At 55.9% G+C, this 57671-nt stretch carries 51 protein-coding genes, 2 pseudogenes and 1 riboswitch (1 of these 54 running past the window's edge); of the genes and pseudogenes, 21 read left to right on the forward strand and 32 right to left on the reverse strand.

Annotation, left to right across the window (positions count from 1 at the left end; genetic code table 11):
* The 8 genes from fucO to rhaB form a co-directional block, all read right to left on the reverse strand.
* A protein-coding gene (gene fucO, locus ABLV11_RS20830; protein ID WP_126489652.1) for a lactaldehyde reductase crosses the window boundary here: on the reverse strand, positions 1-445 show its start. It extends 704 nt beyond the left edge of the window; 445 of the gene's 1149 nt are visible here — the first part of the coding sequence; the start codon lies at positions 443-445; its stop codon lies beyond the left edge, outside the window.
* Positions 446-605: 160 nt separating this feature from the next.
* Positions 606-1610 carry an ABC transporter permease gene (locus ABLV11_RS20835; protein ID WP_134883362.1) on the reverse strand — a complete coding sequence of 335 codons (1005 nt, stop codon included), beginning with the start codon at positions 1608-1610 and terminating at the stop codon, positions 606-608.
* Positions 1607-2611: an ABC transporter permease gene (locus ABLV11_RS20840; protein WP_348855733.1), complete on the reverse strand. Its 1005-nt coding sequence runs from the start codon at positions 2609-2611 to the stop codon at positions 1607-1609. Before ABLV11_RS20840 ends, ABLV11_RS20835 begins: the two co-directional genes overlap by 4 nt.
* Positions 2611-4122 carry a sugar ABC transporter ATP-binding protein gene (locus ABLV11_RS20845; RefSeq protein ID WP_233679409.1) on the reverse strand — a complete coding sequence of 504 codons (1512 nt, stop codon included), beginning with the start codon at positions 4120-4122 and terminating at the stop codon, positions 2611-2613. Before ABLV11_RS20845 ends, ABLV11_RS20840 begins: the two co-directional genes overlap by 1 nt.
* Before the next feature lie 137 nt (positions 4123-4259).
* Positions 4260-5246: a rhamnose ABC transporter substrate-binding protein gene (rhaS, locus tag ABLV11_RS20850; protein ID WP_049128778.1), complete on the reverse strand. Its 987-nt coding sequence runs from the start codon at positions 5244-5246 to the stop codon at positions 4260-4262.
* A gap of 81 nt (positions 5247-5327) precedes the next feature.
* A complete protein-coding gene (gene rhaD / locus ABLV11_RS20855; protein WP_004107477.1) occupies positions 5328-6158 on the reverse strand; it encodes a rhamnulose-1-phosphate aldolase in 831 nt (276 codons plus the stop codon).
* Between the two features lie 135 nt (positions 6159-6293).
* A complete protein-coding gene (rhaA, locus tag ABLV11_RS20860; RefSeq protein ID WP_115240102.1) occupies positions 6294-7553 on the reverse strand; it encodes an L-rhamnose isomerase in 1260 nt (419 codons plus the stop codon).
* Positions 7550-9016, reverse strand: a complete 1467-nt coding sequence (gene rhaB, locus ABLV11_RS20865) for a rhamnulokinase (protein WP_204724008.1) — start codon at positions 9014-9016, stop codon at positions 7550-7552. The genes rhaA and rhaB overlap by 4 nt, the downstream gene beginning before the upstream one ends.
* A 311-nt stretch (positions 9017-9327) precedes the next feature.
* On the opposite strand from rhaB, the gene rhaS (ABLV11_RS20870) reads away from it, so the two are divergent.
* The gene (gene rhaS / locus ABLV11_RS20870; protein WP_004107487.1) at positions 9328-10164 is read left to right on the forward strand and encodes an HTH-type transcriptional activator RhaS; all 837 of its coding nucleotides are present in this window, start codon (positions 9328-9330) and stop codon (positions 10162-10164) included.
* Between the two features lie 73 nt (positions 10165-10237).
* A complete protein-coding gene (gene rhaR / locus ABLV11_RS20875; protein WP_004107490.1) occupies positions 10238-11086 on the forward strand; it encodes an HTH-type transcriptional activator RhaR in 849 nt (282 codons plus the stop codon).
* Positions 11087-11091: 5 nt separating this feature from the next.
* Here rhaR and rhaT read toward each other — a convergent pair whose 3' ends face one another.
* Positions 11092-12126, reverse strand: coding sequence for an L-rhamnose/proton symporter RhaT (rhaT, locus tag ABLV11_RS20880; RefSeq protein ID WP_126489646.1), 1035 nt, complete (start codon positions 12124-12126; stop codon positions 11092-11094).
* Positions 12127-12417: 291 nt separating this feature from the next.
* Here rhaT and sodA point away from each other — a divergent pair, with 291 nt between their 5' ends.
* Positions 12418-13038, forward strand: coding sequence for a superoxide dismutase [Mn] (sodA, locus tag ABLV11_RS20885; RefSeq protein ID WP_004107495.1), 621 nt, complete (start codon positions 12418-12420; stop codon positions 13036-13038).
* A gap of 71 nt (positions 13039-13109) precedes the next feature.
* A complete protein-coding gene (gene yiiM / locus ABLV11_RS20890) occupies positions 13110-13784 on the forward strand; it encodes a 6-hydroxyaminopurine reductase (protein ID WP_004107502.1) in 675 nt (224 codons plus the stop codon).
* Between the two features lie 92 nt (positions 13785-13876).
* On the opposite strand, the gene cpxA is transcribed toward yiiM, so the two are convergent.
* Positions 13877-15250, reverse strand: coding sequence for an envelope stress sensor histidine kinase CpxA (gene cpxA, locus ABLV11_RS20895; protein WP_004107505.1), 1374 nt, complete (start codon positions 15248-15250; stop codon positions 13877-13879).
* Positions 15247-15945, reverse strand: a complete 699-nt coding sequence (cpxR, locus tag ABLV11_RS20900) for an envelope stress response regulator transcription factor CpxR (protein ID WP_004107514.1) — start codon at positions 15943-15945, stop codon at positions 15247-15249. Before cpxR ends, cpxA begins: the two co-directional genes overlap by 4 nt.
* Positions 15946-16094: 149 nt before the next feature.
* Here cpxR and cpxP point away from each other — a divergent pair, with 149 nt between their 5' ends.
* The 3 genes from cpxP (at position 16095) to pfkA (ending at position 18809) form a co-directional block, all read left to right on the forward strand.
* Complete coding sequence (gene cpxP, locus ABLV11_RS20905; protein ID WP_004107516.1) at positions 16095-16598, forward strand: cell-envelope stress modulator CpxP; 504 nt, start codon at positions 16095-16097, stop codon at positions 16596-16598.
* A gap of 149 nt (positions 16599-16747) precedes the next feature.
* Positions 16748-17644, forward strand: coding sequence for a CDF family cation-efflux transporter FieF (gene fieF, locus ABLV11_RS20910; RefSeq protein WP_004107519.1), 897 nt, complete (start codon positions 16748-16750; stop codon positions 17642-17644).
* Between the two features lie 202 nt (positions 17645-17846).
* Complete coding sequence (pfkA, locus tag ABLV11_RS20915) at positions 17847-18809, forward strand: 6-phosphofructokinase (RefSeq protein WP_004107521.1); 963 nt, start codon at positions 17847-17849, stop codon at positions 18807-18809.
* Between the two features lie 61 nt (positions 18810-18870).
* Here the strand turns inward: pfkA and rraA are convergent, their stop codons facing one another.
* The 7 genes from rraA to priA all read right to left on the reverse strand — a co-directional run bounded on the left by rraA (position 18871) and on the right by priA (position 26980).
* Complete coding sequence (rraA, locus tag ABLV11_RS20920) at positions 18871-19356, reverse strand: ribonuclease E activity regulator RraA (RefSeq protein WP_004107523.1); 486 nt, start codon at positions 19354-19356, stop codon at positions 18871-18873.
* A 92-nt stretch (positions 19357-19448) separates the two neighbouring features.
* Positions 19449-20375, reverse strand: a complete 927-nt coding sequence (gene menA, locus ABLV11_RS20925) for a 1,4-dihydroxy-2-naphthoate polyprenyltransferase (protein WP_004107525.1) — start codon at positions 20373-20375, stop codon at positions 19449-19451.
* A 204-nt stretch (positions 20376-20579) separates the two neighbouring features.
* Positions 20580-21914 (reverse strand): HslU--HslV peptidase ATPase subunit, encoded by a 1335-nt coding sequence (gene hslU, locus ABLV11_RS20930; protein ID WP_004107529.1) that lies wholly within the window; start codon positions 21912-21914, stop codon positions 20580-20582.
* A gap of 9 nt (positions 21915-21923) precedes the next feature.
* Positions 21924-22454 (reverse strand): ATP-dependent protease subunit HslV, encoded by a 531-nt coding sequence (gene hslV / locus ABLV11_RS20935; RefSeq protein ID WP_004107530.1) that lies wholly within the window; start codon positions 22452-22454, stop codon positions 21924-21926.
* 91 nt (positions 22455-22545) lie between these two features.
* On the reverse strand, positions 22546-23514 hold the full coding sequence (gene ftsN, locus ABLV11_RS20940; RefSeq protein ID WP_071530263.1) for a cell division protein FtsN: 969 nt from the start codon (positions 23512-23514) through the stop codon (positions 22546-22548).
* A 91-nt stretch (positions 23515-23605) separates the two neighbouring features.
* Positions 23606-24634: a DNA-binding transcriptional regulator CytR gene (gene cytR, locus ABLV11_RS20945; protein WP_004107539.1), complete on the reverse strand. Its 1029-nt coding sequence runs from the start codon at positions 24632-24634 to the stop codon at positions 23606-23608.
* Positions 24635-24784: 150 nt separating this feature from the next.
* Positions 24785-26980 carry a primosomal protein N' gene (gene priA, locus ABLV11_RS20950; RefSeq protein WP_004116876.1) on the reverse strand — a complete coding sequence of 732 codons (2196 nt, stop codon included), beginning with the start codon at positions 26978-26980 and terminating at the stop codon, positions 24785-24787.
* Between the two features lie 230 nt (positions 26981-27210).
* Between priA and rpmE the strand changes: the two genes are divergently transcribed.
* Complete coding sequence (rpmE, locus tag ABLV11_RS20955) at positions 27211-27426, forward strand: 50S ribosomal protein L31 (RefSeq protein ID WP_004107543.1); 216 nt, start codon at positions 27211-27213, stop codon at positions 27424-27426.
* Positions 27427-27469: 43 nt separating this feature from the next.
* Here the strand turns inward: rpmE and ABLV11_RS20960 are convergent, their stop codons facing one another.
* The 3 genes and pseudogenes from ABLV11_RS20960 to metJ all read right to left on the reverse strand — a co-directional run bounded on the left by ABLV11_RS20960 (position 27470) and on the right by metJ (position 28913).
* On the reverse strand, positions 27470-28135 hold the full coding sequence (locus ABLV11_RS20960) for a TIGR02117 family protein (RefSeq protein WP_126489645.1): 666 nt from the start codon (positions 28133-28135) through the stop codon (positions 27470-27472).
* A 6-nt stretch (positions 28136-28141) separates the two neighbouring features.
* Positions 28142-28531: pseudogene (locus ABLV11_RS20965) on the reverse strand (YiiX/YebB-like N1pC/P60 family cysteine hydrolase).
* 64 nt (positions 28532-28595) lie between these two features.
* Positions 28596-28913 carry a met regulon transcriptional regulator MetJ gene (gene metJ, locus ABLV11_RS20970; RefSeq protein WP_004107547.1) on the reverse strand — a complete coding sequence of 106 codons (318 nt, stop codon included), beginning with the start codon at positions 28911-28913 and terminating at the stop codon, positions 28596-28598.
* A gap of 265 nt (positions 28914-29178) precedes the next feature.
* On the opposite strand from metJ, the gene metB reads away from it, so the two are divergent.
* Together metB and ABLV11_RS20980 are read left to right on the forward strand one after the other, a co-directional pair.
* Positions 29179-30339 (forward strand): cystathionine gamma-synthase, encoded by a 1161-nt coding sequence (gene metB / locus ABLV11_RS20975; RefSeq protein WP_004107548.1) that lies wholly within the window; start codon positions 29179-29181, stop codon positions 30337-30339.
* Positions 30340-30341: 2 nt separating this feature from the next.
* Positions 30342-32774, forward strand: coding sequence for a bifunctional aspartate kinase/homoserine dehydrogenase II (locus tag ABLV11_RS20980; protein ID WP_070555317.1), 2433 nt, complete (start codon positions 30342-30344; stop codon positions 32772-32774).
* Here the strand turns inward: ABLV11_RS20980 and ABLV11_RS20985 are convergent.
* On the reverse strand, positions 32749-33885 hold the full coding sequence (locus ABLV11_RS20985; RefSeq protein WP_126489642.1) for a cytoplasmic protein: 1137 nt from the start codon (positions 33883-33885) through the stop codon (positions 32749-32751). The genes ABLV11_RS20980 and ABLV11_RS20985 overlap by 26 nt on opposite strands.
* A gap of 138 nt (positions 33886-34023) precedes the next feature.
* Between ABLV11_RS20985 and ABLV11_RS20990 the strand changes: the two are divergent.
* Positions 34024-35580, forward strand: a pseudogene (locus tag ABLV11_RS20990) (bifunctional UDP-sugar hydrolase/5'-nucleotidase).
* Between the two features lie 5 nt (positions 35581-35585).
* Here the strand turns inward: ABLV11_RS20990 and ABLV11_RS20995 are convergent.
* Entirely contained in the window at positions 35586-35987 is a 402-nt protein-coding gene (locus ABLV11_RS20995; protein ID WP_064344079.1) for a carboxymuconolactone decarboxylase family protein, read from the reverse strand.
* Between the two features lie 91 nt (positions 35988-36078).
* Between ABLV11_RS20995 and ABLV11_RS21000 the strand changes: the two genes are divergently transcribed.
* The 3 genes from ABLV11_RS21000 to ABLV11_RS21010 all read left to right on the forward strand — a co-directional run bounded on the left by ABLV11_RS21000 (position 36079) and on the right by ABLV11_RS21010 (position 39079).
* Complete coding sequence (locus ABLV11_RS21000) at positions 36079-36984, forward strand: LysR family transcriptional regulator (protein ID WP_126489641.1); 906 nt, start codon at positions 36079-36081, stop codon at positions 36982-36984.
* A 166-nt stretch (positions 36985-37150) separates the two neighbouring features.
* The gene (gene metF / locus ABLV11_RS21005) at positions 37151-38038 is read left to right on the forward strand and encodes a methylenetetrahydrofolate reductase (protein ID WP_017145150.1); all 888 of its coding nucleotides are present in this window, start codon (positions 37151-37153) and stop codon (positions 38036-38038) included.
* A 144-nt stretch (positions 38039-38182) separates the two neighbouring features.
* Positions 38183-39079 (forward strand): DMT family transporter, encoded by an 897-nt coding sequence (locus ABLV11_RS21010; protein ID WP_004107555.1) that lies wholly within the window; start codon positions 38183-38185, stop codon positions 39077-39079.
* Between the two features lie 30 nt (positions 39080-39109).
* On the opposite strand, the gene ABLV11_RS21015 is transcribed toward ABLV11_RS21010, so the two are convergent.
* The 5 genes from ABLV11_RS21015 to ABLV11_RS21035 all read right to left on the reverse strand — a co-directional run bounded on the left by ABLV11_RS21015 (position 39110) and on the right by ABLV11_RS21035 (position 43606).
* Entirely contained in the window at positions 39110-39877 is a 768-nt protein-coding gene (locus ABLV11_RS21015; RefSeq protein WP_016809662.1) for a DeoR/GlpR family DNA-binding transcription regulator, read from the reverse strand.
* Between the two features lie 128 nt (positions 39878-40005).
* Entirely contained in the window at positions 40006-41109 is a 1104-nt protein-coding gene (locus ABLV11_RS21020; RefSeq protein WP_004107557.1) for a glycerol dehydrogenase, read from the reverse strand.
* A gap of 56 nt (positions 41110-41165) precedes the next feature.
* A complete protein-coding gene (fsa, locus tag ABLV11_RS21025) occupies positions 41166-41828 on the reverse strand; it encodes a fructose-6-phosphate aldolase (RefSeq protein WP_004107558.1) in 663 nt (220 codons plus the stop codon).
* A 204-nt stretch (positions 41829-42032) separates the two neighbouring features.
* Positions 42033-42896, reverse strand: a complete 864-nt coding sequence (locus tag ABLV11_RS21030) for an AraC family transcriptional regulator (protein WP_004107559.1) — start codon at positions 42894-42896, stop codon at positions 42033-42035.
* Between the two features lie 302 nt (positions 42897-43198).
* A complete protein-coding gene (locus ABLV11_RS21035; RefSeq protein WP_126489640.1) occupies positions 43199-43606 on the reverse strand; it encodes a DUF1090 domain-containing protein in 408 nt (135 codons plus the stop codon).
* Between the two features lie 592 nt (positions 43607-44198).
* Between ABLV11_RS21035 and zinT the strand changes: the two genes are divergently transcribed.
* Positions 44199-44846 carry a metal-binding protein ZinT gene (gene zinT / locus ABLV11_RS21040; protein ID WP_016809664.1) on the forward strand — a complete coding sequence of 216 codons (648 nt, stop codon included), beginning with the start codon at positions 44199-44201 and terminating at the stop codon, positions 44844-44846.
* A 98-nt stretch (positions 44847-44944) separates the two neighbouring features.
* Here the strand turns inward: zinT and ppc are convergent, their stop codons facing one another.
* Both ppc and argE read right to left on the reverse strand, forming a co-directional pair.
* Positions 44945-47596, reverse strand: a complete 2652-nt coding sequence (ppc, locus tag ABLV11_RS21045; protein ID WP_004107564.1) for a phosphoenolpyruvate carboxylase — start codon at positions 47594-47596, stop codon at positions 44945-44947.
* A 254-nt stretch (positions 47597-47850) separates the two neighbouring features.
* Positions 47851-49002, reverse strand: a complete 1152-nt coding sequence (gene argE / locus ABLV11_RS21050) for an acetylornithine deacetylase (RefSeq protein ID WP_004116916.1) — start codon at positions 49000-49002, stop codon at positions 47851-47853.
* A gap of 184 nt (positions 49003-49186) precedes the next feature.
* Between argE and argC the strand changes: the two genes are divergently transcribed.
* The 4 genes from argC (at position 49187) to oxyR (ending at position 53609) form a co-directional block, all read left to right on the forward strand.
* On the forward strand, positions 49187-50191 hold the full coding sequence (argC, locus tag ABLV11_RS21055; protein ID WP_105889448.1) for an N-acetyl-gamma-glutamyl-phosphate reductase: 1005 nt from the start codon (positions 49187-49189) through the stop codon (positions 50189-50191).
* A gap of 6 nt (positions 50192-50197) precedes the next feature.
* Positions 50198-50974, forward strand: a complete 777-nt coding sequence (gene argB, locus ABLV11_RS21060) for an acetylglutamate kinase (protein ID WP_094298910.1) — start codon at positions 50198-50200, stop codon at positions 50972-50974.
* Positions 50975-51051: 77 nt separating this feature from the next.
* Entirely contained in the window at positions 51052-52425 is a 1374-nt protein-coding gene (gene argH, locus ABLV11_RS21065) for an argininosuccinate lyase (protein WP_126489639.1), read from the forward strand.
* Between the two features lie 266 nt (positions 52426-52691).
* Positions 52692-53609, forward strand: coding sequence for a DNA-binding transcriptional regulator OxyR (gene oxyR / locus ABLV11_RS21070; RefSeq protein ID WP_004107578.1), 918 nt, complete (start codon positions 52692-52694; stop codon positions 53607-53609).
* Here the strand turns inward: oxyR and sthA are convergent.
* The gene (gene sthA, locus ABLV11_RS21075) at positions 53592-54992 is read right to left on the reverse strand and encodes a Si-specific NAD(P)(+) transhydrogenase (RefSeq protein WP_004116922.1); all 1401 of its coding nucleotides are present in this window, start codon (positions 54990-54992) and stop codon (positions 53592-53594) included. The two genes, oxyR and sthA, sit on opposite strands and share 18 nt — an antisense overlap.
* Positions 54993-55188: 196 nt before the next feature.
* Here sthA and fabR point away from each other — a divergent pair, with 196 nt between their 5' ends.
* Together fabR and ABLV11_RS21085 are read left to right on the forward strand one after the other, a co-directional pair.
* Entirely contained in the window at positions 55189-55824 is a 636-nt protein-coding gene (gene fabR, locus ABLV11_RS21080) for an HTH-type transcriptional repressor FabR (protein ID WP_004107582.1), read from the forward strand.
* A gap of 15 nt (positions 55825-55839) precedes the next feature.
* Complete coding sequence (locus ABLV11_RS21085; protein ID WP_004107583.1) at positions 55840-56199, forward strand: YijD family membrane protein; 360 nt, start codon at positions 55840-55842, stop codon at positions 56197-56199.
* A 46-nt stretch (positions 56200-56245) separates the two neighbouring features.
* Here the strand turns inward: ABLV11_RS21085 and trmA are convergent, their stop codons facing one another.
* Positions 56246-57346, reverse strand: coding sequence for a tRNA (uridine(54)-C5)-methyltransferase TrmA (gene trmA / locus ABLV11_RS21090; protein WP_123830064.1), 1101 nt, complete (start codon positions 57344-57346; stop codon positions 56246-56248).
* Positions 57347-57462: 116 nt separating this feature from the next.
* Positions 57463-57645: riboswitch (cobalamin riboswitch) on the forward strand.
* Positions 57646-57671 lie beyond the last annotated feature (26 nt).

Raw genomic sequence — 57671 nt, forward strand, 5'->3', positions numbered from 1 at the left:
CATTGCTGGTCATCTCCGCGGCTGTTCCTGCTGTGGTGTTGATTGCTACCAGCGGCACCCCGGCGTTTTTCACTTTGCCGACGCCGGAGTAGGCGGTCGATGGCCCCGGGTTGGCGGTGAGGATTTTCACCGCTTTAGCGGTATCGATCGGGCTGCCGCCGCCGAAGGCGATAAGGTAATCACACCCGGCCTCGCGATACGCCGCGTAGCCTTTTTGCACCAGCGCTTCCGTTGGGTTAGGGAACACCTCATCAAACAGATGATAAGACATTTGCTGTTCATCCAGGGCGGTAAACAGGCTGTCGAGCAGACCCATCTTGACCAGATGACCGTCGGTGACGATCAGCGCTTTACCCCACCCTTTACCTGCCACCAGCTTAACCATATCACCGATTGCGCCCGCGCCGTGGAGGCTGATTTTGGGTAGTGCCAACATAAAACTCATGATAATTCTCCTTAATGTTGATTTGGGTAATCCGTTTCCCTTCACCTGCTCCCGGGTCGCGGCTGGCGCCTTACCCGGGCTACAGGTTCACTGGCGTCTGCAGGCCGGTAGCCAGGACAGGTGCGTAGCACCGCCTCCGGGATTTAGGGTGAAGGGGAAATTAAATTCGTCTTCGTTGCAAAATCCGCCGGGTAATAATCGGCAGCGAAATAACCACAATCAGCATCGCGCCGATGATGATCGACATCACGATGCCCGGCACGTTGAGCAGGCTCAGGCCAAACGTCACCAGCCCCATCAGGAAAGCGGCGATAATCACCCCCACCATGCTGCCGGAACCGCCGAGAATATTGACGCCGCCGAGTACCGCCATCGTGACGACCGCCAGCTCCCAGCCCATCGCCAGCGTCGGGCGGGTACTGCCGAGCCTTGAGGTCAGCAGAACCGCCGCCAGGCCGGCCATCAGTCCAACCAGCGCAAACAGCATCAGGTTGTGGCGCTTGACGTTAATCCCGGAGTACCAGGCTCCGGTCGGGTTATTGCCGATGGCGTAGGTCCGGCGGCCAAAGTTGGTTTTATGCAGCAGGAAGGTAAAGGCGGCAGCAAGAAGGATAAACAGCGCAAACTCAAAAGAGAGCGCGCCCCACACGTAGCCCTGGCCAAACCAGGCGAAGCTGTCCGGGTAGTGATTGAGCGCCTTGTCGCCCAGCAGAATGTAGGTTATCCCGCGATACAGGCTCATGGTGCCGATGGTGATCACAATCGACGACAGGTTAAAGCGCGTCACCAGGATACCGTTGAACAGGCCGCACAGCAGCCCCACGCCCAGCCCGACGGCCACCAGCAGCGGCGTATCTATACCCGCTGCCGCGCAGAAGCCCATCGCCGTTGAGCTCAGCGCCATCGTCGAGGCTACCGAAAGGTCGATCTCTCTGGCGATAATCAGCATCGCCATCGGCAGCACGATGATCGCTTTTTCGGTGAAGTTAAACGTGGCGTCCGACAGATTCCAGATATTAAGGAACCAGGGGGATGCCAGGGCGTTAACCATAAATACCGCCAGGGTTACCGCCAGCAGAAACCCTTCCCAGCACAGCAAGCGGCGCAGCGGCGACGGCGCGGCCGGGACGCTTTTCATCTCTTCAGACATCATTATTTTGCTCATGATTTCACCGCCTGTTTCTGTCGGGCTAATGCCGCGTCGCGCAGGATTAACCGTCCGTGGCCTTTATTGCCGCGTTCGTTAAGCAGCACCGCAATGACGATCACCGCGCCGGAAATGGCCATTTGCCAGAACGGCGAAATACCGATCACCGGCAGCGCGTTATTAATCACTCCAAGGAACAGCGCCCCGCACAGGCAGCCGAGCACGCGACCGGTTCCGCCCATGGTGCTGATGCCGCCGATGACGCAGGCGGCGACCACCTGCAGTTCAAAACCGTTGGCGACATCGACATAGGCGACAGCGAAACGTGAGATCCACAAATAGCCGCAGAAGCCGGCCAGCGCGCCGGAGAGGCAGAAGCTGACAAACTGCATCTTCCCGGCGTTAATCCCGGTGTAGTACGCCGCCGTCGCGTTGCCGCCCGCGGTGTACAAGGCCCGGCCGGTGCGGCTGTAGCGCAGGAAATAGCCCACCAGCAGCAGCGCGGCGATAGCGCACCAGCTCAGCAGCGGCATTCCCAGCAGCGAGGCGCGCGGCAGGCCGAGAAAATCGGCGCTCATCTGGTGCGAGTTGACCCAGCCGCCGTTGGAAAGCAGAAAGATAATCCCGCGATAAATACTCATGGTGCCCAGCGTGACCACGATGGCCGGAATACCGAGCCGCCAGACCAGCAGGCCGTTAATCATCCCCATCAGCAGGCCAAGCAGGGTCGCCAGCGCCAGCAGCGCCGCCACCGGGATACCCGGATAGTGGGCGTTGAGCAGAGCGACGATCATTCCGGTCAGCGCCAGATTGGCGGCCATCGACAGATCGATGCCTTTGGTGAGCAGCACCATCATCTGCCCGAGGGCGAGGATGATCAGAATGGCGGTGTCGTTAAACATCTCCACCAGATTGCCCGGCGAGATGAACGACGGCGCCCGGCTGCCGATAGCGCCGATCATCAAAATGATCACCGCCGCCAGCAGCGCTTCGCGGTGTTTAAGCAGCTGTTTGCCCATTACGCTGCCTCCTGATTCACGCCGCTGGCGGCGCTGACGATGGTTTCCGCCGTCGCTTCACCGGCGCGATATTCGGCTACCATCAGCCCCTCGTGCATCACGATAATCCGGTCGGCCATGCCCATCACTTCCGGCAGCTCCGAAGAGACCATAATGACCGCCAACCCCTGGCTGACCAGTTCGGACATAAACTGGTGCACCGCCGCTTTGGAACCGATATCGATGCCTTTGGTCGGTTCGTCGAGGATAATCACCTCGGGATGGGTCGCCAGCCATTTGCCGATCACCACTTTTTGCTGATTGCCGCCGGAAAGGGTTTCCACCGCCTGCCGCCAGCTAAAAGCTTTGACCTGTAAGCGCGAAGCGTACTCATCCGCCAGCCGCCATTCGCGGGCGTCGTTCAGTACGCCGTTGGGGTTGAGTTTGCTGAGCTGCGGCAGGCTGATGTTCTGGGCGATCGGCAGGGCGATAATCGCTCCTTGCTTCTGCCGCTCTTCCGGCACGCAGACGATACCGGCGTTGATGGCGTCGGCCGGCTGGCGAAAGCGCATCGCTTTGCCCTTCAGTACGATGTTGCCGGAGGAGGGGGTCGAGACCCCGGAGAGCGCCTGCATCAGCTCGGTGCGCCCGGCGCCCACCAGGCCGTAAAAGCCAAGAATCTCCCCTTTGCGCAGGCTGAAATTGATATGGGCAAACTCGGTGGGGTGACAGAGGTCTTGCACCTCCAGCACCGTTTCCCCTGGGGTACAGTCAACTTTCGGGTAGGTTTGGGTAATCGCGCGGCCCACCATCATCGCCACCATCCGCTCTTCGGTGATGTCTTTTATCGCTCCGGAGCTGACGTAAACGCCGTCGCGCAGAATGGTGTAGTAGTCTGCCAGCTCGAAAATCTCATCGAACTTATGCGAGATAAAAAGAATCGCTTTGCCGTCCTGCTTCAGGCGCTCAACGATTTGATAAAACTCCAGAATTTCATGCTGTGAGAGCGCGGCAGTCGGCTCATCGAGGATCACCACCTGGGCTTCAAAGGAGAGCGCCCGGGCGATGGCCACCATATGGCGCTGGGCGATGCTGAGGGTTTTCAACGTCGCGCGCGGGTCAATCTGCACCTCCAGGCGGGTGAGAATCTCGCTGGCTTTGCGGTACATGGCGGGCCAGTCGAGCCTCTTCAGCAGACCGCGATGCAGATACTGGCCGACGAAAATATTTTCAGTGACCGACAGCTCGTCGAACAGCACGGTTTCCTGATGAATGGCGGTGATCCCGACCTTGTGCGCTGACTCCGGGGTCGGCAGCTGGATAGGGATCGCTTTATAGAGAATCTCGCCCTCTTCGGGCTGATAAATACCGGTCATCACTTTGACCAGCGTGGATTTGCCCGCGCCGTTTTCGCCGATTAAGGCGGTGACTTTGCCGGGCCAGAGATCGAGCTGTACGTTCTCAAGTGCGCGCACGCCGGGGAAAACCTTGGTGATGCCCTTAAGCGACAGCAGTGGGGTGGATGCTGACATGATAGTTCTCCGTAAAATCACCCTAACCCTCTCCCCAAAGGGGCGAGGGAACCGCTCAGAGCTCTCTGCCAACATTGCGCAGAGGGCCTGGCTTTCCCCCTCTCCCTTCGGGAGCGGGCCGGGGTGAGGAAGCAGGGTTAGAAAATCTTCGAGAACTTATCGATATTGCTCGCATCGTAGACGAACGGTTCGGCCATCGCGCCGCTACCGTCGGCGTCGAGCTTCACTTTGCCCAGCTTGCCCATATTGGCTTCGGTTTTGGTCGCCGTGCCTTTGACTAAATCGTCGGCCAGATACGTGGCGGCATAGCCAAGGTCGATCGGATTCCAGATAGCAAAACTTTTGCTGGCGCCGGACTTAATCGCCCCCGCCATTTCCGATGGCAGCCCCAGTCCAGTCACGTAGACCTTGCCGATTTTGCCCTGATCTTTCACCGCCTGCGCGGCGGCAACGATCCCCACCGACGAAGGCGAAACGATCACTTTCAGGTCAGGATATGACTTCAGCAGGCCCACCGCTTCGCGGTAGCTTTTATCCGACAGATCGTCACCGTAGGCGACGGTCACCAGATTGACGGACGGATACTGCGGCAGCACCTTTTTCATCTCCTCAATCCAGATGTTCTGGTTGGTGGAGGTTGGGGTGGCGCTTAAAATCGCCACCTCGCCTTTTTCCACGTTCAGCGCCTTCAGCGCATCGGCGGCGAGCTTAACGTTGGTTTCGCCAATCAAGGCGTTATTGGACGGATTAAGATGGATCTGGCGTCCCGCCGGCGCGACGCCGGAGTCCCAGGAGACCACCTTAATGCCGCGCTGCATCGCTTTCTTCAGCACCGGCACCACGGCATCGGGATCGTTAGCGGAAATGGCGATCGCATCCACCCCTTGGGCGATCAAACCATTCAGCACTTCGATCTGTGCTTCGGCGGTGGTGGTGGTCGGGCCGGTATAGATCACTTTGACATCGCCTAACTCTTTGGCCGCTTCCTGCGCGCCGACGTTCGCTGCTTCGAAGAATCCATTTCCCAATGATTTCGCCACGAGGGCGATTTTGACTTCGGCTAAAGCGGAACCGGACAACGCCAGGATGGCAACGGTGAGGATCAAGCTTGTCTTTGTTTTCATTGCTTTTACTCCACAAGAGTCAGTTTGGTAGGGTTTGCAGGTGATGTTTCGCCCCGTCTCGGTGAGCGGGGCGCGATGTTGTTATTGATAAAGGTCTAACGCGGACTGCATCGGTTGAACGTTGAAGCGTTTGCCAAGAGCGACCAGCTCTTCGCGGGTGATGGTTTGTTTCATCCCGCCCATTGAATAGACTTTCACCAGCACCTCAGCGGATTTCTCGGCGGTATCGATCAGGCCGAAGGTTTCATCCAGATTGGGGCCGCTGCCGAAAACGCCGTGGAACGGCCACAGCACCAGCGAGTGTTTCTGCATCGCCTCAGCGGTGGCCTGGCCGATTTCGTCGGTGCCCGGCACCATCCACGGCAGAATGCCGACGCCGTCCGGGAAGACCACCAGGCATTCGGTGCTGCCTTCCCAGAGCTTACGGGTGAACAGATCGCTGTTGTTCTCCAGCACGTAGGTCAGGGCAATCAGGTTAGTGGCGTGGCAGTGCATGATCACCCGGTCCTTGCCGTTGGTCAGGCGGATACGCTCGCTGTGCGACAGGAAGTGCGCCGGTAGCTCGGATGTCGGTACCGCATCGTTGGTCAGACCCCAAAGAATATGGTATCCCGCGCCGTCGCTGTCGACTTTCACCACGCCGAGGTTCGCCGCCGGGTCGAGCTGGACGTTACGGAAGAATTTACCGGAACCGGTGACGATAAACGGCTGGTTGGCCAGCGTTGGCATCGGCTGGCTCAGGGCGATATAGCGCGGTTTAGCGTGGAAATCCGCCGCGTAGGGTTCAATATCCGCTTCGTCGAGGCGCAGCGTCAGGTTGCCGCCGTTGCGCTCGTCCCAGCCTTTCAGCCAGGCGTCGGAAGTGGCTTTAATCATGCCCTGGACGAACCAGGCGTCGATAATGGTCTGCATAGTCTTGTCTTTCCTGTTGATTCGGCGCGGGGTTGGCCCCTCGCCCTGAATATGTGCGAACCCCCGGATTGCGCCGTAAATGGCTTATCCGGGCTACCGGTTCGTAGCCCGGCTGCGTCCGGGGAAGTCCAGGCATTACCCGCGCTGGCTCAGAACCGCATTTTCATAAGCGCGTACGTTATCCAGCCACTGGCTGCCTGCCGGCGTATCGTGACGCTGACAGTACATTTCCCAGATGGCCTGCCACGGCAGGCACTTCTGCTCTTCCAGCAGCGCCAGACGGGCGGTGTAATCGCCGTCGAGCTCCAGCTGACGCAGCTGCTCGGTTGGTTCCAGCAGAGCGCGCAGCAGCGCTTTCTTCATATTGCGGGTACCAATCACCCACGCCGCGATGCGGTTGATCGAGGCGTCGAAGAAATCGAGACCGATATGCACGCGGTCGAACAGATCGTGGCGGATGATTTCGCTGGCGATGGCCTGGGTTTCATCATCCAGCAGCACCACGTGGTCGCTGTCCCAGCGTACCGGACGGCTTACGTGCAGCAGCAGACGCGGGATATAGAGCATGGCGGCGGAAATCTTATCGGAGATGACCTCCGTCGGATGAAAGTGGCCGGCATCCAGGCACAGGGCAGTCTGGCGGCTGGTGGCGTAGCCCATATAGAACTCATTGGAACCGACGGTGTAGCTTTCCGCGCCGATACCGAACAGTTTGCTCTCTACGGCGTCAATATGGTGCGCCGGGTCCAGCTTCTCGCTGATCACTTCATCAAGCGCGTTCAGCAGGCGCTGGCGCGGCGCGAAGCGGTCAACGGTAATATCCTTCATGCCGTCCGGGATCCAGATATTCATCACCGACGGCGTGCCCAGCTGCTCGCCGAAGTAAGCGGAAATGCGGCGGCTGGCCTTGCAGTGATCGATCCAGAACTGGCGGATTTCATCGTTGGCGTGCGACAGCGTAAAGCCGTCAGCGCTCAGCGGATGCGAGAAGCAGGAGGGGTTAAAATCCAGCCCCAGCTTGTTGGCTTTCGCCCACTCAACCCAGTTTTTAAAGTGCTCTGGCTTAATTTCATTACGCGCTACCGGCGCGTCGGATTCCAGATAGAGGGCGTGCAGGTTCAGGCGTTTTGGCCCGGGGATCAGGCTCAACGCCTGCTCAAGGTCGGCGCGCAGCTCGTTGGCGTTACGCGCTTTTCCCGGGTAGTTGCCGGTGGCCTGAATACCGCCGGTCAGGCTTCCTTCCGGGTTTTCGAAACCGACGACGTCATCGCCTTGCCAGCAGTGCATGGAAACGGGCAGGCGGTCCAGCTGGCGCAAGGCCTCCTCGACATCCACGCCGACGCTGGCGTAGCGCTGTTTGGCAATTTCCCAGGCTTGTTCAAGTTGAGTGGTCATGCGCAAAGCTCCTTGGTCTGTTGTGGCTGAAACTGCGCGCTAAAGCGGGCAATTTCACTTTCATGATTGGGGGTAAAGGTGGTGAGGGCGTAGTTTTGCCGCACGACCTGACGGAATTCATCGACGTTGTGCAGCTCGTCCAGGGTCATCAGCTGAATGCCGATATTGCCCAGGGTGGAGGCCTCAACCGGGCCAGCGACCACGGTGATGCCGCAGGCGTCGGCGCAAAGCTGATTGAGCAGTTCGTTCTGGCAGCCGCCGCCGACAATATGCAGCTGGCTGAACGGCTGACCGCGCAGCGCCGCCAGTTCGTTGAGCACCCGAGCGTAGAGCAGCGCCAGGCTGTCGAAAATGCAGCGGGCCAGCTCGGCGTCGCCGGCAGGAACCGGCTGCCCGGATTCGCGGCAGGCGGCCTGGATTTCCGCACTCATGTTGTCCGGGTTGATAAAGCGGTCATCGTTACAGTCGATAACGCAGCGGCAGGCCGGAAGCGCAGCGGTGCGTGCGATCAGCGCCGGCAGGTCGCTGACGTTTTGCTCCTTGAGCACCCGCTGCAGCAGCCAAAGACCCATAATATTTTTCAGTACCCGATAGCGGCCTTCGGCCCCGCCTTCGTTGGTGATATTGGCCTTTAGCGCCGCATCGCTGGTGCAGGGGGTTTTGCTTTCAAAGCCCATCAGCGACCAGGTGCCGGAAGAGAGATACGCGGCGTTTTTGCTGGCCAGCGGCGAGGCGATAACCGCGCTGGCGGTATCGTGACTGGCGACGGCGACCACCGGGATGTTATTGCCCTGCGGACATATCCAGTGGCCGATAACGTTGCCGGGGTGCGTCGGCGTACCGAACCATTCGCGCGGCGCGCCGCTCCAGTTCAGCAGCTCTGCATCCCAGTTATCGCTGTTAATGTTGACCAGCTGCGTGGTGGTGGCGTTGGTGTACTCCCAGTTCATGTTGCCGGTCAGGCGGAAGCTAAAGTAGTCCGGGATCAGCAGCGCATGCGCGGCCTGGCTGACCAGTTCCGGCTGTTGTTCAACCAGCGCGCGGAGCTGGTAAAGGGTGTTAAACGGCAGAAACTGAATGCCGCTGCGGCGGTAGATCTCCGCCCGGCCCAGCTGCTCTTCGGCATGGCGCATCAGCCCCTGGGTACGAGAATCGCGATAGGAAACCGGCAGGCCGACGCGCTGGCCCGCTTTATCCAGCAGGACATAATCCACGCCCCAGGTATCGATGCCGATGCTGTCGATCAGGATGCCCTGTTCGCAGACCTTCTCCAGACCGTGGCGAATTTCCCCTTCCAGGCTATCGAGATCCCAGCAGTCGAAACCATCCACCTTCTGCAGGCTATTGGTAAAACGGTGAATTTCACGCAGCGCCAGCGTTTGCTGCCCGGGTTGATAACCGGCGAGCATCACCCGCCCGCTGGAGGCGCCTAAATCAACGGCGACACAATGACGAAAACTCATGGGAAGATCCTTGTGAAAATCATTGCATGCAGTCTAAAAAAGTCGCCTCAGGCTCACCTTCTTGTTACTGACAGGGAAAATTGGCCGCTGGCAAGAAAGCAAAGGTGACCGTGAGAGAGGTCACAGTTTCGTTTTATCTGCGCTGGATGGAGGGATGTGATGTTGTCCGCAGTTCCCGATCTTTCCCGCCATTTCTTGAAAAAGCGGCAGGCTTTACGAATTTTGCGGTCAAAAATTGAAGGCCGGATCGCCGCCCCTTAATTACTATTTGCTCCACTGATTGATAACTTTTCTCATTTCGAGGAGCGGCTATGACTATGTTGCACAGTGTGGATTTCTTTAAGTCCGGCGTTTCAGCTGTCGCCATTGAGCCGCGGCTCCCGCAATCCGCTTTTCCTGAGCATCATCATGATTTTCATGAGATTGTTATTGTGGAGCACGGCACCGGGATTCACGTTTTCAACGGCCAGCCCTATACCATCAGTGGCGGATCGGTGTGCTTTATCCGCGATCACGATCGTCATCTCTACGAGCACACGGATAATTTATGCCTGACTAATGTGCTCTATCGCGCGCCGGACGCATTTCGCTTTTTGTCCGGCCTGAACGAACTGTTGCCGCAGGAGCAGGAGGGGAACTATCTCTCACACTGGCGGGTGAATCAGAATGCATTGCAGCAGGTGCGGCAGATTGTGGAGCAGATGGAGAACGTTGGCGCGGATGCGGATATGCATGCCATCGCCAGCCGCGAGATTTTATTTATGCAGCTGCTGGTGCACCTGCGTAAAAGCAGCCTCGCCGAAGGCGCAGCCAACAATGACGCGCGGCTTAACCATTTAATGGCCTGGCTGGAAGATCATTTTGCTGAAGATATCTGCTGGGAAGAGGTGGCGGCGCGGTTTTCGCTCTCCTTGCGAACTCTGCATCGTCAGTTAAAACAGCAAACCGGACTGACGCCGCAGCGCTACCTGAATCGGGTGCGGTTGATGAAAGCGCGCCATCTGCTGCGCCACAGCGATGACAGCGTGACCGATATCGCCTATCGCTGCGGATTCGGCGACAGTAACCACTTTTCGACGCTTTTTCGCCGTGAATTTGACTGGTCTCCGCGCGATATTCGCCAGGGGCGCGACGCCATTCTTCAGTAACGGGAGAGCAGTCAACGTTTTAGCAGACATAAACGCGAATAATGAAACGTTATTTATGTTCGGAGTTGATGTCGTGGCAGGTCAGCTGATTCTTCGCAAAGATGAATTTTTTGCCTCCCCCGCTCAGGCGGTGGCGGTAGCGGATCGCTATCCGCAAAACGTCTTCGCCGAGCACACCCATGAGTTCTGCGAACTGGTGCTGGTGTGGCGGGGAAACGGCCTGCACGTTCTTAACGATCGCCCGTGGCGCATTACCCGCGGCGATCTGTTCTATATCCGCGCGGAAGATAAGCACTCCTACGCCTCGGTAAACGATCTCGTCCTGCAAAACGTCATTTATTGCCCGGATCGGCTGCGGCTTAACTTTGACTGGGCGGCGCACATTCCGGGCCTGTTCGGCACCCCGTGGGTTCCGCACTGGCGAATCGGCAGCAGCGGTATGGCCCAGGTCAGACAGGTGATTACCCAGCTGGAGCATGAGAGCTGTCGTAGCGATGCCCAGGCCAATAATATGGCCGAACTGCTGTTTGCGCAGCTGGTGCTTATTCTTCAGCGCTATCGCTACGCCACCGATAATCTGGCGGCAACTCAAAGCGAAGCGCTGCTCGATAAGCTGCTCACCGAGCTGGCGGGCAGCCTCAATCGTCCCTTCTTTCTTGACCGTTTTTGCGAGCGGGAAGGGTGCAGCGAGCGCGCGCTGCGCCAGCAGTTTCGTCAGCAGACGGGGATGACTATCAACCACTACCTGCGCCAGCTGCGTATTTGCCACGCGCAGTATCTGCTGCAGCATACCGAACGGCTGATTGGCGAAGTGGCGATGCAGTGCGGGTTTGAAGACAGTAATTACTTTTCGGTGGTGTTTAACCGCGAGATAGGCATGACGCCGGGGCAGTGGCGGCAGCGCAGTCGCGCCGCCGCCTGACGACGCTAGTTCGCCATTCCCAGACCGACGATATTGGCGGCGATGATAATCACCACGCAGCCGAGGCTGAGGACGCCCACAGGACGACGACCGGCGTTGTTCCACTCTTTGAGGATCAGGCCTACAAGCCCGCCGCACAGCACATAGAAGCTCATATGCAGCATCCAGCTCATGTAGTCGTACTGCGCCGGGATGCTGGCGTGGCCCCAGGCGTAGAAGAAGAACTGGAGATACCACATCAGGCCGCCTAACGCGGAAAGCAGGATATTGCTGATGATGAGCGGTTTTGCCAGCGAGAAGTCGGCTTTTATCGACAAATTTTTCACTTTTGCCAGCCGGATAAAGCAGAAGCCGAGGTTAACCAGCGCGCCGCCGCCCATGATCACCACATAGCTTGGCAGCGCGGTGTAAAGCGGGTCGACGCCGAGCGCGGCGGCGGCTTCGTGCATCGGCTTGGCGGCGTTCATGGCGAACGACATACCTGCGGAGAAGATGCCGCACATTACCGCCAGCAGCAGGCCCTTTTTCAGATTGAAGTCTTCGGCCTTGATGCCCATTTTGCGTTCTTTCAACTGGCCTGCACGGGTGACGATGCCCACGCCAATCAGCGCAACCAGCACGCCGAGCAGCGTCATCTGGCCGCCTTTAGTGTTAATGAGAACATCAAACTGACCATTGAGAATCGGGGTCATGAGCGTACCGACAATCAACGTAATACCAATGGCGATGCCGATCCCCATCGACATGCCGAGATAGCGCATCGTCAGGCCGTAGTTAATATTACCGATGCCCCACATGGCGCCGAACAGGAAAACGGGCAGAAGCGTGGAGGCGTTAAAAGAACCGTAATAGGCCCAGAAGTCGGGCAGCAGCATGGCGCTGATGGCCCAGGGGAGGATCAGCCAGGAGACGATCCCGCCGATTGACCACATTGTTTCCCAGGACCAATGTTTAACTTTCTTGAACGGGGCATAGAAACAGGCTGCACTGGCTGCACCTATCAAATGCCAAAAAATACCCATCGTAATCGCGTGATTCATTGATTTTATCCTCATCTATTTTTTATCGGATAAATCTTCTTCCGACCCGATGAGTGTAAAAATCGGTCAGTTTTTCCGCCTTTAAGCTGTTGCCACCAGAAGGCGGAAACTGGCAACCAAAAACTTAATTAGTTGTTCTGTATCACAAAACTACATCTATTCCCCCTTGTTATAACCTTATTAAAAATACGGCATTGATAAGCGTTTTCAATATCATTTAATTAACTATAATGAACCAACTGCTTACGCGGCATTAACACTTTCCGCCGCTCGACAATAATGGAGATGATTATGAGTTATACACTGCCTGCCCTGCCGTACGCTTATGACGCCCTGGAACCGCATTTTGACAAGCAGACAATGGAAATCCATCACACTAAACACCACCAGACCTACGTTAATAATGCCAACGCAGCGCTGGAAAGCCTGCCTGAATTCGCGAACCTGTCCGCAGAAGAGCTGATTACCAAACTGGATCAGCTGCCGGCAGACAAAAAAACCGTGCTGCGTAACAACGCCGGCGGCCACGCTAACCACAGCCTGTTCTGGAAAGGCCTGAAAACCGGTACCACCCTGCAGGGCGACCTGAAAGCGGCTATCGAGCGTGATTTCGGTTCCGTTGATAACTTTAAAGCGGAATTTGAAAAAGCGGCTGCTACCCGTTTCGGCTCCGGCTGGGCGTGGCTGGTGCTGAAAGGCGACAAGCTGGCGGTGGTTTCTACCGCTAACCAGGACTCCCCGCTGATGGGCGAAGCAATCTCCGGCGCTTCCGGCTTCCCGATTCTGGGCCTGGACGTATGGGAACACGCTTACTACCTGAAATTCCAGAACCGTCGTCCGGACTACATTAAAGCGTTCTGGGACGTGGTGAACTGGGACGAAGCCGCAGCGCGTTTTGCCGCCAAAAAATAAGGTTGCATTGTGCTGAGCGAGAAGCGAGTCTGATGACTCGCTTTTTTTATATCCGCAGCAAAGGAGCAGCGATGCACTATCCGGTGAATGTCTTTGTGGGCAAGGTGAGGGATTACGACGGCAGCCGTCCAAGCGCCATCGGTAAAATTCAGATCGACGGTGAACTGACCCTCGGCGATTTGGGGCTGGAGGGCGATGAGCAGGCGGAGAAGAAAATTCACGGCGGGCCAGACCGCGCGCTGTGCCACTATCCCCGTGAACACTATGCCCACTGGGCCCGTGAACTTCCGCAGCAGGCGGATCTTTTCTGCGCCCCGGCGTTTGGCGAAAATCTCTCGACCGAAGGGCTGACGGAAAAAAATGTCTATATTGGCGATATCTTCCGCTGGGGAGAGGCGCTGATTCAGGTGACGCAGCCGCGATCGCCGTGCTTCAAGCTTAACTACCATTTTGCCGTCAGCGACATGGCGCAGCTTATGCAGAATAGCGGCAAAACCGGCTGGCTGTATCGGGTAGTGGCGGGCGGACGAGTGTCCGGCGATGCGCCGCTGGCGCTGGTTTCCCGCCTCAGCGACGTTAGCGTTCACGAGGCGGGAGCTATTGCCTGGCAAATGCCGTTCGATGACGAACAGTATCACCGCCTGCTATCGGCGGCGGGGCTGTCGGTAAGCTGGAGCCGTACCATGCAGAAACGGCGCCTGAGCGGGAAGATCGAAAATAATTCGCGGAGATTGTGGGGGAAATAGCGCTTCCGTGCGCGTTCCCGGATGGCGGCGCGTTGCGCCTTATCCGGGCTACCCGTTTCGAACCCGGCCTGGCGAAGCGCAGGCCGGGGGAATCAGGTACGCTTGTACAGCGGCAGCCACAGGGTTAAGCGCAAGCCGCCCAGCGGGCTGTCGTCGGCTTTCACCCAACCGCGATGCTGCTGGATTGCCGCTTCGACAATCGCCAGCCCCAGCCCGGTACCGCCAGACTCGCGATCGCGCGCCTCATCGGTACGGTAGAACGGACGGAAAATCTGCTCGCGATCCTCCGGACTTACGCCCGGGCCGTCATCATCGACGTTAACCGTGATGCCATCTTTATCCACCGAGAAGCTTACCGAAATTTTGGTATGCGAGTAGCGCAGCGCGTTACGCACGATATTCTCCAGCGCGCTTTCCAGCGCATTGGGGTTACCGTACAGCGGCCAGGGCCCCGGCGGATACTCGACGGTGAACGATTTCCCCATCTGTTCGGCTTCAAAGGCGGCGTTATCCAGCACCTCGCCCCACAGCTGGTTGGCTTTCACCGTCTCGCTGACCAGCGCGGTTTTCGCCTGATTGCGCGACATCACCAGCAGGTCGTTGATCATGCTATCCAGCCGGTGCGCTTCCATCTCAATCCGCTCCAGCTCTTTGCTTTCCCCGCTGCGGCGGCGCAGCAATGCGGTGCCTAACTGCAGGCGGGTCAGCGGCGTGCGCAGTTCGTGCGAGATATCGGACAGCAGACGATGCTGGCTGGACATCATGCGCTCCAGCGCGGTCACCATCTGGTTAAAACTGGTCCCGGCGGCTAAAAACTCCTGCGGACCGGCTTCCAGCTCCGGATGCTGACGCAGGTTGCCCTGGGCGACTTCATCGGCGGCATTTTTCAGCTTACGCGCGGGTTTCGCCAGGCTCCACGCCAGCCATAGCAGCAGCGGGGCGCTGACTAACATCGTGACGATGAGCAGCAACAAAGGCCGGTCGAACAGCAGATTGATGAAGTCTGATTGTGAGGTATTAGCAGGGCGAATCAGATAGAGCTGGTAGTTATCTTCTCCATCCCTGACGGAAAAAGGCCCGACCATTTCCAGACGACCATAGCGTTTTTTCTGCGGATGGTCGGCGTTATCCGCCTGGCCGATAAAGTTGCGGATAATCTGCATTTCGTTGCGTTCCGCGCCGATGACGCGACCCTCGCTGGTGACCAGCAGCAAACGCTGGCCCGGCGGAGCCCACTTATCGATAGCGCGAAACAGACGACGCCACCACATCAGGTCGTTCGGCGGATCGTTCGCCAGTTCGGCCTCGACGTGCTGTTCAATCATGATGCCCTGACGTTGCTCGCTCTCCAGCAGCTCGGTCATCTGGCGCGAGTCCAGCTTGGGCAGCATCAGAACCAGCATCAACACCAGCGCCAGCGTGAGCCAGAAAATAGCGAAGATGCGTGCGGTTAAACTTCCAATCATGAAGCCGATACCATCAGATAGCCGCGTCCGCGCAGCGTTTTAAACCACGGATGGCCGTCCTTGCGCTCCGGCAGCTTACGCCGCAGGTTGGAGATGTGCATATCGATTGCGCGGTCGAATGGCGTCAGGCGTTTACCTAATACTTCCTGGCTAAGATGTTCACGCGATACCACCTGGCCAAGATGCTGCGCCAGAAGATAGAGCAGGGTGAACTCGGTGCCGGTCAGTTCCAGGGTCACGCCATCGAAGCTGGCTTCCTGGCGACCGGGGTTAAGGCTTAGCGCATCCACTTCCAGAGTCGGTGAACCGGCTTCGGTTGTCTGCTGCTGCTCGCTCCAGTGCGATCGGCGCAGAATAGCGCGTATACGCGCTACCAGCTCACGATCATTGAACGGCTTAGGCAGATAATCGTCCGCGCCCAGCTCGAGGCCGAGAACGCGATCCAGCTCGCTCCCGCGGGCCGTTAGCATGATAACCGGGGTCTGGTGCGTCTGACGCAACTCTTTGAGTGTATCGATACCGTTTTTCTTCGGCATCATCACATCAAGCAAAAGTAAATCGATGCTGTCGTCCAGAAGGGCCAGCGCCTGTTCCCCGTCATGGGCTACGAGCACATTAAAACCTTCCATATCGAGCAGCTCTTTTAACAGGGAGGTGAGCTCCCGGTCATCATCTACTAACAGGATTTTATTCATTGTTTAAATACCTCCGAGGCAGAAATTACGTCATCAAGGCTCGCTAATCCATGACTTTACGTTGTTTTACACCCCCTGACGCATGTTTGCAGCCTGCATCGTAAACTCTCTATCGTTGAATCGCGACACAAACGTTTTGGGAGTATGTGATGCGCAATGTTATCGCTGCCGTCATGGCCTCAACGCTGGCGCTAAGTGCATATAGCCAAGCCGCTGAAGTCGTCACCAGCGTTAACTGGCTCCCCGGAGACGAAGGGGTCCAGCGCAGCAGCCAGAGCCATATGTTTGACGGCATAAGTTTAACTGAACACCAACGGCAACAGTTACGAGATCTTATGCAGCGGGCACGCCACGAAAGGCCACCCGTTAATGTTAGCGAAATGGAGACAATGCATCGCCTTGTCACCGCAGAAAATTTTGATGAAAACGCTGTACGCGCTCAGGCAGATAAGATGGCGCAGGAACAGGTTGCCCGCCAGGTTGAAATGGCAAAAGTTCGCAACCAGATGTACCACCTGTTAACGCCAGAGCAGCAAGCGGTTTTAAACGCTAAGCACCAGCAACGAATGAACCAGTTGCGTGAGGTTGCAAGGATGCAAAAAGGCTCAGCGATGATGCTTTCGAGTAGTAGCAATACCCTGCAACCCCAGTAACAACCCTGTTTTCCTTGCCATAGACACCATCCCTGTCTTCCCCCACATGATGTGGGGGTTTTTTTTGCCTGTTATTCAGCCTCTTCCCGGCTCCCCGTCGCGGTAAATTATCGGGTTATACTAAGCGCATCGCGAAGTAAGGAGCGTTTATGAATCAATCCTATGGGCAGCTGGTGAGTCGCGCGGCGATTGCGGCGACGGTGATGGCCTCTGCGTTACTTTTAATTAAGATTTTTGCGTGGTGGTATACCGGCTCAGTGAGTATTCTGGCGGCGCTGGTTGATTCGCTGGTAGATATCGCCGCCTCGTTAACCAACCTGCTGGTGGTGCGTTATTCGCTACAACCCGCCGATGAAGAACATACCTTTGGTCACGGCAAGGCGGAATCGCTGGCCGCGCTGGCGCAAAGCATGTTTATTTCTGGATCGGCACTGTTTCTGTTCTTGACTGGTATCCAGCACCTCGTGCGGCCTGAGCCGATGAACGCGGCGGGTGTCGGGATGGTAGTGACGCTGGTTGCGCTGATAAGCACGCTGGTGCTGGTGACCTTTCAGCGCTGGGTAGTGAGAAAAACGCAAAGTCAGGCGGTGCGGGCGGATATGCTTCATTATCAGTCTGATGTTATGATGAACGGCGCAATTCTGGTGGCGCTGGCTCTCTCATGGTACGGCTGGCATCGTGCTGATGCGCTGTTTGCATTAGGTATAGGCGTCTATATTTTATATAGCGCGCTGCGCATGGGTTATGACGCCGTTCAGTCGTTATTAGACCGCGCGTTACCTGATGAGGAACGCCAGGAAATTATCAATATCGTGACCGCATGGCCAGGCGTCAGCGGGGCGCACGATCTACGTACGCGGCAGTCAGGGCCGACTCGCTTTATTCAGATTCATTTGGAAATGGAAGATAATCTCCCGCTGGTTCAGGCACATGTGATTGCCGATCAGGTGGAGCAGGCGCTGTTGCTCCGATTCCCGGGTTCCGATGTGATTATCCACCAGGACCCCTGTTCGGTGGTGCCGTTAGCGCAGCAGGGTGTTTTATGATCTTTAAGTTGTTATCTGTAAACTCGATGTAAAAATGTGGGGCGGATCGGCATTATTTGTATAAATTACCGCCATTTGGTCTGACCTGAATCAATTCAGCCAGAAGCGTTTGATATACTATTGCAATTATCGTTGTGCACTCCTGGTGAGGGGCGCTTCAGGCAACAGGATTATTTTTTGCTTCCTAAGTTCAGAGGTAGTCATGATTAAGAAAATCGGTGTGTTGACAAGTGGCGGTGATGCCCCGGGCATGAACGCAGCAATTCGCGGCGTTGTGCGCGCGGCATTAACGGAAGGTCTGGAAGTTTTTGGAATCTATGACGGTTACCTCGGCCTGTATGAAGATCGCATGGTTCAGCTCGACCGCTACAGCGTTTCCGATATGATCAACCGCGGCGGCACCTTCCTGGGTTCGGCGCGTTTTCCAGAATTCCGCGAAGAACATATTCGCGCCGTCGCGATTGAAAATATGAGAAAGCGCGGCCTCGATGCGCTGGTAGTCATCGGCGGTGACGGTTCTTATATGGGCGCCGTACGCCTGACTGAGATGGGCTTCCCTTGCATCGGTCTGCCGGGCACCATCGACAACGATATTAAAGGCACCGACTACACCATCGGTTTCTTTACCGCTCTGAGCACCGTGGTTGAGGCTATTGACCGCCTGCGTGATACTTCTTCCTCTCACCAGCGTATTTCCGTTGTTGAAGTGATGGGCCGTTACTGCGGCGACCTGACCCTGGCGGCAGCCATCTCCGGCGGCTGCGAATTCATCATGGTTCCTGAGGTTGAGTACACTCGCGACGATCTGGTTGCTGAAATCAAGGCGGGTATCGCGAAAGGCAAAAAACACGCGATTGTGGCGATCACCGAGCATATGTGCGACGTCGACGAACTGGCTCACTATATTGAGAAAGAGACCGGCCGTGAAACTCGCGCAACCGTACTGGGCCACATTCAGCGCGGCGGCTCCCCGGTTCCTTATGACCGTATTCTGGCATCCCGCATGGGCGCGTACGCGATTGACCTGCTGCTGCAGGGATTCGGCGGCCGTTGCGTCGGTATTCAGAACGAGAAGCTGGTTCACCACGACATCATCGACGCTATCGAAAACATGAAGCGTCCGTTTAAAAGCGACTGGCTGGATTGCGCTAAGAAGCTGTACTAAGCTCAGACGCAAAACAAAAAGGCCTTCTCAGAGAGAAGGCCTTTTTTATGGGCGGGACACGCTACTCGATATCCAGAGCATCCTCCGAAAGGATGATCCCGGTGTTATCGGCGTAGAGATGGTCGCCGGAAAAGAAGGTGACGCCGCCGAAGTTGACGCGAACGTCGCTTTCGCCGATGCCTTCCCCTGCGGCGCCAACGGGAATGGCGGCCAGCGCCTGGATACCGATATCCAGATCTTCCAGATCGTCAACCTGACGCACTGCGCCATAGACGACCAGCCCCTCCCACTCGTTTTGTACGGCCAGACGCGCCAGGTCAGCGTCAATCAATGCGCGCCGAACGGAACCACCACCGTCAACTAACAGGACATGGCCACGACCGTTCTGTTCGAGCATATCGTAGAGCAACCCGTTATCCTCGAAACATTTTACCGTGATGATTTGTCCACCAAACGACGAGCGCCCCCCAAAGTTGGAGAACAGAGGTTCCACGACGTTGACATCTTCCTGGTAGATGTCACAAAGCTCGGAAGTATCGTATTTCATAGGCTTAACGTTCAGTTGCTGCGAGAATTTTCAGTATATCTCGTGAATCGTGCTGTTGGCAAAATCATCAATTGTTAATTGATATTTGTCAGTTAAGCCGCGAGTCGGCTGCAAATAATCCCGATAACAAACAGCAGGTTGGTTAACAGGGCGCCTTTTACGGTTCTTTCCAGCATTGGGCGCATGGCGACCGGATCGCGCTCGCGCATGACATAACGCGCCTGCTTAACCAGCAGCGGGGTGGCCAGCAGGAACAGCCAGCCCCACGGATTATGCAGTGAGATCAGATTAAACAGCGCCAGGCATAGCAGCGCGCCAAGCAGCAGGCAGGCATGATAGCGACGAGCGTTAACCGGCCCGAGGCGTACCGCAAGGGTGTTTTTACCGTTTTCACGATCGCTGTCGATATCACGCAGATTGTTAATATTCAGCACCGCCGTCGCCAGCAAACCGCAGGCCGTGGCGGGTAAGAAAATGACCGCTTCCACGCTGTGCGCCTGAAGATACCAGCTTCCCACGACGCTCAGCCAGCCGAAGAAAATCAGCACTGAAATATCGCCAAGGCCGATGTAGCCGTAAGGACGGGTGCCGACGGTATAGGTAATTGCAGCAACGATTGAGAGTCCGCCAAGCACCATAAAACCGATAAAGTCGGCCATGGTTTGCCAGGCCAGGAACAGCAGCGCCAGGCCAGAAAGGCAAATCAGCGCTACGGTGAGTATCAACGCGCGTTTCATCTGCGCCTGGGTAATTGCCCCTTTCTGCATGCCGCGCAGGGGGCCGATACGGTCGGGCTTATCGCTGCCTTTTACCGCGTCGCCATAATCATTGGCCAGATTGGAGAGGATTTGCAGTAAACCGGCGGTAATGATTGCCAGCAGGGCAACCCAGGGATCGAAACTTCCCTGATGCCAGGCCAGAGCGGAGCCGACAATAATGGCGGCAAAGGCCAGAGGCAACGTTTTGGGGCGCAGGCTTTCCAGCCAGGCCTGAGTGCGAGTGATAGCGTGTTCGGTCATAAGTCCCGGCCAATAAAAAATGGGGCTCTACCCTTGATACGTCAAGCTGCAGGTGCGTTGGCTACGCTCATTCAACCCAGCCATGTACTCAGGTACACTGCTGGGAAAAATGAGGGCACTCAGCCAAAGGCCGCCTTGTGACAACTCGAATTATTTAGGGTATCTATAGCCCCATCTATAGTGATGAAAATATATTGAACCGGATTATAAGATAAAACGACTCAGATCTTCATCTGCCACCAGAACATCCAGATGCTTACCGACATATTCCGCATCAATGGTGACGGTTTGGCCATTCATTTCGCTGGCATCGTAGGAGATATCTTCGATCAGACGCTCCAGGACGGTATGCAGGCGACGCGCGCCGATGTTCTCGGTGGTTTCGTTGACCTGCCAGGCAGCCTGCGCGATACGCTTGATGCCGTCATCCGTGAATTCGATATTGACGCCTTCGGTGGCCATCAGCGCTTTATACTGTACGGTGATGGACGCGTTCGGCTCGGTCAGAATACGTTCGAAGTCGTGGGTGGTCAGCGCTTTCAGCTCAACGCGAATCGGCAGACGCCCCTGTAGTTCAGGAATCAGGTCGGATGGGCTGGCTACCTGGAACGCGCCGGAGGCGATAAACAGGATGTGATCGGTTTTCACCATGCCGTGCTTGGTGGAAACGGTGCAGCCTTCAACCAGCGGCAGCAGATCGCGCTGTACGCCTTCACGAGAGACATCAGGACCGGACGAGTTGCCGCCGCGCTTACAGATTTTGTCGATCTCATCGATAAACACAATACCGTGCTGTTCAACGGCGTCGATGGCATCCTGCTTCAGCTCTTCCGGATTGACCAGCTTAGCCGCTTCTTCTTCGATCAGCAGCTTCATCGCGTCTTTGATTTTCAGCTTACGCGGCTTTTGCTTCTGTCCGCCCAGGTTCTGGAACATCGACTGCAGCTGGCTGGTCATCTCTTCCATGCCCGGAGGGGACATGATTTCTACGCCCATCGGCGCGGCGGCGAGGTCGATCTCAATCTCTTTGTCGTCGAGCTGCCCTTCGCGCAGTTTTTTACGGAAAGACTGGCGCGCGGCGGAGGGTTCCTGAGGCTGTTCAGCCTGGCCCCAGTTGTTTTTCGCCGGTGGGATCAGCACGTCGAGGATGCGCTCTTCCGCCAGCTCTTCGGCACGGTAGCGGTTTTTATCGATGGACTGCATGCGTACCATTTTGATCGCCGCATCGGTCAGATCGCGGATAATCGAGTCCACTTCCTTACCAACATAGCCCACTTCGGTGAATTTAGTTGCTTCCACCTTGATGAACGGCGCGTTGGCGAGCTTTGCCAGACGACGGGCGATTTCTGTTTTACCGACGCCGGTCGGACCGATCATCAGAATGTTTTTTGGCGTGACTTCGTGACGCAGCTCTTCGTTGAGCTGCATACGACGCCAGCGGTTACGCAGAGCGATGGCGACGGAGCGCTTGGCTGCGTCCTGGCCGATAATGTGTTTGTCCAGTTCGCTGACAATTTCGCGTGGGGTCATTTCAGACATGGGAGATCCTTACGCTTTAGACGGTAATTCTTCGATGGTATGGAAGTGGTTGGTATAAATGCAGATATCACCTGCAATATTCAACGCTTTCTCTGCGATATCGCGTGCGCCCATATCGGTATTTTCCAGCAGGGCGCGAGCCGCGGCCTGGGCGTAAGGACCGCCGGAGCCGATAGCAATCAAATCATTTTCTGGCTGCACCACGTCACCGTTACCGGTGATGATGAGGGATGCGTTTTCGTCAGCCACAGCCAGCAAGGCTTCCAGCTTGCGCAGCATGCGGTCTGTACGCCAGTCTTTCGCCAGCTCAACGGCGGCTTTCACCAGATGGCCCTGATGCATTTCCAGCTTACGTTCAAACAGTTCGAACAGCGTGAAGGCGTCAGCGGTGCCGCCCGCAAAGCCGGCGATCACTTTGTCGTTGTACAGGCGGCGCACTTTTTTCACGTTGCCTTTCATTACGGTGTTGCCCAGCGTAGCCTGGCCATCACCGGCAATAACGACATGGCCATTACGGCGAACACTTACAATTGTAGTCACGAGCAGACCCCTTGGTTGCAAAAGCGGAATAGGGGCCCCGCGGTTTACGCGGGGCAGAATGCAATTATAGATGGGGGGGTTTTTAAGGGTTTCAACCCCTGGCGGCGAGACGAATGCAGTTTGCGTGTCCGGCCATCTTCAGCCGTTCAATCATATTGCTGGCGTTTTCTTTGCCCTTCAGCGGCCCAATCACTACGCGGTTCCAGCCGTTATTGGTGGTGATATGCGAGGCGAAGCCTTCAAACGCCAGCTGCGCGCGAACGGTCTCCGCCTGCTCTGCGCCTTTAAAGGACCCGCACTGGATCATCCAGCTGCGATCGTCTTTTTTCTCCGCGGTAGCGGTTTTAGGCGCTTCTTCAACGCGGGTTACCGGCGCGGCGGCCTGCGTTTTTGGCTGGGCGGTGCTGGTATGCGCCGGCGTTTGCAGCAGATCCTGATACGGCTGCTGATTCGATGCCGTTTGCTTCGGCTGCTGCTGTACCGGTTTGGCCTGCTCGACGGCCCGAGGCTGCGTACGCGGTTGCTGTACCTGCGTCTGGGCCTGCGCTAACTGCTGTTGCTGCACCTGCTGTTGCGCTAAACGCTGACGCTGTAGGGTTTGCTGGCGCTGCGCCGGGGTTTGTTCATTCCACGGCACCTCGGTCAGCTGCGTAGGCTGCTGACGCATATCAGCCTGCATTTGCGCTAACAGCTGGCGCTGCTCGTCCGTCAGCTGCTCCGGTTTCATGACTTCACCGCCTGCCGTGGGTTCCGTAGGCGCGCGGACGCCGGGCTGGCGACTCTCCAGCTCTTTAATATAGCGCCAGCGTTCTTCGGGTTTCGGCGGCAAGCCATTGCCCGCCGCCTGGCGATTCTGCAGCGCTTCAGCTTCTTCTTTCTTGTGGTGCGTGATGAAGTACAGTCCACCGATAAAGGCCACCAGCACCGCCGCGGCGATCGCCACCATAGCAGGTGAAACCGCCGAAAGGCCGCCTTGCTTGTTCCTTGAGCTTCGGGAGTTGCTCTTTTTGCGCCGCGAAGAAGCCGGTTGGCTGCGGCGTACATAATCTCGTTGTGCCACTATCGTTTCGCTGTCTTATTCGTTTTTCAGCCCGCCATGTTACTTAAGCGGCGGGCCTTTGACCAGAAGAGCAGGCCCGAAAGCCTGAAGATTATGTTCGGATTTTGCGCGTACTGCCGCGAACGATAAGCTCGCAGTCGAGCAATCGTGACCCGCTGCTGACGCTGTGGCCGTGCAGTTGATCCAGTAAAAGTAGCATCGCTTCGCGGCCAATATCAAAACGTGGTTGCGAGACCGTCGTCAATGGCGGATCGCAAAATTCAGACAAAGAGATGTTATCAAAACCAATAATAGACAGATCTTCAGGAACTTTCAGGCCGCGACGCTTCGCCAGCGATAATGCGCCCAGCGCCATGATATCGCTATGGCAGAAAATCGCCGTCGGTGGTTCCGGGAGCGTCAGCAACTGCTCCAGGGCGTTGGCGCCGGCTTCATAGGTAAAATTACCGCGGGCGATATAGTGCGGATCGACGGTTATTCCGCTCCGGCGTAGCGCCTGGACATAGCCCTGCAGGCGGTAATGGCATAACGGCATCTCTTCCGGACCGGCGATACAGCCAATGCGGCGATGCCCCAGTTCGTGCAGATAGTTAACGGCGTTGAACGCGGCGGTGAGGTTGTCGATATGCACCGTCGGCAGCTCCAGCTCGGGAGCGAATTCATTGGCCATGACCATCGGCGGCAGATTGCGCTGTTCTTCTACGCCCGCATCGAAGGGCAGACGAGAGCCCAGCAGCAGCATGCCGTCGATCTGCTTGGTAATAATCAGGTCAATAAAGGTCTTTTCCTGACGATTCTGATGGGCGCAATCGCCAATCAGTACCAGATACTCCTGCTCCGCCGCGGTGACTTCAATGCCGCGAATAATCTCGCTAAAGAAGGGATCGCAGATATCCGGCACTATCACCAGAATGGTGCGCGACTCGTTGCGTTTCATGTTGCGCCCGAGCGATTGCGGTAAATAGCCGACTTCAAGCGCGGCCTGTTCAACCCGGTTGCGCGTGCTCTGCGAAACCTTATCCGGGTTCATTAACGCTCGGGATACGGTTGCCGTAGAGACGTTTGCCTTCTGGGCGACGTCTTTCATGGTGGCGGCAACGATCTGTTTTTTGGGCTTCACCTGTTTTCTCCTCGCTGGCTTGCGCAGACACATCCCTGGCGTTCTGACATCAGCCACATTTTTAACAGATAGTACATCCAGAGAGTTACAGAATTTTCATGAAAAACGTGATGGTGGTTGAATTTTTCGATCCGCCTCGCAACAGAAGCCTTAACCTTCAATAGGATCGACATCCAGAACCCATTTCACTTTTCGCGCTTCCGGCAGCGTGTTGATCAACGCCAGCGTCCCGCTGACGATATGCTGTAGCTGACTACGCGACGGATGCTGCAGGAGTATTTGCCAGCGCCAGCGGCCTCCGCGCTTTGGCGCCAGCGCCGGAACCGGACCGAGCACCCAGAGCTTGCTATCCGCCAGCGGGCTGGCCTGCAGTAAATTCCGCAACTGCTGTAAAAAGAGCGGCGCCTGCTGATTGTTATGGTCTTCGGCGCGAATCAGCACGTGGCTGGTCCACGGCGGCAGCTGCATGCTTTGCCGCTCCGCCAGCGCCTGCTCAGCAAACGCGTCGTATCCTTTATAGAGGAGCGTTTGCAGCAGCGGATGTTCAGGATGATGGGTCTGCAGGATCACCTCGCCCTGTTTGCCGGCACGGCCTGCGCGGCCCGATACCTGGGTATAAAGCTGAGCGAAGCGCTCCGCCGAGCGGAAATCGGCGGAGAACAGCGCACCGTCAACGTCCAGCAGGGAAACCAGGGTGACATCCGGGAAGTGGTGACCCTTCGCCAGCATCTGTGTGCCGATAAGAATGCGCGCGCCGCCGCGATTAACATCGGCAAGATATTGCTCAAGCGCGCCTTTGCGGCTGGTGGTATCTCTGTCGATACGGGAAATCGGGATATCGGGGAACAGCGGTCCCAGCGCCTGTTCAAGCTGCTCAGTGCCCAAACCTACCGGCACCAGATGCGTAGAGCCGCAGGAGGGGCACTGGCGCGGGATCGGGCGCTGGCTGTCGCAGTGGTGGCAGCGCAGATGATGCTGAGCCTGATGCAGCGTGTAGTAGCTGTCGCAGCGCGGGCACTCTGCTATCCAGCCGCAGTCGTGGCACAACAGCGCCGGCGCGAATCCGCGGCGGTTCAAAAACAGAATGACCTGGTTATCGGCCTGCAGATGCTGGCGCATGCGGCTAATCAGCGCCGGGGACAGCCCGGCCTGCAGCTGCTGGCCTTTTAAATCCAGGACATGCTGTTGAGCCGGCCGCGCATTTCCCGCGCGCCTGGTCAGCTTGAGCTGGCGATACTTGCCCTGGCGGACGTTATGAAGCGTTTCCAGCGCCGGGGTTGCCGTGCCCAGGATGATCGGGATTTGCTCGCTGTGGGCGCGCCAGACCGCCAGATCGCGCGCATGGTAGCGCCAGCCCTCCTGCTGTTTGTAAGAGCTGTCGTGCTCTTCATCGATCACGATTACCCCGAGGTCTTTAAAAGGGGTAAATAGCGACGAGCGGGTTCCAATCACAATCGCCGCTTCGCCGTTTTTGGCTTTTAGCCACGCGGAGAGGCGCTCGCTGTCGTTCAGCCCGGAGTGCAGGACCTCTACCGGGGCGTTAAAACGGTGGCGGAAACGGGCGATTGTCTGCGGCGTCAGGCCGATTTCCGGCACCATTACCAGCGCCTGGCGCCCCTGCGACAGCACGTTTTCAAGGACGCTCAGATAAACTTCCGTTTTGCCGGAGCCGGTGATCCCGGCCAGCAGCCAGGCGGAAAAACGGTCCGAGGCGCTATGAATCGCGCCAACGGCGGTGGCCTGTTCGGTATTAAGCCGCAGGCGCTCTCCGGGCACCGAGAAGCCTGTTCGCCAGTCGGTGATAGCGGGCGCTTCGCTGGCGAGTTCGGCAAGGCCTTTACCCCGCAGCGCCTGCAGCGCGGCATCGTTAAATTCCAGTTCGGCAACCTGATGGCGCCAGATTTTTCCCTGACGCAGCGCCGCCAGCGCCTGCTGCTGTTTGCGCGAGCGCTTAAGGCTGTTGATATCAACCGCTTGCCCCTGTTCGGTGGCAAACCAGTACCACATTGGCGCCGCGCTGGCGGGTTTCCCCTGGCGCAGCATGATCGGTAGCGCGTGAAACAGTACATCGCCGATGGGGTGGTGGTAATAGTCCGCCGCCCACAGCAGCAGCCGCCAGACCGAAGAGGAGAAGACCGGCTCGGCATCAAGAACTTCGGCCACCGGCTTGAGTTCGTCAAGCGGCAGCTCGCTGCGTTCGCTGACTGCCGTCACGATACCTATCCGCTCCTGCTTGCCGAACGGAACGCGCACGCGACAGCCCGCTTTGACCGGCATACCTTCAGGCAGCAAATAGTCAAAAGTGCGGGGCAGCGGAACGGGCAGGGCAACATGAGCGACGGGCATTTAATCTTCCTGACTTGAAATCTGGCGGGTTAGTATACACATTGTGATAAGGGCTCGCGGATCAGTTTGCATATGCTGGTCAAATTCTGTATGATTCGCCGCCTTTGATGTGCTTCGTGCAGCATCAAAATCTATTACCCGGTAGTGTAATCGCTCCGGGAATTATTAACATCGCGTGGTGTCTGGCGTTAGGGCTGGAAGAGCGACGCGGCCTTAACTGAGGTTCTCCCATGAAAAAAGATATTCATCCGAAATACGAAGAAGTTACTGCTTCCTGCTCTTGCGGTAACGTCATGAAAATCCGTTCTACCGTAGGTCACGACCTGAACCTCGACGTGTGCGGTAAATGCCACCCGTTCTACACTGGCAAACAGCGTGATGTTGCTACCGGTGGTCGTGTTGACCGCTTCAACAAGCGTTTCAGCGTACCGGGTACCAGCAAGTAATTTGCTGAAGAAGCCGCCTCAGGGCGGCTTTTTTGTCTCTGCTTTACAGAGGATAGCAGTATCGATTCAGGCAGCCTTTATTCTCTTCTACCGCTTTCATCACGCTTCCCGCCGTCAGTTTTAACGAAGTGTTCATGGTCATTCCCGCGCTTTCCAGTCCCTTTGCCGTCCATTTATTACAGGTATTAAAGATCCCGTAGCGGCCGTTTGCTGCGTAAAACTGGCTGTCGCCGTAGATACCTTTTTTCAACGGTATCAGCTCCCCTCGTTCATTACGGGCAAAGCTGCGACCGATGTAGCGCAGCAGGCTATTATTCTGGCCCGGGGTAAGGCTTAATGCCGTCATTGCGCTTGCGGAAAAATAGCTTTCGGGCGCTTCTGAAAAGGCGACTACGTGCATTACCGCGCCGGATGACCAGAACATAGCCTGCAGCGTAAGTCGGGTGGTTATCTCCTGCGATTGATAAAAACCTTTATCGCCCCAGCCGATCTCATACCACTGTTCCCGCTGAGGAAAGCGTACTTTAAGCTGCGGCAGAATTTTGTTCACGTCATTGGCGGCCAGGATAATCCCGGTGTGCCAGCCGTGATTGACGAGATAGATTTCTGGCCCGGACGACGGTTTTTCTGGCATCGGTTTGATGGCCTGAGGATAGGTGGCGCAGCCGTAAAGCAGGAGGACTATCCAGGCAACAAGCAGATTTTTCACGATCAATTACCTCGGGAACAGAGGCCAGTTTTTTCAACGGTTCCCAGCTGCGGCGCGTCAAATAGCGCCTGCGGCGAGATGACGGTTTCGTCCATCGGGATCGCCTGACCGTAACGCTCTCTGAGTCTGGCACGAACGAGCGGCGATCCGAGGTCGAACTCGCTCAGCTTTTGCAGCGGCGTGTAAACCACGGGCCCGATGGCTTCAAAGACGTAAGGTTTTTTTATGACGGATCACCACCATACCGGTGTGGCTGTAAGCGGAATGGGTCGCCAGCTGAATGACTTTGCTTTGCGATGAGCGGGAGATTTGAAAAACGATATCGCCGGTTTGCGGCACCCAGGCGTGCGCCGGAAAGGCCGACGCCAGGCTCAGCGCCAGTACGCAGTATTTCATGGCATAACATCCTTGTTATCCAACTAAAAAGAGCGGCTGGTTTACCCCGCCGCCCTGAGTGATTTTAGTATTCCCACGTATCCGGGTCGATGCCCAGTTCGCGCATAATCTCTTTTGCCGCTTCCGGGATTTCATCGCTGCGCTCTTTACGCAGGTCTTCATCGTTAGGCAACGGTTGACCGGTAAAGGCATGCAGGAACGCTTCGCACAGCAGTTCGCTGTTAGTCGCGTGACGCAGGTTGTTCACCTGACGACGCGTGCGTTCATCGGTGAGGATTTTTAACACCTTCAGAGGAATGGAAACCGTAATTTTTTTTACTTGTTCACTCTTCTTACCGTGCTCAGCGTATGGGCTGATATATTCGCCGCTCCATTCAGCCATGAGTTACCTTTAATCCTCTATTCATTAGTTAAGGGCCTGAACGTGGGTCCCGGCCATAATTGCGCGTAGTTTACCGTAGAGGGGCGCGTCTGACACCAAACAAGCCGCCACGGATGTGCGCTAATGCATATAATTTTAACGGCTATTTCCGGTTTGCTCAATCTATACGCAAAGAAGTTTAGATGTCCAGATGTATTGACGTCTATTATAACAATGATTACTCTGACACCTGACTTTTCACCGACTCAGCCAGGAACTCCCCAACATGACGCGTAAACAGGCCACCATCGCAGTGCGTAGCGGTTTAAATGACGACGAGCAGTACGGTTGCGTTGTCCCGCCCATTCATCTCTCCAGCACCTATAACTTCACCGGATTTAACGAACCGCGCGCCCACGACTACTCTCGTCGCGGTAATCCGACACGTGATGTTGTGCAGCGTGCGCTGGCGGAGCTGGAGGGCGGCGCAGGGGCGGTCCTGACGAATACCGGGATGTCGGCAATTCTGCTGGTGACTACCGTCTTCCTGAAACCGGGCGATCTGCTGGTGGCGCCTCACGACTGCTACGGCGGCAGCTACCGTCTGTTTGATAGCCTGGCGAAGCGTGGCTGCTATCGCGTGCTGTTTGTCGATCAGAATGACGAACAGGCGCTGCGCGCCGCACTGGCGGAAAAACCGAAGCTGGTTCTGGTCGAAAGCCCAAGTAATCCATTGCTGAGAGTTGTGGATATTGCGAAAATCTGCGGTCTGGCGCGTGAGGCTGGAGCGGTCAGCGTGGTTGATAACACCTTCCTGAGCCCGGCTTTGCAGAATCCGCTGGCGCTGGGCGCCGATCTGGTGTTGCATTCATGCACCAAATATTTGAACGGTCATTCTGATGTGGTGGCCGGGGTGGTTATCGCCAAAGATCCGGCGACCGTCACCGAACTGGCATGGTGGGCGAATAATATCGGCGTCACCGGCGGGGCGTTTGATAGCTATCTGCTGCTGCGCGGTTTACGTACGCTTTCTCCGCGTATGGAAGTGGCGCAGCGCAACGCGCTGGCGATTGTCGACTACCTGAAAACCCAGCCGCTGGTGAAAAAACTGTACCATCCGTCCCTGCCGGAAAACCAGGGGCATGAGATTGCGGCGCGTCAGCAAAAAGGCTTTGGGGCGATGTTAAGCTTCGAGCTGGATGGCGATGAGCAGACGCTGCGTCGTTTCCTGAGCGGGTTATCGCTGTTTACGCTGGCGGAATCGCTGGGCGGCGTGGAAAGCCTGATTTCTCACGCCGCGACGATGACCCATGCGGGCATGGCGCCTGAAGCGCGTGCGGCCGCCGGGATCTCAGAAACGCTTCTGCGTATTTCGACCGGTATTGAAGATGGTGAAGATTTAATTGCCGACCTGGAAAATGGCTTCCGGGCAGCAAACGAGGAATAAACATGAGTGTGATTGCGCAGGCAGGGGCGAAGGGTCGTCAGCTGCACAAATTTGGTGGGAGTAGTTTAGCGGATGCGAAATGTTACCTGCGCGTCGCGGGTATCATGACGGAGTATTCGCAGGCGGGCGATATGATGGTCGTCTCCGCCGCCGGCAGTACCACCAACCAGTTGATCAGCTGGCTGAAGCTCAGCCAGACCGATCGCCTCTCTGCGCATCAGGTGCAACAATCGCTTCGTCGTTATCAGATGGAGCTGATTTCCGGACTGCTTGCTCCGGACGCTGCCGACGCGCTAATCGCCACGTTTATTCTGGATCTTGAACGCCTTGCCGGGCTGCTTGATGGCGGCGTAACGGACGCGGTCTATGCCGAAGTCGTCGGCCACGGCGAAATCTGGTCGGCCCGCCTGATGGCGGCGGTGTTGAATCACCTGGGCGTAGAAGCCGCCTGGCTGGATGCGCGTAGCTTCTTACGCGCCGAGCGCTCCCCACAGCCGCAGGTGGATGAAGGTTTATCCTACCCGCTTTTGCAGCAGCTGATAGCGCAGCATCCGAATAAACGCCTGGTTGTAACCGGCTTTATCTCGCGTAACAACGCCGGGGAAACCGTACTGCTCGGGCGTAACGGTTCCGACTATTCCGCCACCCAGATCGGCGCGCTGGCCGGGGCGTCCCGCGTCACTATCTGGAGCGACGTGGCCGGGGTCTACAGCGCGGATCCGCGCAAAGTGAAAGATGCCTGCCTGTTACCGCTGCTGCGTCTTGATGAAGCCAGCGAACTGGCCCGTCTGGCGGCTCCGGTACTGCACGCCCGTACGCTGCAGCCGGTTTCCGGCAGCGATATCGATTTACAATTACGCTGTAGCTACACCCCGGATCAGGGCTCTACGCGCATCGAACGCGTACTGGCTTCCGGTACCGGCGCGCGAATCGTTACCAGCCATGATGATGTCTGCCTGATTGAGTTCCAGGTGCCCGGCGGCCAGGATTTCAAACTGGCGCATAAAGAGCTGGACGCGATTTTAAAACGCGCTCAGCTGCGTCCGCTGGCGGTTGGCGTACATGCCGACCGTAAGCTGCTGCAGTTCTGCTATACCTCTGAAGTCGCCGACAGTGCTCTGAAGCTGCTCGACGAAGCGGGGTTGCCGGGCGAGCTGCGCCTGCGTCAGAAGCTGGCGCTGGTGGCGATGGTCGGCGCTGGCGTGACCCGTAACCCGCTGCACTGCCACCGCTTCTGGCAGCAGCTAAAAGGCCAGCCGGTAGAGTTCACCTGGCAATCAGAAGAGGGGATTAGCCTGGTCGCGGTGCTGCGCGCCGGGCCGACAGAAAGCCTTATCCAGGGCCTGCATCAGTCGCTGTTCCGCGCGGAAAAACGCATTGGTCTGATACTGTTTGGTAAAGGCAACATTGGTTCCCGCTGGCTGGAGCTGTTTGCTCGCGAGCAGACCACGCTTTCCGCCCGCACCGGGTTTGAATTCATCCTTGCCGGCGTCGTGGATAGCCGCCGCAGTCTGCTCAATTATGAAGGGCTAGACGCCAGCCGCGCGCTGGCTTTCTTTAATGATGAGGCCGTTGAGCAGGATGAAGAGTCGCTGTTCCTGTGGATGCGCGCGCATCCGTATGATGATTTAGTGGTGCTGGATGTAACCGCCAGCGAGCAGCTGGCCGATCAGTACCTCGATTTTGCCAGCCATGGCTTCCACGTTATTAGCGCGAATAAGCTGGCTGGCGCCAGTAGCAGCAGTAAATATCGCCAGATCCACGATGCGTTCGAGAAAACCGGGCGCCACTGGCTGTACAACGCCACCGTCGGCGCCGGTCTGCCGGTCAACCATACGGTGCGCGATTTGATTGATAGCGGCGATACCATTTTGGCGCTGAGCGGTATTTTCTCCGGCACTCTCTCGTGGCTGTTCCTGCAGTTTGACGGCACCGTACCGTTTACTGATCTGGTCGATCAGGCCTGGCAGCAGGGGCTGACGGAACCGGACCCGCGCGTCGATCTTTCCGGGAAAGACGTCATGCGTAAGCTGGTGATCCTGGCACGAGAAGCGGGCTACGACATCGAGCCGGATCAGGTGCGCGTAGAATCGCTGGTGCCCGCCCACTGTGAAGAAGGTTCGGTGGATCACTTCTTCGAGAACGGTGAAGCGCTGAACGAGCAGATGCTGCAGCGTCTGGAAGCAGCGCGCGAGATGGGGCTGGTGCTGCGCTACGTGGCGCGTTTTGACGCCAACGGTAAAGCTCGCGTCGGCGTGGAAGCGGTGCGCGAAGAGCACCCGCTGGCGGCGCTGCTGCCGTGTGATAACGTCTTTGCCATTGAGAGCCGCTGGTATCGCGATAACCCGCTGGTGATACGCGGTCCGGGCGCCGGTCGCGATGTGACCGCCGGGGCAATTCAGTCGGATATCAATCGTCTGGCGCAGCTGCTGTAAGCGTCTCGTTATACTCTTGAGCCAACGAGACCAGTATTTGCGTCACCCGCCCTGCTGAAAACAGGGCGCTTTGCGTGAACTCGGGTCTCTTTTCCAGCCAGGTTGTGAAGCGTCGGCTGGCCGCGAGGTCAGGGGTAGAGGCGTTCTCGTCCGGCGTTCCGGCAAGCTGGCAGACCATTTTTCGGTTCTCTCCCTGCGTCCAGAGCTGCCACGGATTTTGCCACCAGCCATGATGCGTTTTGCCCTGCAGCCGCCACGGTGCCGAACTGGCGGGGTTGTTTATCTCTTCCTCCACATACCACAGCTCTCCTTTCCGCTGGCGAAACAGAGGCGCCCAGGCAACGATCGCCGCGCCGCGTAAAAAACATTCATGAGCAATGATGTGCCTTTTTATCGCTGGAAAACGACGGCTGAGCAGCTTGAAATGGCCGTGTGCGGCGATGACCGGGCGCAGAATGGCGCCGCGGGAATGACGCTTTGGCGCGGCGCTGCCGTACTGTATCTCATCGAATTGACTGCGTTGTAAAAAGCCCGCTTCGGTCTGAGAGATTCGCTGAACGATATCGCCCGCAATGCCCTGAGGCGCTTCTCTTCCCCGCCAGCGATAGCGTAGTGATACGCCAACCGGAAAAGGCGTGAAGTTCGACGAAAGATGGAGAACGTTGCCGCGTACGGCGTCGAAGCTGAGTAAGAGATAGAGTTTCTGCCCGGCCTCATAACCCTGAAACGGCACAATCAACGGTACGCTGCAGATGTGCTGCGGGCTCTCCATTACCGGGCTATGGTGATGTTTTGGCGTCCAGACTTTTTCACAGCGGCGGCACTGAAGCCGCTGGGTTCCCTTCGGATTGTAGCCATAGCGAATTATATCTCGCCGATAACAGGCCGGGCAAAAATAGCCAGAGCGCCGGGCGTTATCCGTCAGATAGGCGGCCAGCCAGGGTCGGAACTCATCATCATTAAACAGCGGTGGATAGCTGCCGCAGGCTGCGCAGTACAGCGCGGGATAACCCAGCCGATAGTCCGGAAAACGGTAGTCGGCCGCAGAGGATAAACCCAGGTTACGGCAACCGTAGGTTTTACAGGCGTTAATGGTAAAAAGAGTCTCCACGAGCGGGCCAGCACCAACGATTTTTGCAGGTCGTTAATTTTGCCCTGCTCAGGTTGCATACAAATGTGAATGCTCTCACATAAAAAAGTCTTTCAGAACGTAACTTAGCGCTTCTTGACCTCTCTGAAAGGAACTCCGATGAAATTAAAAACAATGAGCGCCGCCCTCCTGCTGACTTTGCCTTTCTGGGCCTGCGCCAAAGATGTCACCCTCATTTACACCAACGATCTCCATGCCCACGTCGAACCCTATAAAGTGCCGTGGATTGCCGACGGTAAACGGGACATCGGCGGCTGGGCGAATATCACCACGATGGTTAAGCAGGAAAAGGCGAAAAATAGCGCGACCTGGTTTTTTGATGCCGGCGACTATTTTACCGGACCCTATATCAGCAGCCTGACAAAGGGCAAAGCAATTATCGATATCATGAACACCATGCCCTACGATGCGGCGACGATAGGTAACCATGAGTTCGATCACGGCTGGGACAATACGCTGCTCCAGCTTAGCCAGGCGAAATTCCCGATTGTGCAGGGCAACATTTTTTATCAGAACAGCGATAAAGCGTTCTGGGATAAGCCCTATACCATTATCGAAAAAGAGGGCGTGAAAATCGGCGTGATCGGCCTGCACGGCGTTTTTGCCTTTGACGATACGGTATCCGCCGCAACGCGGGTGGGTATCGAAGCGCGCGACGAGGTGAAATGGTTACAGCACTATATCGATGAACTGAAAGGTAAAGTGGATCTGACCGTAGCTCTGATTCACGAAGGCGTCCCGGCACGCTAGTCGAGTCAGGGGGGGACCGATGTACGGTGTGCGCTGGATAAAGATATTCAGACCGCAAGCCAGGTCAACGGGCTGGACATTTTGATTACCGGCCATGCCCATGTCGGCACGCCGGAACCGATTAAAGTCGGTAATACGTTAATTCTTTCTACCGATAGCGGCGGCATCGACGTAGGGAAACTGGTGCTGGATTATCAGGAAAAACCGCATCAGTTCACCGTGAAGAACTTCGAGCTGAAGACTATCTATGCCGATGAGTGGAAACCTGACCCGCAGACGCAGCAGGTCATCGACGGCTGGAATAAAAAGCTGGATCGCGTGGTGCAGCAGGTTATTGCTCAAGCGCCGGTCGAGCTTACTCGCGCTTATGGCGTCTCTTCACCGCTGGGCAACCTTGCCGCGGATGCCTTGATGCAGGCGGCAGGTAAGGAGACGCAGCTGGCGTTAACTAACTCAGGCGGTATTCGTAATGAAATTCCCGCCGGGGCAGTGAGCATGGGAGCCGTTATCAGTACCTTCCCGTTCCCTAACGAGCTGGTCACCATGGATTTAACCGGGAAGCAGCTACGTAGCCTGATGGAGCATGGCGCGGGATTAAGCAACGGCGTGCTGCAGGTCTCCAGAGGCCTGGAAATGAACTACGACAGCAGTAAACCGGTGGGCCAGCGCGTCGTATCGTTTTTGCTCAATGGTCAGCCGATTGAAGATGCCACGGTTTATCATATTGCCACCAACAGCTTCCTTGCCGATGGCGGCGATGGTTTTGCCGCGTTTACCCAAGGGCAAGCGCGTAATACTTCCGGCGGCTACTACGTTTCAAATGCGGTAGTGGACTACTTCAAAGCCGGAAATAAGGTGACGGACGAGCAGCTTAACGACATGCGTGTCGTCGATGTGAAGAAATAGTCGTTTCAGGCCGGGCGGTTAGTCCGGCCTGCCGATCGCTGCGCTGCGAAAACTTCTTTAGCGGCAAACAGGCCATTCAGGGCTGCCGGGAATCCGGCATAGACCGCCATTTGCATGATAACTTCCGTCATCTCTTCTTGCGTCAGACCGACATTTAATCCGGCGGCGATATGCACTTTTAGCTGCGGCGCTGCGTTGCCGAGAGCCGTAAGCGCCGCGATGGTCGCGATTTCCCGGCTGCGTAAATCGAGCCCTGGCCTGGCGTAAATATCGCCGAAGGGAAACTCAATCAGATAGCGGGCGAAATCGGGGGCAATATCCTTCAGGCTATTGACGACGGCATCGCCGCCTTTGCCATCCACGCGCTGTAGCATTTCTTGTCCGATAGTAAAACGTTTGCTGGTCATCGCTTTTTCCTCAGTGTGATTGTGCATAGCGATGAAGGTTAGGTAAGTTTACCGGGCTTGAGTAATACCCTTTTCGTGATACCTTTTCAGTATGACAAATTCACGTTTACAGAATCTGGATATTCGCCTGCTGCGCTACTTCGCCGTGGTTGCGGAGGAAAACAACATCAGCCGGGCGGCGCAGCGGCTATTTATTTCGCAGCCGCCGCTGAGCCGTCATATCCGCCATCTCGAGGCGCAGCTGGGGCTGACGTTATTTTTGCGCCATACCAAAGGCCTGATTCTTACCGAAGAGGGAAGGCGAGTGCTGGACATGGTCCGGCCGCTGCTGGCGCTTCAGGAACGCACTCTGGCAGCGCTGAGCCAGCTCTCGGCACACTCGCAGCAGCCTCTTCGTCTGGGCCTGACGACCGCTTTTGAACAAGGAGTTTTCGCCGCCGCAGAAGCTGCTTTGGGCGAACATAACCGCGCTTTGCATATTACCCGTCAGCCCTCGCCGGCGCTGGCTCAGCGGGTGCGCAAGGGTACACTCGATGCGGCGCTGATCGCCCTGCCGCTGAATACCGATGGCCTTCACCTGCGCGCTTTATCGTATTATGAACCGCTCATTGCGGCCCTACCGGCAGCCTGGCCAGAGATCGGTCAGGCGGATCTGGCGTTAAGCGCGCTCAATCACCGGCCGCTGTTTTGGTTTAAACGCGAGCGTAATCCCGATTTTTTTGACTATACGCGACGCATTTTTGACCGGGTTGGCTATACGCCCGCCTACGTGGAGGAGCCCGCCGAGCACGATGTTCTGCTGGCGCGGATTGCGCGTGGGGAAGGGATGATTTTACTGCCGGCATCCTTTTCTGCTATTCAGCGTCAGGGTGTGGTTTTCTGTCCTCTTCAGGATGCCAGTCAGCAGCTTCCGCTCAGGCTGGGCGTGGTCACGATGCCGGCAAATAAGATGTTGTTGGAAGAGTTGACTGCAGTACTTGAAAAATCATTGCCTTAGTACAGAGGAGATGAATTAATTTCATCCAGGCTGAATATTCCTCACTGTTTACGCTGATTTTTCTATTGACGCCAGTGTCCTTTTCCGTCATTTTTACATCTGGACGTCTAAACGTATAGAAGTTCGCGATACAACAAACAATAAAATGCGATTGATGAGGTAAGGTATGAGCTTTTTTCACGCCAATCAGCGGGAAGCCCTGAATCAGAGCCTGGCGGAAGTACAGGGCCAGATTAACGTCTCCTTTGAATTCTTTCCGCCGCGCACCAGTGAAATGGAGCAAACCCTCTGGAAATCCATCGATCGCCTCAGCATCCTGAAGCCGAAGTTTGTCTCCGTAACCTACGGCGCCAACTCCGGTGAACGTGACCGTACCCATAGCATTATCAAAGGTATTAAGGAGCGTACCGGACTTGAGGCCGCGCCGCATCTGACCTGTATCGACGCCAGCCGTGATGAGCTGCGTACCATTGCCAAAGATTACTGGGATAGCGGGATCCGCCATATTGTTGCGCTGCGCGGCGACCTGCCGCCGGGCAGCGGAAAGCCGGATATGTATGCCGCTGACCTGGTGACTCTGCTGAAAGAGGTCGGGGATTTTGATATTTCCGTCGCGGCTTATCCGGAGGTTCATCCCGAAGCTAAAAGCGCGCAGGCAGACTTGCTCAACCTGAAGCGTAAAGTCGAAGCCGGAGCAAACCGCGCGATTACCCAGTTCTTCTTCGATGTGGAAAGCTACCTGCGTTTCCGCGACCGCTGCGTCTCCGCGGGTATCGATGTCGAAATCATTCCGGGTATTCTGCCGGTCTCTAACTTTAAGCAAGCGAAAAAATTTGCCGACATGACCAACGTGCGTATCCCGACGTGGATGGCGAAAATGTTTGAAGGTCTGGACAATGACCCCGAAACCCGCCAGCTGGTAGGGGCGAATATCGCAATGGATATGGTGAAGATTTTAAGTCGTGAAGGGGTGAAAGATTTCCACTTCTATACCCTGAACCGCGCGGAAATGAGCTACGCGATTTGCCACACGCTGGGCGTGCGTCCGGCGTAAACAAGATTCAGTTTCCTCCCCTTATCTTCCTTCTTTTCTCTGCGGTGTCGAAAACGCATTCGACGCCGCTGCTTTTGGTTTATCGTCCCGCCAGCAAAGCGAGTATAGTGCCCGCAAAATATTCATGATGGTTGGATGATGATTATGGCAGGGAAAAATAGCCCGTTGGCCTTCGGCGGCCTGATTGTGCTGACGCTTATCTGGAGCTACAGCTGGATTGCGATGAAGCAGGTGACGCTCTATATCGGCGCGTTCGATTTTACCGCGCTGCGCTGTATTTTGGGGGCGGCTTTGCTGTTTATCGTTTTGCTGCTGCGCGGTCGCGGAATGCGGCCCACGCCATTTGGCTACACGCTGGCGATTGCCCTGCTGCAGACCTGCGGGATGGTTGGGCTTGCCCAGTGGGCGCTGGTCAGCGGCGGGGCCGGGAAGGTTGCGGTTCTAAGCTATACCATGCCGTTTTGGGTGGTCATGATGGCGGCGCTATTTTTAGGCGAACGCATGCGGCGGCTGCAGTATGCCGCGATAGGCGTGGCGGCGCTGGGTTTATTGCTGGTGCTGCAGCCGTGGCAGCTCGATTTTTCGTCGATGAAAAGCGCCCTGCTGGCAATCCTCTCTGGCATAAGCTGGGGGGCCAGCGCGATTGTGGTGAAGCGGATGTATGCCCGCTATCCGCGCGTGGATTTACTGGCCTTGACCAGCTGGCAAATGCTGTATGGCGCGCTGGTGATGAGCGCCGTCGCCTGGCTGGTGCCGCAGCGCAGCATTGACTGGCAGCCTGGGGTTTTTTGGGCGTTGGGATATAGCGCGATTCTGGCCACGGCGCTGGCCTGGTGCCTCTGGTTATTTGTGTTACGTAATTTGCCCGCCAGCGTCGCGGGGCTGAGCACCCTGGCGGTCCCGGTCTGCGGAGTCCTGTTTTCATGGTGGCTCTTAGGGGAAAACCCGGGTCCGGTTGAAGGCGCCGGTATTGTGCTGATTGTCCTCGCGCTGACCCTAATCAGCCTCAAGAAGCGTGACGCTCGGGGGCAGGACGCATAAGTATTATCAACGCAAAACGCTCAATTACCCCTATGCGGACGCCGGGCCATCAGAAGCGATTTCAGCCAGCAGTAGCTGTACGTTTTGCCTGTCCATCAGAGAGAGAATATCGGCGGAAAGACCGGACTGGCAAACGGCGAAGTCAAGGTCTGCCAGACGACCGTAACCCGCAAGAAACGTTTGGCCAAATTTCGTTTTGTCCGCCAGCAGGATTTTCTGTCTTCCGGCCCGCATCAGCGTTTGCTTGACGTGCGCGCCGGCCATGGTTGCTACCGTCAGCTCGCCCTCGTCGTTGATTCCCTGAGTGCCAAGGAAGACCTTGTCGGCATGGATGTTATGAAAGAAGTCGGCGGTACTGAAAGAAATCATTCCCTGAGCCTCCTCGTCATATTCGCCAGGCGCTACGATCAATTTAATATTTTTACGCCCTTTCAGCAGATTAACGACCGGGAAGGAATTGGTTATCACCATGATTCTTTTATCTAAAATAAACTGAGCGAGCGCCAGCGGAGTGGCGCCGCAGTCGATAATAAGGGTATCGCCATCTTCAATCAGTTCGGCGGCTTTCTGGCCTATGAGATGCTTATCATCATCCATTTGAATCGAGTTCAGCAGAAAGCTGTGACCGGCGCTGGCGCCGCTGGTCAAATAGGCTCCGCCGTAGGTCGTTTTAACAATACCTTGTTTTTCAAAGAAGGAGAGGTCGCGACGGATGGTCATTTTAGTGACAGCGAACTTTGCGGCGAGCTCATTGACGACGACTTTTTTGTCCTGCTGCAGAATAGCGTAAATGCTCATTCTTCGATCTGATGACTGCATATCTACGACTCACCCAAAGGAAAATCGCACTATAAAATACATCGTTTTGGCGGGCAATGGCGGGTGAGAAGAAGATACCCGCCTGCTGGCGGGTATGTCGGGAGGGGTTATTCCCACTCTTGCAGGAAGCGTTGACCGTATTGGTCGGCAACCAGAAGCGCGGCATAAACCTGATCCGGCGTTGCGCCGCCGGGCATATTATGGATGGTTTCGCCTTCTGCGCAGGCGGCTTCCGCTACGGTACGCATTTTGCCTGGGATATCGGCTTTAATATCCAGCTGCGCCAGGGTGATAGGCAGTCCGACGCTATGGCACAGCGCCGCTACGGTTTCGATCTCTTCTACCGGCGCGTTTTCCAGTACCAGCTGCGTGAGCGTACCGAAAGCTACTTTTTCACCATGATAGTAGTGGTGAGCATCCGGGATCGCAGTCAGGCCGTTGTGGATAGCGTGCGCAGCCGCCAGGCCGCCGCTTTCAAAGCCGACGCCGCTCAGGTAGGTGTTGGCTTCAATCACCCGCTCCAGCGCTGGCGTCACAACGTGCTGCTCTGCCGCCAGCATCGCTTTTTCACCTTCTTCAATCAGCGTGTTGTAGCACAGTTCAGCCAGCGCCAGCGCTGCCTGAGTACATTTGCCGCCCGCCATGGTGGTGGCGCCGCTGCGGGAGCAGGCACGCGCTTCAAACCAGGTCGCCAGCGCGTCGCCGATACCGGCCGCCAGCAGGCGCGCCGGGGCGCCGGCAACGATTTGCGTATCGACAATGACCATGTTCGGGTTGCGCGGCAGCATCAGGTAGCTATCAAACTCGCCGTCATCGGTATAGATGACAGAGAGCGCGCTGCAGGGGGCATCGGTGGAGGCAATCGTCGGGGCAATCACCACCGGCAGATTCATAAAGTGTGCTAATGCTTTTGCGGTATCCAGCGTCTTGCCGCCGCCGATACCCAGCACGGCTGTGCAGCGGGCGGAACCGGCAATATCACGCAAGCGGTTGATTTCATTGTGTGAGCATTCGCCGCCAAACGGCGCGATTTCGCCAACCAGATCGGCATCCGCCAGGCTTTTACGCAGTTTTTCTTCGGCAAAACCGAGTACAAATTTATCGCCAACGATGAGCCAGCGCTCAGCCAGCGGTTTGAGGTATCCGCCAAGGCGAGAAATTGCGTCCGCGCCCTGAATGTACTTACCGGGTGATTGAATAATGCGATCCATTTCTATTCCTCCTGGATGACCGGGATGCCGCCTCCTGGGGCGGTCCGCCGATCGGGTTACAGGTTCAGAGTTCCAAAAGCGTTATTCCAGTCCTGCTCAAACTTCTCAATGGCTGACTCTACCGCAGGGGTGCCGAGCATTTGTTGCGCTACATCTAACGGCAGGGTAATAGCTTCGCAACCGGCTAACAGGCAATCCAGCGCCTGGCGCGGCGTCTTAAAGCTGGCGGCCAGCACTTTGCTTTCCGGCGCATGCAGCTCCAGCAGAGATTGCAGCTCCTGGACCATGCGGATGCCGTCGCCGCCCTGGGCGTCGACGCGGTTTACATAAGGTGCAACGTATTTTGCCCCGGCCAGCGCAGCCAGCAGGCCCTGAGATGCGCTATAGACCGCCGTACCAAGCGTGGGGATACCTTCTTTTTTCAACAGTTTGATCGCAGCGAGGCCTTCGGCAGTCACCGGAATTTTTACCACAATACCGGGAACGGCGTTGCTCAGGCGCTTGGCTTCTTCCACCATGCCCTGCGCGTCGCGGCTCATGGTCTGGGCGAACAAAATACCTTCCGGGCCGACGGCTTTTTGCAGGCGCGGCAGAACATCCCAAACCGGCGTTTTGCCTGCGGCGATAATGCTCGGGTTGGTGGTCACGCCTGCCAGCGGGTAAATACGGGCCAGGCGTTCAACTTCTGCTACGTTTGCGGTGTCCAGATAGAGTTCCATAATGCTTTCCTCAGTGCTTAATTCGTGGTGTCGTTGAGGTAAGAATACGGCTTTCACTCGAAGGGTCGCCAGATGACAAATTTGCCAAAAACTGGATAAATGTACGCATTAAGACTAAGGGTGATTTAGATCACATTTATCTCGAGAGCAGGATCAACAGTGGGATAAAACTACGTACAAAAGTCAGGTTTAACACACAAAAATCTAGTTTTCCGGCGAAGCGGTTTTTTCCGTCAACTGGCTATGATACTGACGGCGATACTCTGACGGCGAGCGTTCGGTGTTTTTGCGGAACAGGCGGCAGAAGTAGTTGCTGTCGGCAAAACCGCAGGCATGGGCGATATCTTTCACTTTCATATCGTGGCCTTTTAACAGCATTCTGGCCTGTTCCAGGCGAATATGATTCAGGTATTCGTTAAACCCCATTGGCCCGCATTTCTGGAACAGATGGGAAAGATAGTTAGGCGAGAGATAAAACGCTTGCGCCACCGACTCCCGGGTTAACGGATCGGCAAAGTGGGCATCAATATGCTTACGAATCGCTTCAAACAGCGCCTGGCTGCGCGATGACGTTTGCACCTGACTGCCCAGCAGATCGGCGCAGTGGCTGAGCAGGCTGGTGACGATACAGCGGGCCGTGTGCTGTTCCTGCGGCTGCATCTGCATTTCATTTAGCGCCTGCAGAAGAAAAGAGCCGACCCGGGGGCCGCGGCGCGGAACCTGCTGTTTATCCAGCACGCTAAGCGCGCCGCCGTCCCAGCGGCGCAGGGCGAATTCCAGCTGTTGTTTACCAAACAGGATGGTTAACAGCGTGGAGGGCACCAGCCATTGAGGAGCGTTCCATCCACCAGCCGGAATATAGAGCACATCGTGCGGCATGAGCCGGGCGCAATCGGCTTTAATCGCCGGATCCTGAAGCTGACCCTCAAGCATGATTTCGAGGCGCGGAAAATCGACGCATAGCGCTTTTTCAGAAGCCGGTCTGGACTCTGTGGAAAAATGGACTTTGCCGATTACCGCCTGACCTTTAATAAAAGAATCAATAACCTGATTGATGCCGTTATCCATTATCGCTCCGCAAAACATGCTTTATCTGCATCATACCGAACATCGTGGAAAAGGCAGAATACCAGAGGGTGGCATAAGATACTCCATCGAAGCAGGATTATTCTTCGGCTCTGTCTGTTTTTATATTTTTGCAATCATGTGCTTACAAGTTATTTCTGCGTACGGCGGATTGCTTCTGGCGGCATCACATATCAGGATTTTTCATTACTTAACATGGGAGTGAGCGAGGGGAATATCTTGTCGACAATCAGCTAACGGAAAGAGAGCTGGCTTAACCAGGAGGTTAGTCCAGTCTCTTTTCTTTATTGCCTGGTCAGTGACTGATTGAGGCCAGATTGTACTTCCATAAGCTCATTTTTGGCTTCTTGTAGCTTCTTCTCTTTTTTTCTGATTTTTTCTGGATCGCCTGAAGCCTGGGCGTGGCGTAGTTCTTCCATGCGCTCGCGGACCTTACTCTCCTTGTCCGCAACCTTCTCTTGCCACTCAGAAGTAAGTTTACCGTCTGTGCAGTAGCGTTGTACTTTTGTCAGCGCGCTTTCCAGCCCCCTGATTCTATGTATATTTCCGTAAGCTTTGGCATACTCCAGCTGTTTTTGAATTTGATATTCTTTTTCCGCACAACCAGACCATTTATCGGATGCAGTGGCTGCGGCAGAAACAAAAGGGCTAAGTAATATAAAACAGGTAAGTGATTTAATTATAAACTCCATGATAAGTCCTTTATCAATTTAAACAGTAAGGGCGAGAGTTTTGTAGTTATTTAATATTGAATGTTATTTGAGAAAAGAGACCCGGTCAATAACCATTGACCAGGATTTCTCTTATAATTATATGATGTAAAGTTAATTGTTAACTTTATGATTTATAATCAAAAATATAAAATACAACAATCCCGTTGAGTTGCGTGTGGCTACCTCGCTGGTAAAATATAAAGTAAAAGGTGCGCGGACATTCAGATGATGGTTTTAATAAATCACTCACTTTATTTTTTTAGAAATATTGATATCTATGAGGTTTATTTGTTTGTCGATGTTTTGCCCTTTTGCAAGAAAATGCACAACCACTATTGATGGATAAATTAGGCCATAGGTTTTTTCATGATATCTGCTGTTTTTTTATCTGGCCACTGAAAACCCATCTGCTAAAACAGATCTCAGGGATTATTTTCTGACCAAAGCGGCTGCTTTTCGGCGCAATGGGTATCCCGAAAAGGGGAAGTCAGGGTATGAAAGTGTGTTGCATAATATTAATGTTATGTTATACCGTAACATATTATTGCTAACCTAAACTCAGGAGAGAGTGATGACCCGAAAGATTTCCGCGCTTATGCTTGGTATGAGCCTGGTCCTGGCGAGCAGCCAGGCTGTTGCCCACGGCCACCATAGTCATGGCCCGGCGCTGACCGAAGCAGAGCAAAAGGCGAGTGAAGGCATTTTTGCCGACCAGGATGTAAAGGACAGGGCGCTGAGCGACTGGGACGGTATCTGGCAGTCGGTAAATCCCTATCTGCTGAACGGCGATTTAGATGCCGTGCTGGAGCAGAAGGCCAAAAAAGCCGGTAAAAGCGTGGCGGAATATCGGGAATACTATAAGAAGGGCTATGCCACCGATGTGGACCAGATTGGTATCGAAGATAACGTCATGGAGTTTCACATCGGAAAAACCGTGAATACCTGTAAGTACGCCTATTCCGGTTACAAAATCCTGACCTACGCATCCGGTAAAAAAGGCGTGCGCTACCTCTTTGAATGCCAGCAGGCGGATTCAAAAGCGCCAAAGTTCGTCCAGTTTAGCGATCACACCATTGCGCCGCGCAAATCCCAACATTTCCATATCTTTATGGGCAATGAGTCGCAGGAAGCGCTGCTGAAAGAGATGGATAACTGGCCGACCTACTACCCTTACGCGCTGCATAAAGAGCAGATTGTCGACGAAATGCTGCATCACTAATAAAAAGCCCCGGTAAACGCGATGCTTACCGGGGCCGAGGTTTTTAACCCGGCTCGCGCTACGCACGCTTAGCCGGGCTACAGGTTTCTCAAGGCGAATTAGCCGGTGTTACGCATACCAGCCGCAACGCCTGCGATGGTGACCATCAGCGCTTGTTCAACGCGCGGATCCGGTTTTTCACCTTTCTCTTCCGCCAGGCGTGAACGATGCAGCAGTTCGGCCTGAAGTACGTTCAGCGGGTCGGTATAGATATTACGCAGCTGGATGGACTCCGCGATCCACGGCAGGTCGGCCATCAGGTGGGAATCGTTGGCGATGGCCAGCACCACGTTGATGTCAGCAGACAGCAGTTCGCGCAGCTCTTCGCCCAGCTTCCACAGTTCGGGCTTCACCAGACGCTGATCGTAATATTCCGCCAGCCACAGATCGGCTTTTGAATAGACCATCTCCAGCATGCCGAGACGAGTAGAGAAGAACGGCCAGTCGCGGCACATGCTCTCCAGCTCGCTCTGCTTGCCGCCTTCGACGACTTTTTGCAGCGCAGCGCCGGCACCCAGCCAGGCTGGCAGCATCAGGCGGTTTTGCGTCCATGCGAAGATCCACGGAATGGCGCGCAGCGACTCGACGCCGCCGGTCGGGCGACGTTTGGCCGGGCGCGAGCCCAGCGGCAGTTTACCCAGCTCCTGCTCCGGCGTAGCGGAACGGAAGTAAGGAACGAAATCTTTATTTTCACGCACGTAGCCGCGGTACATCTCGCAGGAGACGTCGGACAGCTCGGCCATGATGTCGCGCCATTGCGCTTTTGGCTCTGGCGGCGGCAGCAGGTTGGCTTCCAGAATCGCGCTGGTGTAAAGCGACAGGCTGCTGATGGTGACTTCCGGCAGACCGTATTTAAAGCGGATCATCTCGCCCTGTTCGGTGACGCGCAGGCCGCCTTTCAGGCTTCCCGGAGGCTGAGAGAGCAGGGCCGCGTGCGCCGGCGCGCCGCCGCGACCGATAGAACCACCGCGGCCGTGGAACAGCGTCAGCTCAATGCCGGCCTTTTCACAGGTTTTAATTAACGCGTCCTGCGCCTGGTACTGCGCCCAGGAGGCGGCCATTACGCCCGCATCTTTCGCCGAGTCGGAATAGCCGATCATGACCATCTGCTTGCCCTGGATAAAGCCGCGATACCAGTCGATATTCAGCAGTTGGGTCATAACGTCGTCGGCGTTATTCAGGTCGTCCAGGGTTTCGAACAGCGGAGCGACCGGCAGCGCAAAGCCGATACCGGCTTCTTTCAGCAGCAGATGTACTGCCAGGACGTCTGACGGCGTTTTGGCCATCGAAATCACATAGGCTGCAATAGAGCCGCGCGGCGCTTCGGAGATGACTTTGCAGGTCTCAAGCACTTCGCGGGTTTCTTCGCTCGGCTCCCACTGACGCGGCAGCAGAGGACGTTTGGAATTCAGTTCGCGGATCAGGAAGGCCTGTTTGTCAGCTTCTGACCAGCTTTCATAGTCGCCGATGCCGAGGTAGCGGGTCATCTCGCCCAGCGCTTCGGTGTGACGGGTGCTTTCCTGACGGATATCGATACGCACCAGCGGTACGCCAAAGGCTTTTACGCGGCGCAGGGTATCGAGCAGCTCGCCGTTGGCGATAATCCCCATACCGCAGGCCTGGAGCGACTGGTAACAGGCGTAGAGCGGTTCCCATAGCTGCTCGTTTTGCGTGATAAGGCCCGCCGGTTTCGGTAGCTTCTGCCCCTTCAGGCGCGCTTCCAGCCAGGCCTGCGTCTCCATCAGCTGCGTGCGCAGTTTTTTCATCAGGTAACGATAGGGTTCCTGCGCGCCTTCCGCGCCTGCCAGTTCACGAAGCTCGTCGGTACACTCGACCATTGACAGCTCGGAAATCAGCAGCTGCACGTCTTTCAGGAACAGATCGGTGGCTTTCCAGCGGCTGAGCAGCAGGACGTGGCGGGTAATGTCGGCGGTTACGTTCGGGTTGCCGTCGCGGTCACCGCCCATCCACGAGGTAAAGCGGACCGGGACAAAATCCACCGGCAGCCGATAGTTGAGGTTATCTTCCAGCTGCTCATTCAGCTCACGCAGGTAGTTTGGTACGCCTTCCCACAGGCTATTTTCGACAACCGCGAAGCCCCATTTGGCTTCATCCACCGGGGTAGGGCGATGCTTACGGATTTCATCGGTATGCCAGGACTGGGCAATCAGCTGGCGAAGACGGCGCATGACCTGGTGGCGCTCATAGTCAGCAATATCGTTATTATCGAGCAGCTTCAGGCAGTTGTTGATCTCGCCCATCTTGTGGATCAGCGTACGACGCGTGATTTCTGTCGGGTGTGCGGTCAGCACCAGTTCCAGCGACAGGGATTCAACGGCTTGTTTAATAATCGTTTCGTTGAGATTCGGTTGCTCTTTGAGCTTTCTCAGGGTGCGGGCAATCACTTCAGGATTACTGGCCGCTTCGCCTTTTGGCGAAATGCTGTGGTATTGCTCAGCGGTATTGGCCAGGTTCAGAAACTGGCTAAAGGCGCGCGCCACCGGCAGCAGCTCGTCGTTGGACAAGTTTTGCAGCGTGGTGAGCAGCTCCTGGCGGTTGGCTTCATTGCCAGCGCGAGAAGATTTGGACAACTTACGGATAGTTTCGACACGATCAAGAATGTTTTCTCCTAGCGCATCCTTGATGGTGTCGCCCAGCACCTTACCGAGCATACTGACATTACTACGCAAAGCGGAATATTGTTCGTTCATGTTACCCCAGACACCCCATCTCATTTTATTTTGTTATATCCGGCGCTCGAAAATTTGAGCAGTGGATAAGCAACCGTCTTTTATAAAGCCACGTAAAACCCCCCGCGTCAATTGTTGCGAAATCGCTTCAGCAAACGAATAAATAGCGGCAATTTGCGAAATTTAACTCAGAGGTCGCTTGATAAGTGTTGCTTATGAAAACGTGATAATTGTCACCCTCTCGTGCGGAAAAAAATCACCAGAGGGCGCGCGTTTTAATGCCAGCAGAAATGGTGGACCACCTGGGTAATGAGCTCGCGGGTTGGCTTAATAAAGCGCGTTTCCAGATACTCATCCGGCTGGTGGGCCTGGTTAATCGAGCCCGGGCCTAATACCAGCGTCGGACAGAGGGTCTGAATAAACGGCGCTTCGGTGCAGTAGTTGACCACGTCGGTCTGCGCGCCGAGCAGTTTTTCGACTACCTCAACCAGCTTATGGTCCGGTGGGCATTCGTAGCCAGGGATCGGCGGATGCAGTTCAGCAACGGTCAGGCGACCAGGCCAACGCTCACTCACCGGTGCCAGCGCCTCGTTCAGCAGCCCGTTAAGATCGTTGAGGGTCATTCCGGGCAGCGGGCGAATATCCATATGCAGTTCGCAACAGGCGCAAATGCGGTTGGAGGCATCGCCGCCGTGAATGGCCCCAAGGTTAAGTGTGGGATACGGGACGGTAAATGCGGCGTAGTGATAACGCTCTTTCAGGTCATCGCGCAGCTGCATGATGCGGCCGATGGCATCGTGCATTAGCTCAATGGCGTTGACGCCGCGTGCCGGGTCGCTGGAGTGGCCAGACTGCCCCTGAACGCGAACGGCAGTAGAGATATGGCCTTTGTGCGCGCGTACCGGCTGCAGCGAAGTCGGTTCGCCGATAATGGCGCAGTCCGGCCGCAGTTGGGTCGTTTCGGCGAAATAGCGCGCGCCGGCCATGCTGGTCTCTTCATCGGCCGTCGCCAGAATATAGAGCGGCTTTTTCAGTTTAGCCACATCGACATCGCGCAGGGCATCGAGAATAAAGGCGAAGAAGCCTTTCATATCCGCAGTGCCCAGGCCGTATAGCTTATTGTCATGCTCGGTCAGGGTAAAAGGATCGCGAGTCCAGCGGCCATCATCAAACGGGACGGTATCGGTGTGCCCGGCAAGCAGCAGGCCGCCTGCGCCGTGGCCGGTACTCGCCAGCAGGTTGAATTTATTACGCGTATCCGGCACCGGCTGAACTTCAACATTAAAGCCGATATCACGGAACCAGCCCGCCAGTAAATTGATTAAAGACTCATTGCTTTGATCCAGCGCCTCTTCGGTTGCGCTGATGGAAGGTGTGGCGATCAGCGCGCGGTAAATCTCGATAAAGGGCGGTAAATTGTTTTTCATTGTTGACACACCTCGGGTCGTGATAGTATCAATATTCATGCATTATTTGTGAATAAAAATACATTATCGTTGAGCGTAAGGAAACCCATCGAACGTAAGGATGATGCGCTTACGGCTCAACAGGGTGGGGAAGGCAACGGTCTTCCAGGGCAAATATACGTAAGCAAGAAGGTGAAGAGCCCCAATGTTGAACACGCTGATTGTGGGCGCCAGCGGTTATGCCGGCGCAGAGCTAGTGGCCTATGTAAATCGCCATCCTCATATGACCATAACCGCTTTGACGGTCTCCGCGCAAAGCAATGATGCGGGAAAATTAGTTTCCGATTTGCATCCGCAACTGAAAGGCATTGTCGATCTGCCGCTGCAGCCGATGTCTGATATCAGCGAGTTTAGCGCCGGAGTCGATGTCGTTTTTCTGGCTACCGCCCATGAAGTGAGCCACGATCTGGCGCCGCAGTTTCTCGCGTCGGGCTGCGTGGTGTTCGATCTCTCCGGGGCGTTCCGCGTGAATGACGGCGCCTTCTATGAAAAATATTATGGTTTCACTCATCAGCACCCTGAACTGCTTGAACAGGCGGTTTACGGCCTGGCCGAGTGGAGCGTCGAAAAGCTAAAAGAGGCAAATCTGATTGCCGTACCCGGCTGCTACCCGACGGCGGCTCAGCTATCGTTAAAACCGCTGATCGATGCGGGACTGCTGGATCTTAACCAGTGGCCGGTGATCAACGCGACCAGCGGGGTCAGCGGCGCCGGGCGTAAAGCCTCTCTCGGTAACAGCTTCTGCGAAGTCAGCCTGCAACCCTACGGCGTTTTCAATCACCGCCATCACCCGGAAATCTCCACCCACCTGGGCGCGGACGTTATTTTTACCCCGCATCTGGGCAATTTTAAGCGTGGGATTCTGGAAACCATTACCTGCCGTCTGAAGCCCGGCGTCAGTAAAGAACAGGTCGCGGCGGTGTTCCAGCAGGCCTATGCGGATAAACCGCTGGTACGTTTATACGATCGCGGGGTCCCTGCATTGAAAAATGTCGTGGGTCTGCCATTCTGTGATATCGGTTTTGCAGTCCAGGATGAACATATCATCGTGGTGGCGGCGGAAGATAACCTGCTGAAAGGTGCGGCCGCGCAGGCCGTACAGTGCGCTAACATTCGTTTCGGCTTCGCTGAGACGCAGTCTCTTATTTAAGGTGTGATGATGAATCCTTTAATTATCAAACTCGGCGGCGTCCTGCTGGACAGCGAAGAAGCGCTGGAGCGCCTGTTTACTGCCCTGGTGAACTACCGTGAATCACATCAGCGCCCGCTAATTATTGTGCACGGCGGCGGCTGCGTGGTGGATGAACTGATGAAGCAGCTTAATCTGCCGGTGAACAAGAAAAATGGTCTGCGGGTCACCCCGGCGGATCAGATCGACATTATTACCGGCGCGCTGGCGGGAACCGCCAATAAAACGCTGCTGGCGTGGGCGAAGAAACACGGCCTGGCTTCCGTTGGGCTATTCCTCGGCGATGGCGATAGCGTCAAAGTGACGCAGCTTGATGAAGAGCTCGGCCATGTCGGATTTGCTCAGCCGGGGTCTCCGGCGCTGATTAACACGCTGCTGGCGGGCGGTTATCTGCCGGTTGTCAGCTCCATCGGCGTTACCGATGACGGTAAGTTAATGAACGTCAACGCCGACCAGGCGGCGACCGCGCTGGCGGCAACGCTTGGCGCAGACCTGATTCTGCTGTCAGACGTGAGCGGCATTCTCGATGGCAAAGGTCAGCGTATTGCTGAAATGACCGCCGGGAAAGCTGAACAACTGATCGAGCAGGGCATTATCACCGACGGAATGATCGTCAAAGTGAATGCGGCTCTGGACGCGGCGCGGACATTAGGCCGCCCGGTCGATATCGCCTCCTGGCGGCACGCAGAGCAGCTCCCTGCGCTGTTTAACGGTACGCCGATCGGCACGCGTATTCTGGCATAATCAATTTATCATTTTGTCGGCCCGGTAAGCGCAGCGCCGCCGGGCAATAAAATTCAAAGATATTAAGGAAGCATGTTATGGCACTTTGGGGTGGGCGTTTTACTCAGGCAGCGGATCAGCGGTTCAAACAGTTCAACGACTCTTTGCGCTTTGACTATCGCCTGGCGGAGCAGGATATCGTTGGCTCTGTTGCCTGGTCCAAAGCGCTGGTGACGGTGGGCGTACTGACCGCTGATGAACAGCAGAAGCTGGAAGAGGCGCTGAACATTCTGCTGGAAGAAGTACGGGCTAATCCGCAGCAGATCCTCGAAAGCGATGCGGAAGATATTCATAGCTGGGTAGAAGGTAAACTGATCGACAAGGTTGGCCAACTGGGCAAAAAGCTGCACACCGGGCGCAGCCGTAATGACCAGGTCGCAACGGACCTGAAGCTGTGGTGCAAAGATACCGTGGTGGAACTGCTGTCGGCGAATCGTCAGCTGCAAAGCGCGCTGGTTGAGACGGCGGAGACTAATCAGGACGCGGTCATGCCGGGCTATACCCACCTGCAGCGCGCGCAGCCGGTGACGTTCGCTCACTGGTGTCTGGCCTATGTCGAAATGCTGGCGCGTGATGAAAGCCGCCTGCAGGATGCGCTGAAGCGTCTGGACGTCAGCCCGCTGGGCTGCGGCGCGCTGGCGGGGACCGCCTATGAAATCGATCGCGAACAGCTTGCCGGCTGGCTGGGTTTCGCAACGGCGACCCGCAATAGCCTGGACAGCGTGTCCGATCGCGATCACGTCCTGGAACTGCTGTCCGATGCCTCAATCGGCATGGTCCACCTGTCGCGTTTTGCCGAAGATCTGATCTTCTTTAATACCGGCGAAGCGGGCTTTGTGGAGCTTTCTGACCGCGTGACGTCGGGTTCATCCCTGATGCCGCAGAAGAAAAACCCGGATGCGCTGGAGCTGATCCGCGGTAAATGCGGCCGCGTGCAGGGTGCCCTGACCGGCATGATGATGACCCTTAAAGGGCTGCCGCTGGCCTACAACAAAGATATGCAGGAAGATAAAGAAGGCCTGTTTGACGCGCTTGATACCTGGCTCGACTGCCTGCATATGGCGGCGCTGGTGCTTGACGGTATTCAGGTGAAACGCCCGCGCTGTGAAGAAGCCGCGCAGCAGGGATACGCGAATGCCACCGAGCTGGCGGACTATCTGGTAGCTAAAGGCGTACCGTTCCGTGAGGCGCACCATATTGTGGGTGAAGCGGTAGTAGAAGCCATTGCCCAGGGCAAACCGCTGGAAGATCTCCCTCTGGCCAATTTACAAAAATTTAGCGGCGTTATTGCTGATGACGTCTATCCGATTCTTTCGCTGCAGTCGTGTCTGGATAAGCGAGCGGCTAAAGGCGGCGTTTCTCCGCAGCAGGTTGCTCAGGCGATTGCCGACGCTAAATCGCGCCTGGTTTGAGCTATCTGTTCGCTGCCTGAAAGGCATTAAATAAAGGAAGCTCGGGTAACCCCGGGCTTTTTTATGCAAAAAAAAGCGGACACAAGGTCCGCAAAAGTTCACGTTGGCTTTAGTTATCCGGGTAGAGAACTGATGAGGAAGCTCAATGATTTTCTGCAGTTTTCCTCATTTATGGGTTTATTATTGAACAGAAACCTTGATAGGGATAATCGTTCGTTGCTATTCTATCTATCGCCATGGACTATCGTGGCGATGGAGGATGAATAATGAATATTCGCGATCTTGAATATCTGGTAGCGCTAGCTGAACACCGCCACTTCCGCCGTGCGGCGGATTCTTGCCACGTCAGTCAACCTACGCTTAGCGGGCAGATCCGTAAGCTGGAGGATGAACTCGGCGTGATGTTGCTGGAGCGCACCAGCCGTAAGGTTCTGTTCACCCAGGCAGGGCTGCTGCTGGTGGATCAAGCGCGTACCGTGCTACGCGAAGTCAAAGTGCTTAAGGAAATGGCGAGCCAGCAGGGAGAGACCATGTCCGGGCCATTGCATATCGGACTGATCCCGACCATTGGCCCTTATCTGCTGCCGCTGATTATCCCCATGCTGCACCAGACCTTTCCGAAGCTGGAAATGTATCTGCATGAAGCGCAAACCCATCAGCTGCTGGCCCAGCTTGATAGCGGTAAGCTCGACTGCGCAATTCTGGCGCTGGTCAAAGAGAGCGAAGCTTTTATTGAGGTGCCGCTGTTTGATGAGCCAATGATGCTGGCTATCTATGAAGATCATCCGTGGGCAAACCGCGAGTGCGTGCCGATGTCGGATCTGGCCGGTGAAAAACTGCTGATGCTGGAAGATGGCCACTGCCTGCGCGATCAGGCGATGGGCTTTTGCTTTGAAGCCGGCGCCGATGAAGACACCCACTTCCGCGCGACCAGTCTCGAAACGCTGCGTAACATGGTGGCTGCCGGTAGCGGCATCACCCTGTTGCCCGCCTTAGCCGTGCCGCAGGAGAGAAAGCGCGATGGCGTGGTCTATGTGCCTTGCATTAAGCCGGAACCGAGACGAACCGTTGGGCTGGTTTATCGCCCGGGTTCTCCACTGCGTAGCCGTTATGAACATTTGGCGGAGGCCATCCGCAGTAAAATGGATGGCCATTTCGACGCGGCGTTAAAACAGGCGGTTTAAGCCATTCAACGCGGCTACCCGATAGGCTTCCGCCATTGTCGGATAGTTAAAGGTGGTGTTAACGAAGTACTCAATGGTGTTACCGCCGCCTTTCTGCTCCATTATCGCCTGGCCGATGTGAATAATTTCGGCCGCGCGCTCGCCGAAACAATGAATGCCGAGGATCTCTTTCGTTTCGCGATGAAACAGGATCTTCAACGTACCGACGCTCATACCGACAATCTGCGCTCGCGCCAGGTGCTTGAACTGCGCGCGCCCGACCTCATAAGGCACCTTCATTGCCGTCAGCTGCTGCTCGGTTTTGCCGACCGAGCTGATTTCCGGAATGGTGTAAATCCCGGTAGGAATATCCTCAATCAGATGCGCAGATGCTTCGCCTTTCACCAGCGCCTGGGCCGCAATGCGCCCCTGATCGTACGCGGCGGAGGCCAGGCTCGGATAGCCAATCACATCGCCGACGGCATAGATGTGCGGCAGGGCGGTCTGGTACATGCTGTTGACCTTTAGCTGACCGCGGCTATCGGTCTGCAGACCGATATTTTCCAGCGCCAGAGAGTCGGTATTCCCGGTACGGCCGTTGGCGTAGAGCAGGCAGTCCGCCTTGAGCTTTTTGCCGGATTTCAGATGCATGATGACGCCGTCATCAACGCCTTCAATCTTTTCGTACTCTTCGTTGTGACGAATCACCACGCCGCTGTTCCAGAAGTGATAGGAGAGCGAATCAGACATCTCCTGATCGAGAAACGCCAGCAGACGATCGCGGGTGTTGATCAGATCCACTTTGACCTCCATCCCGCGGAAGATCGACGCATATTCGCAGCCGATCACCCCGGCGCCATAAATGATCACATGGCGCGGTTCGTGATGCAGGCTGAGGATCGAGTCGCTGTCATAAATGCGCGGATGATGAAAGTCGACGTCTGCCGGGTGATAGGGGCGTGAACCGCAGGCAATGACGAACTTTTCCGCCGTCACCGTCTCCACGGTACCGTCGTGGCATTCCAGCGCGATAGTGTGTTCATCGACAAAATGGGCGTTGCCCTGCAGGATTTCACAGTGGTTGCGCTCATAGAAACCCTGACGCATATGGGTTTGCTGGTTAATGACGCTGTCGGCATGGTTCAGGATGTCGGCGAAGGAAGAACGAAGAAGACGGGAATGGTCGCTGTAGAGGGGGTTCTGGTTAAACTCGATAATACGGCTGACGGCATGGCGGAGGGCTTTTGACGGGATGGTACCCCAGTGGGTACAACCGCCGCCGACGTTATGGTAGCGCTCGATGACGGCAACGCGTGCTCCCTGTTTCACCAGCCCCATGGCGGCACCTTCTCCGCCCGGACCGGAACCAATCACAATTGCATCATAATCCCAAGAGTGTGACATGGCATTACTCACCTGTTTTATACATAAAATAAACACGATGATAACATTCGGCGCGCTTTAACCCAATTATCGTTGTGCTTTTTTGCGGCATAAAAGCAGAAACAGCTCGTAAACAATCATTCACAATCCAGTGTAAACCGATTAGTTCTAATCTCTGGTATAGTGCCGGAAGGGCTTATGGAAGGATTCAGACAACGTGATGGGCGTAAGAGCGCAACAAAAAGAAAAAACCCGGCGTTCGCTGGTGGAAGCAGCATTTAGCCAGCTAAGTGCTGAACGGAGTTTTGCCAGCTTGAGCCTGCGCGAAGTGGCGCGGGAAGCCGGGATCGCCCCAACGTCCTTCTATCGCCATTTCCGCGATGTCGATGAGCTGGGTTTGACCATGGTGGATGAAAGCGGGCTGATGCTGCGTCAGCTGATGCGTCAGGCGCGGCAGCGTATCGCCAAAGGGGGCAGCGTCATTCGTACCTCTGTTTCCACCTTTATGGAATTCATCGGTAACAACCCGAATGCCTTCCGTCTGCTGCTGCGTGAACGCTCCGGTACATCCGCGGCGTTTCGTGCCGCCGTGGCGCGTGAAATTCAGCATTTCATCGCGGAACTTGCCGACTATTTAGAAATCGAAAACCATATGCCGCGCGCCTTTACCGAAGCGCAGGCTGAAGCTATGGTCACCATCGTATTTAGCGCCGGCGCCGAGGCCCTGGATGTAGGTCCGGAGCAGCGTCGGCAGCTGGAAGAGCGCCTGGTGCTGCAGCTCAGAATGATCTCGAAAGGCGCGTATTATTGGTATCGCCGTGAACAAGAAAAAATTTCAAATCATTCCGAATAACGTGAAGGACGAGCAATGAAACACTCAGTACAAGATAGAGGCACGCTGCTGCTGGCGCTGATCGCAGGTTTATCCATTAATGGAACCTTCGCTGCGCTATTCAGTTCAATTGTCCCTTTTTCCATTTTCCCTGTTTTGTCGCTGGTGCTGACGGTTTACTGTCTGCATCAGCGCTATCAAAATCGTAGTATGCCCGTGGGTCTGCCGGGGCTTGCCGCCGCCTGTTTTATTCTCGGCGTGCTGGTTTATAGCACCGTTGTGCGCGCGGAATATCCGGACATCGGCTCTAACTTCTTCCCGGCGGTTCTGTCGGTGATTATGGTGTTCTGGATTGGCTACAAAGTGCGCAACCGCAAGAGCGCGATCGCTGAATAATCTATCGCCCGGCAACAGCGCTGTTGCCGGGTTTCCTGCCGCAGCTTTACTTCTTCGTTAACAGTACGCCGCATTCCATATGGTGGGTATACGGGAACTGGTCGAACAGCGCCAGGCGCGTGACCTCGTGGGTATCACTGAGCGTTTCCAGGTTCTGGCATAGGGTCTCCGGATTGCAGGAGATATACAGAATACGCGGATACGCCTGCACCATTTTCTCCGTTTCGCTATCCAGCCCGCTGCGCGGCGGATCGACGAAAATCGTCTCGCACTGATAGCTCTTCAGATCGATGCCCTGCAGGCGATTAAACTCCCGCACACCATTCATCGCTTGAGTAAACTCTTCCGCCGACATGCGGATAATCTGCACATTATCAATGTGGTTCGCGGCAATGTTGTATTGCGCTGCTGCGACGGATGGTTTAGCAATCTCTGTTGCCAGCACGCGATCGAAATTACGCGCCAGCGCCAGCGAAAAGTTGCCGTTGCCGCAATACAGCTCAAGCAGGTCGCCGGTTGCGCCTTTCGTGGTATCAATAGCCCACTCCAGCATCTGGATGTTCATCGCTGCGTTCGGCTGGGTGAAGCTATTCTCTACCTGGCGATAGACCATTTCACGCCCGCCAACCGGTAAGCGTTCATCAATATAATCCTGATCCAGCTCGATTTTCGTCTTCGTTGCGCGGCCAATCAGATGCACATTCAGGTTTTGCGCCCGCAGCGCATCGCGCAAACGCTCCGCCTGCTGGCGCCACTCGTCCTCGAGCTTTTTATGATACAGCAGCGATATCACCGCCTGGTTGCTTAGGGTGGTCAGATAATCCACCTGAAACAGTTTATGGCGCAGTACCGGGTTATCGCGTACGCCGGCAATCACGGCAGTCATCAATTGATTAATGAGTTCACTGGCGGCCGGGAAGGTATCGACGCGAATACGGGATTTGGTCTGCTGATCAAACATAATGTGGTACAGGTCATCGCCATCGTGCCACAGGCGGAACTCTGCGCGCATGCGATAGTGGCTGACCGGCGAACGAAACACTTCCGGAACCGGGGCGCTGAAAGGCGCCATCATTTTCTGCAAACGGACGACTTTCTCTGCCAGCTGCGCTTCATATTGTTCGGTAGGAAGGTGTTCGGGGGTCATGATGTATCCTGAATAAAATAAGTACGCGGGGATTGTAGGGAAAGCGCTGGGGATGTCCAGCCCTGATGATATCAGGAAATATCACCGTAGAAGTCTGGACATCTATATGTTTCTAATTATAGCATCGTGTTACCGGTCCTATGAGTTAATAGGGAATCCAGTGCAAATCTGGAGCTGACGCGCAGCGGTAAGGAAAAGTGGGATGAGCGCATAGTGCAGACACTGCGGTTATTTAGCGGGAAGTCCTCATCCATTAAACACCCCAAGCCCGAAGACCTGCCGGAATACGTCGCATTTGGTTTCTATCATCGCGTGCTATTGATAG

The organism is Klebsiella sp. GW_Kp181 (genome assembly GCF_040062315.1).
GTDB lineage: Bacteria > Pseudomonadota > Gammaproteobacteria > Enterobacterales > Enterobacteriaceae > Klebsiella > Klebsiella oxytoca.

Bases quoted from the DNA above. Each gene is read 5' to 3' on its own strand.
- ABLV11_RS20835 (WP_134883362.1), bottom strand. From the start codon at position 1,610: ATGAGCAAAATAATGATGTCTGAAGAGATGAAAAGCGTCCCGGCCGCG.
- ABLV11_RS20840 (WP_348855733.1), bottom strand. From the start codon at position 2,611: ATGGGCAAACAGCTGCTTAAACACCGCGAAGCGCTGCTGGCGGCGGTG.
- ABLV11_RS20845 (WP_233679409.1), bottom strand. From the start codon at position 4,122: ATGTCAGCATCCACCCCACTGCTGTCGCTTAAGGGCATCACCAAGGTT.
- rhaS (WP_049128778.1), bottom strand. From the start codon at position 5,246: ATGAAAACAAAGACAAGCTTGATCCTCACCGTTGCCATCCTGGCGTTG.
- rhaD (WP_004107477.1), bottom strand. From the start codon at position 6,158: ATGCAGACCATTATCGACGCCTGGTTCGTCCAGGGCATGATTAAAGCC.
- rhaA (WP_115240102.1), bottom strand. From the start codon at position 7,553: ATGACCACTCAACTTGAACAAGCCTGGGAAATTGCCAAACAGCGCTAC.
- rhaB (WP_204724008.1), bottom strand. From the start codon at position 9,016: ATGAGTTTTCGTCATTGTGTCGCCGTTGATTTAGGCGCCTCCAGCGGG.
- rhaS (WP_004107487.1), top strand. From the start codon at position 9,328: ATGACTATGTTGCACAGTGTGGATTTCTTTAAGTCCGGCGTTTCAGCT.
- rhaT (WP_126489646.1), bottom strand. From the start codon at position 12,126: ATGAATCACGCGATTACGATGGGTATTTTTTGGCATTTGATAGGTGCA.
- sodA (WP_004107495.1), top strand. From the start codon at position 12,418: ATGAGTTATACACTGCCTGCCCTGCCGTACGCTTATGACGCCCTGGAA.
- yiiM (WP_004107502.1), top strand. From the start codon at position 13,110: ATGCACTATCCGGTGAATGTCTTTGTGGGCAAGGTGAGGGATTACGAC.
- cpxA (WP_004107505.1), bottom strand. From the start codon at position 15,250: ATGATTGGAAGTTTAACCGCACGCATCTTCGCTATTTTCTGGCTCACG.
- cpxR (WP_004107514.1), bottom strand. From the start codon at position 15,945: ATGAATAAAATCCTGTTAGTAGATGATGACCGGGAGCTCACCTCCCTG.
- cpxP (WP_004107516.1), top strand. From the start codon at position 16,095: ATGCGCAATGTTATCGCTGCCGTCATGGCCTCAACGCTGGCGCTAAGT.
- fieF (WP_004107519.1), top strand. From the start codon at position 16,748: ATGAATCAATCCTATGGGCAGCTGGTGAGTCGCGCGGCGATTGCGGCG.
- pfkA (WP_004107521.1), top strand. From the start codon at position 17,847: ATGATTAAGAAAATCGGTGTGTTGACAAGTGGCGGTGATGCCCCGGGC.
- rraA (WP_004107523.1), bottom strand. From the start codon at position 19,356: ATGAAATACGATACTTCCGAGCTTTGTGACATCTACCAGGAAGATGTC.
- menA (WP_004107525.1), bottom strand. From the start codon at position 20,375: ATGACCGAACACGCTATCACTCGCACTCAGGCCTGGCTGGAAAGCCTG.
- hslU (WP_004107529.1), bottom strand. From the start codon at position 21,914: ATGTCTGAAATGACCCCACGCGAAATTGTCAGCGAACTGGACAAACAC.
- priA (WP_004116876.1), bottom strand. From the start codon at position 26,980: ATGCCCGTCGCTCATGTTGCCCTGCCCGTTCCGCTGCCCCGCACTTTT.
- rpmE (WP_004107543.1), top strand. From the start codon at position 27,211: ATGAAAAAAGATATTCATCCGAAATACGAAGAAGTTACTGCTTCCTGC.
- metJ (WP_004107547.1), bottom strand. From the start codon at position 28,913: ATGGCTGAATGGAGCGGCGAATATATCAGCCCATACGCTGAGCACGGT.
- metB (WP_004107548.1), top strand. From the start codon at position 29,179: ATGACGCGTAAACAGGCCACCATCGCAGTGCGTAGCGGTTTAAATGAC.
- ABLV11_RS20980 (WP_070555317.1), top strand. From the start codon at position 30,342: ATGAGTGTGATTGCGCAGGCAGGGGCGAAGGGTCGTCAGCTGCACAAA.
- ABLV11_RS20995 (WP_064344079.1), bottom strand. From the start codon at position 35,987: ATGACCAGCAAACGTTTTACTATCGGACAAGAAATGCTACAGCGCGTG.
- ABLV11_RS21000 (WP_126489641.1), top strand. From the start codon at position 36,079: ATGACAAATTCACGTTTACAGAATCTGGATATTCGCCTGCTGCGCTAC.
- metF (WP_017145150.1), top strand. From the start codon at position 37,151: ATGAGCTTTTTTCACGCCAATCAGCGGGAAGCCCTGAATCAGAGCCTG.
- ABLV11_RS21010 (WP_004107555.1), top strand. From the start codon at position 38,183: ATGGCAGGGAAAAATAGCCCGTTGGCCTTCGGCGGCCTGATTGTGCTG.
- ABLV11_RS21015 (WP_016809662.1), bottom strand. From the start codon at position 39,877: ATGAGCATTTACGCTATTCTGCAGCAGGACAAAAAAGTCGTCGTCAAT.
- ABLV11_RS21020 (WP_004107557.1), bottom strand. From the start codon at position 41,109: ATGGATCGCATTATTCAATCACCCGGTAAGTACATTCAGGGCGCGGAC.
- fsa (WP_004107558.1), bottom strand. From the start codon at position 41,828: ATGGAACTCTATCTGGACACCGCAAACGTAGCAGAAGTTGAACGCCTG.
- ABLV11_RS21030 (WP_004107559.1), bottom strand. From the start codon at position 42,896: ATGGATAACGGCATCAATCAGGTTATTGATTCTTTTATTAAAGGTCAG.
- ABLV11_RS21035 (WP_126489640.1), bottom strand. From the start codon at position 43,606: ATGGAGTTTATAATTAAATCACTTACCTGTTTTATATTACTTAGCCCT.
- zinT (WP_016809664.1), top strand. From the start codon at position 44,199: ATGACCCGAAAGATTTCCGCGCTTATGCTTGGTATGAGCCTGGTCCTG.
- ppc (WP_004107564.1), bottom strand. From the start codon at position 47,596: ATGAACGAACAATATTCCGCTTTGCGTAGTAATGTCAGTATGCTCGGT.
- argE (WP_004116916.1), bottom strand. From the start codon at position 49,002: ATGAAAAACAATTTACCGCCCTTTATCGAGATTTACCGCGCGCTGATC.
- argC (WP_105889448.1), top strand. From the start codon at position 49,187: ATGTTGAACACGCTGATTGTGGGCGCCAGCGGTTATGCCGGCGCAGAG.
- argB (WP_094298910.1), top strand. From the start codon at position 50,198: ATGATGAATCCTTTAATTATCAAACTCGGCGGCGTCCTGCTGGACAGC.
- argH (WP_126489639.1), top strand. From the start codon at position 51,052: ATGGCACTTTGGGGTGGGCGTTTTACTCAGGCAGCGGATCAGCGGTTC.
- oxyR (WP_004107578.1), top strand. From the start codon at position 52,692: ATGAATATTCGCGATCTTGAATATCTGGTAGCGCTAGCTGAACACCGC.
- sthA (WP_004116922.1), bottom strand. From the start codon at position 54,992: ATGTCACACTCTTGGGATTATGATGCAATTGTGATTGGTTCCGGTCCG.
- ABLV11_RS21085 (WP_004107583.1), top strand. From the start codon at position 55,840: ATGAAACACTCAGTACAAGATAGAGGCACGCTGCTGCTGGCGCTGATC.
- trmA (WP_123830064.1), bottom strand. From the start codon at position 57,346: ATGACCCCCGAACACCTTCCTACCGAACAATATGAAGCGCAGCTGGCA.